This window comes from Planctomycetaceae bacterium, assembly GCA_039680605.1.
Taxonomy (GTDB): domain Bacteria; phylum Planctomycetota; class Phycisphaerae; order SM23-33; family SM23-33; genus JAJFUU01.
The window spans coordinates 230,687-288,357 of sequence record JBDKTA010000022.1; the positions used below are offsets into that span (position 1 = coordinate 230,687).

General features: G+C 66.1%; 39 protein-coding genes and 1 tRNA gene (1 of these 40 cut by a window edge). 13 read left to right on the forward strand and 27 right to left on the reverse strand.

Annotated elements, in window-relative coordinates; translation table 11 throughout:
- From ABFD92_07115 to ABFD92_07135, 5 genes are all read right to left on the reverse strand, one after another.
- Positions 1-222: the 5' end (the start) of a hypothetical protein gene (locus tag ABFD92_07115; protein MEN6504291.1), read on the reverse strand. 2,565 nt of this gene lie to the left of the window's left edge; 222 of the gene's 2,787 nt are visible here — the first part of the coding sequence; the start codon lies at positions 220-222; its stop codon lies off the left edge, out of view.
- A gap of 190 nt (positions 223-412) precedes the next feature.
- Positions 413-2,371: a hypothetical protein gene (locus tag ABFD92_07120; protein MEN6504292.1), complete on the reverse strand. Its 1,959-nt coding sequence runs from the start codon at positions 2,369-2,371 to the stop codon at positions 413-415.
- 240 nt (positions 2,372-2,611) lie between these two features.
- Positions 2,612-4,831: a PqqD family peptide modification chaperone gene (locus ABFD92_07125; protein ID MEN6504293.1), complete on the reverse strand. Its 2,220-nt coding sequence runs from the start codon at positions 4,829-4,831 to the stop codon at positions 2,612-2,614.
- Positions 4,832-4,893: 62 nt separating this feature from the next.
- Complete coding sequence (locus ABFD92_07130; protein MEN6504294.1) at positions 4,894-6,771, reverse strand: HlyD family efflux transporter periplasmic adaptor subunit; 1,878 nt, start codon at positions 6,769-6,771, stop codon at positions 4,894-4,896.
- 19 nt (positions 6,772-6,790) lie between these two features.
- Positions 6,791-7,657 carry an efflux RND transporter periplasmic adaptor subunit gene (locus ABFD92_07135; GenBank protein MEN6504295.1) on the reverse strand — a complete coding sequence of 289 codons (867 nt, stop codon included), beginning with the start codon at positions 7,655-7,657 and terminating at the stop codon, positions 6,791-6,793.
- Positions 7,658-7,753: 96 nt separating this feature from the next.
- Between ABFD92_07135 and ABFD92_07140 the strand changes: the two genes are divergently transcribed.
- From ABFD92_07140 to ABFD92_07150, 3 genes are all read left to right on the forward strand, one after another.
- Positions 7,754-8,119: a DUF3467 domain-containing protein gene (locus ABFD92_07140; GenBank protein MEN6504296.1), complete on the forward strand. Its 366-nt coding sequence runs from the start codon at positions 7,754-7,756 to the stop codon at positions 8,117-8,119.
- 99 nt (positions 8,120-8,218) lie between these two features.
- Positions 8,219-8,767 (forward strand): hypothetical protein, encoded by a 549-nt coding sequence (locus ABFD92_07145; protein MEN6504297.1) that lies wholly within the window; start codon positions 8,219-8,221, stop codon positions 8,765-8,767.
- Positions 8,768-8,916: 149 nt separating this feature from the next.
- A complete protein-coding gene (locus ABFD92_07150) occupies positions 8,917-9,516 on the forward strand; it encodes a hypothetical protein (GenBank protein MEN6504298.1) in 600 nt (199 codons plus the stop codon).
- A 266-nt stretch (positions 9,517-9,782) separates the two neighbouring features.
- Here ABFD92_07150 and ABFD92_07155 read toward each other — a convergent pair whose 3' ends face one another.
- From ABFD92_07155 to ABFD92_07225, 15 genes are all read right to left on the reverse strand, one after another.
- On the reverse strand, positions 9,783-15,959 hold the full coding sequence (locus ABFD92_07155; GenBank protein MEN6504299.1) for a HEAT repeat domain-containing protein: 6,177 nt from the start codon (positions 15,957-15,959) through the stop codon (positions 9,783-9,785).
- Entirely contained in the window at positions 15,956-16,798 is an 843-nt protein-coding gene (locus ABFD92_07160; GenBank protein MEN6504300.1) for a thioredoxin family protein, read from the reverse strand. Before ABFD92_07160 ends, ABFD92_07155 begins: the two co-directional genes overlap by 4 nt.
- Complete coding sequence (locus tag ABFD92_07165; GenBank protein MEN6504301.1) at positions 16,776-18,248, reverse strand: multiheme c-type cytochrome; 1,473 nt, start codon at positions 18,246-18,248, stop codon at positions 16,776-16,778. Before ABFD92_07165 ends, ABFD92_07160 begins: the two co-directional genes overlap by 23 nt.
- Positions 18,249-18,356: 108 nt before the next feature.
- Entirely contained in the window at positions 18,357-19,061 is a 705-nt protein-coding gene (locus tag ABFD92_07170; GenBank protein ID MEN6504302.1) for a DUF4159 domain-containing protein, read from the reverse strand.
- A 10-nt stretch (positions 19,062-19,071) separates the two neighbouring features.
- Complete coding sequence (locus tag ABFD92_07175; protein MEN6504303.1) at positions 19,072-21,864, reverse strand: hypothetical protein; 2,793 nt, start codon at positions 21,862-21,864, stop codon at positions 19,072-19,074.
- Complete coding sequence (locus tag ABFD92_07180) at positions 21,861-24,137, reverse strand: hypothetical protein (GenBank protein ID MEN6504304.1); 2,277 nt, start codon at positions 24,135-24,137, stop codon at positions 21,861-21,863. The genes ABFD92_07175 and ABFD92_07180 overlap by 4 nt, the downstream gene beginning before the upstream one ends.
- Complete coding sequence (locus ABFD92_07185; GenBank protein ID MEN6504305.1) at positions 24,119-26,245, reverse strand: BatA and WFA domain-containing protein; 2,127 nt, start codon at positions 26,243-26,245, stop codon at positions 24,119-24,121. The genes ABFD92_07180 and ABFD92_07185 overlap by 19 nt, the downstream gene beginning before the upstream one ends.
- A gap of 21 nt (positions 26,246-26,266) precedes the next feature.
- Positions 26,267-27,229, reverse strand: a complete 963-nt coding sequence (locus tag ABFD92_07190) for a DUF58 domain-containing protein (GenBank protein ID MEN6504306.1) — start codon at positions 27,227-27,229, stop codon at positions 26,267-26,269.
- A complete protein-coding gene (locus ABFD92_07195; protein MEN6504307.1) occupies positions 27,219-28,244 on the reverse strand; it encodes a MoxR family ATPase in 1,026 nt (341 codons plus the stop codon). Before ABFD92_07195 ends, ABFD92_07190 begins: the two co-directional genes overlap by 11 nt.
- Positions 28,245-28,388: 144 nt before the next feature.
- Positions 28,389-29,105 (reverse strand): sulfotransferase, encoded by a 717-nt coding sequence (locus tag ABFD92_07200; GenBank protein ID MEN6504308.1) that lies wholly within the window; start codon positions 29,103-29,105, stop codon positions 28,389-28,391.
- 165 nt (positions 29,106-29,270) lie between these two features.
- Positions 29,271-30,668 carry a sulfatase gene (locus ABFD92_07205; protein ID MEN6504309.1) on the reverse strand — a complete coding sequence of 466 codons (1,398 nt, stop codon included), beginning with the start codon at positions 30,666-30,668 and terminating at the stop codon, positions 29,271-29,273.
- 84 nt (positions 30,669-30,752) lie between these two features.
- Entirely contained in the window at positions 30,753-31,163 is a 411-nt protein-coding gene (locus tag ABFD92_07210; GenBank protein MEN6504310.1) for a GxxExxY protein, read from the reverse strand.
- A gap of 38 nt (positions 31,164-31,201) precedes the next feature.
- The gene (locus tag ABFD92_07215; GenBank protein ID MEN6504311.1) at positions 31,202-31,999 is read right to left on the reverse strand and encodes a sugar phosphate isomerase/epimerase; all 798 of its coding nucleotides are present in this window, start codon (positions 31,997-31,999) and stop codon (positions 31,202-31,204) included.
- A 139-nt stretch (positions 32,000-32,138) separates the two neighbouring features.
- A complete protein-coding gene (locus tag ABFD92_07220) occupies positions 32,139-34,454 on the reverse strand; it encodes a beta-L-arabinofuranosidase domain-containing protein (GenBank protein ID MEN6504312.1) in 2,316 nt (771 codons plus the stop codon).
- A gap of 178 nt (positions 34,455-34,632) precedes the next feature.
- Positions 34,633-36,372, reverse strand: coding sequence for an acetylxylan esterase (locus ABFD92_07225; GenBank protein MEN6504313.1), 1,740 nt, complete (start codon positions 36,370-36,372; stop codon positions 34,633-34,635).
- 273 nt (positions 36,373-36,645) lie between these two features.
- On the opposite strand from ABFD92_07225, the gene ABFD92_07230 reads away from it, so the two are divergent.
- The 3 genes from ABFD92_07230 to ABFD92_07240 all read left to right on the forward strand — a co-directional run bounded on the left by ABFD92_07230 (position 36,646) and on the right by ABFD92_07240 (position 39,402).
- Entirely contained in the window at positions 36,646-37,476 is an 831-nt protein-coding gene (locus tag ABFD92_07230) for a metallophosphoesterase (GenBank protein ID MEN6504314.1), read from the forward strand.
- Positions 37,473-38,162 carry an HAD family hydrolase gene (locus tag ABFD92_07235; GenBank protein MEN6504315.1) on the forward strand — a complete coding sequence of 230 codons (690 nt, stop codon included), beginning with the start codon at positions 37,473-37,475 and terminating at the stop codon, positions 38,160-38,162. Before ABFD92_07230 ends, ABFD92_07235 begins: the two co-directional genes overlap by 4 nt.
- Before the next feature lie 142 nt (positions 38,163-38,304).
- Positions 38,305-39,402, forward strand: a complete 1,098-nt coding sequence (locus ABFD92_07240; GenBank protein MEN6504316.1) for a hypothetical protein — start codon at positions 38,305-38,307, stop codon at positions 39,400-39,402.
- A gap of 319 nt (positions 39,403-39,721) precedes the next feature.
- Here ABFD92_07240 and ABFD92_07245 read toward each other — a convergent pair whose 3' ends face one another.
- Both ABFD92_07245 and ABFD92_07250 read right to left on the reverse strand, forming a co-directional pair.
- On the reverse strand, positions 39,722-41,686 hold the full coding sequence (locus ABFD92_07245; GenBank protein MEN6504317.1) for a fused protease/ribonucleoside-triphosphate reductase: 1,965 nt from the start codon (positions 41,684-41,686) through the stop codon (positions 39,722-39,724).
- Positions 41,687-41,933: 247 nt separating this feature from the next.
- On the reverse strand, positions 41,934-44,000 hold the full coding sequence (locus tag ABFD92_07250; protein ID MEN6504318.1) for a sigma-70 family RNA polymerase sigma factor: 2,067 nt from the start codon (positions 43,998-44,000) through the stop codon (positions 41,934-41,936).
- A 357-nt stretch (positions 44,001-44,357) separates the two neighbouring features.
- Here ABFD92_07250 and ABFD92_07255 point away from each other — a divergent pair, with 357 nt between their 5' ends.
- The 3 genes from ABFD92_07255 to ABFD92_07265 are packed head-to-tail and all read left to right on the forward strand — an operon-like array spanning position 44,358 to position 46,668.
- Complete coding sequence (locus ABFD92_07255) at positions 44,358-45,068, forward strand: PEP-CTERM sorting domain-containing protein (protein ID MEN6504319.1); 711 nt, start codon at positions 44,358-44,360, stop codon at positions 45,066-45,068.
- Positions 45,069-45,097: 29 nt separating this feature from the next.
- The gene (locus ABFD92_07260; GenBank protein ID MEN6504320.1) at positions 45,098-45,706 is read left to right on the forward strand and encodes a PEP-CTERM sorting domain-containing protein; all 609 of its coding nucleotides are present in this window, start codon (positions 45,098-45,100) and stop codon (positions 45,704-45,706) included.
- A complete protein-coding gene (locus ABFD92_07265) occupies positions 45,703-46,668 on the forward strand; it encodes a serine protease (protein MEN6504321.1) in 966 nt (321 codons plus the stop codon). The genes ABFD92_07260 and ABFD92_07265 overlap by 4 nt, the downstream gene beginning before the upstream one ends.
- Before the next feature lie 10 nt (positions 46,669-46,678).
- Here the strand turns inward: ABFD92_07265 and ABFD92_07270 are convergent, their stop codons facing one another.
- Together ABFD92_07270 and ABFD92_07275 are read right to left on the reverse strand one after the other, a co-directional pair.
- A complete protein-coding gene (locus ABFD92_07270; GenBank protein MEN6504322.1) occupies positions 46,679-47,152 on the reverse strand; it encodes a YbhB/YbcL family Raf kinase inhibitor-like protein in 474 nt (157 codons plus the stop codon).
- A gap of 253 nt (positions 47,153-47,405) precedes the next feature.
- Complete coding sequence (locus ABFD92_07275; GenBank protein ID MEN6504323.1) at positions 47,406-48,620, reverse strand: class I SAM-dependent methyltransferase; 1,215 nt, start codon at positions 48,618-48,620, stop codon at positions 47,406-47,408.
- 173 nt (positions 48,621-48,793) lie between these two features.
- Here ABFD92_07275 and ABFD92_07280 point away from each other — a divergent pair, with 173 nt between their 5' ends.
- On the forward strand, positions 48,794-49,315 hold the full coding sequence (locus ABFD92_07280; GenBank protein MEN6504324.1) for a hypothetical protein: 522 nt from the start codon (positions 48,794-48,796) through the stop codon (positions 49,313-49,315).
- Positions 49,316-49,387: 72 nt separating this feature from the next.
- Entirely contained in the window at positions 49,388-50,869 is a 1,482-nt protein-coding gene (locus ABFD92_07285) for a sulfatase-like hydrolase/transferase (protein MEN6504325.1), read from the forward strand.
- Positions 50,870-51,072: 203 nt separating this feature from the next.
- On the opposite strand, the gene ccsA is transcribed toward ABFD92_07285, so the two are convergent.
- From ccsA to ABFD92_07300, 3 genes are all read right to left on the reverse strand, one after another.
- Entirely contained in the window at positions 51,073-52,887 is a 1,815-nt protein-coding gene (ccsA, locus tag ABFD92_07290; protein MEN6504326.1) for a cytochrome c biogenesis protein CcsA, read from the reverse strand.
- A 98-nt stretch (positions 52,888-52,985) separates the two neighbouring features.
- On the reverse strand, positions 52,986-54,437 hold the full coding sequence (locus tag ABFD92_07295) for a hypothetical protein (protein MEN6504327.1): 1,452 nt from the start codon (positions 54,435-54,437) through the stop codon (positions 52,986-52,988).
- 10 nt (positions 54,438-54,447) lie between these two features.
- A complete protein-coding gene (locus ABFD92_07300; protein ID MEN6504328.1) occupies positions 54,448-56,814 on the reverse strand; it encodes a hypothetical protein in 2,367 nt (788 codons plus the stop codon).
- 153 nt (positions 56,815-56,967) lie between these two features.
- On the opposite strand from ABFD92_07300, the gene ABFD92_07305 reads away from it, so the two are divergent.
- Together ABFD92_07305 and ABFD92_07310 are read left to right on the forward strand one after the other, a co-directional pair.
- Positions 56,968-57,041 (forward strand) — tRNA-Pro (locus ABFD92_07305).
- Positions 57,042-57,210: 169 nt separating this feature from the next.
- Complete coding sequence (locus tag ABFD92_07310) at positions 57,211-57,576, forward strand: four helix bundle protein (GenBank protein MEN6504329.1); 366 nt, start codon at positions 57,211-57,213, stop codon at positions 57,574-57,576.
- The last annotated feature ends 95 nt before the right edge of the window (positions 57,577-57,671 follow it).

The following is a 57,671-nucleotide window of genomic DNA, read 5'->3' on the forward strand; positions in this document are numbered from 1 at the left end:
GTACCAGTCGTCAAACTGCGGTATTTCTTTCTTCTGTTTCTGAAGTACCCATGTGACATTTCTGAGTGCCTGAATACTGGCATTTAGAAAGGTTCTGAACTCGGGTGGATCGAAGTAAGCTACGGCGGCTCGTCGCCAGAGCCTCATCGCCTCATCGAGTCTAGCGTGTGCCGTCGCCGATGGACATTTCCGCTTGCCATCGGGACTGTGCAACATGCCCATGTAATCACTCCCGCTACTGTTTAAGATGCCATCCCGTCTAAACCCAGCACTAAGAAGCTTCTGCTTCGATGGTACCGCAATAGTCGTGGGCAGGCGAGGAGATTCGTCGACCGGTGTTGGGAAATCCGGTGATATATGGGCAATGGGAGGATTACGGGTCTGTTTACTCTCGGGGAATAATGGCAGCAGTTCACGTCTGGGACCCGGCGAAGCCTAGATATTCGTCGAGCCAGTCGTCGGTTTTGAGGACGCCTTTGCGCTGGGCGAGGGCTTGGCGGCTGGCGGTGCGCTGGGCGCTGGTGAAGATCCGGCGGGTGAAGGGGGTGGAGATTTCGTTCTCGGCGGCGCGGTGGCGGGTTCGCAGGAGGGAGGAGCTGTGAGGGGCGTGGCGGCGGACCAACTCGTCCTCGAGGCTGACGAACGTCTCGGCGTGGCCGGGGTCGCCCTGGCGGGCGCAGCGGCCTATCAGCTGGCGGTCTACGCGGCGGGACTCGTGGCGCTCGGTGGCGATCACGTGCAGGCCGCCGAGGTCCGCCACGCCGCGAGCGAGCTTGATGTCGGTGCCGCGGCCAGCCATGTTCGTCGCCACGGTGATGCGCCCGGGCGCGCCCGCGCCGGCGACGATCTGGGCCTCCTCGGCGTGGCGCACGGCGTTGAGCACCTGGTGAGCGAGGCCGACGGCTGTCAGCATGCCCGAGAGTTGCTCGCTGGCCCGGACGCTGCGGGTGCCGATGAGGATCGGGGCGGCGGTTTCGTGCAGGGCTTTGGCGCGGGCGATCACGGCTGCCCACTTGGCGGTTTCGGTAGCGAAGACGCGGTCGGGGGCGACCTTGCGGATGCATGGGCGGTTGGTGGGGATGACGGCCACGGGCAGATGGTAGATCTGCCAGAACTCCAGCGTCGCCTCGGCCGCGGTGCCGGTCATACCCGAGAGCTTCCTGTACTGGCGGAAGAACCGCTGGAAGCTGATGCGGGCGTGGGTGTCCTTGGGGGCCTGCACGTCGAGGCCTTCCTTGGCCTGCACGGCCTGGTGGAGCCCGTCGCGCCACTCGCGGTCGGGCATGAGGCGGCCGGTGAACTCGTCGACGATGACGACCTTCTCGTCCTTGACGACGTACTGCTTGTCTCGGCGGTAGAACGTGGCGGCAGTCAGGGCCTGGACGACCAGCTCCTCGCTGCGTCGCCGCCGGGACCAGGATCCGCCCAGTTCGCCCCCCAGTTCGTTCAGCCGGGTCTTTCCGGCGTCGGTCAGGTCCACCTCGCGATAGCGTTCATTGACGCGGTAGTGGGTGTGGAGTTCGAGGCGGCGGGCCAGGTCCACGGCCTGCGTGAACGCGGCGACCTGTTCGCGGTTGGGCGCCTGGCCGGAGATGATCAGCGGGGTGACGGCTTCGTCGATCAGGACCGAGTCGGCCTCGTCGATGATGGCACAGTGCAGACCGGTCTGGAGGAGCCGGTCGGTCCCGCGGCCGCTGCCCTCGACGATCTTGGCCAGCAGCGCGTCGGTGAGCCCGCGGAGCTTGCCCAGCGCCAGTCGGTCGCGGAGGAAATCGGCGGTCACTTCCTTGTTGGTGCAGTAGGTGATGTCGGCCTGGTACGCCGCTCGGCGGTCGTCGCCTTCCATCTCGCCTTCAATGTGCGCCGCTCGCAGTCCGCAGAAGCGGTAGACCTTGCTCATCCACTCGGCGTCGCGCTTGGCCAGATAGTCATTGACGGTGATGACGTGGCAGCCGCGCCCTCGCCAGCCGGCGATCGTCGCGGGCATGGTAGCCGTGAGCGTTTTGCCCTCGCCGGTGGCCATCTCGGCGATGCACCCCGCCTCGATCGCCAGCGCCCCGGCCACCTGCACGCGGTACGGCCGCTCGCCAAGCTGGCGGAATGCGACCTCGCGAATGACGGCGAAGGCGGCTAACAGGTCGGGCTTCTTCTGGCGATTGCGGCGGAAGAGTTCACGGAAGTGCCGGGCCTGCTCGGCGAGTTTGGCGTCGGTCAGTTCGGCGAAGGATTTTTCCATCGCCAGCACCGCGTCGGCTTGGGCGAGGAACCGCCGCGTGCGGGGCAGGAGGTTGTTGGCCAGACCCAGGGCGGTATCCCAGGCAGCGTCGAGCGTGCGCGGCAAGGCCTCGCTGCCGGACGGCTGGGAGAGCATTCGCCAGGTTGTGCTGGGCAGGGGCAATTTCCAATTTCCAATTTGGAATTTACAATTTCCGATTGAACAACATTGGCCGGGGGACTACCGGGTGCCATGGCGGTCGTTTCTCAGCCGCCATGCTTGCGGCACGACGCGGTCGGGGACATGGCGGCGGGATAACGGCCGCCATGGCACCCAGCTACTGATTACCGATTACTGATTACCGATTACTGATTACCGATTACCGATTACCGATTACTAAATACGGAATCGTTTCTGCACCACCTGCGTCAATTCGTGCCACCACTGGACGGCCAGGGGTTTGGCGGGCAGGTCGATTCTCGCCACGACGCGCTGGCGGGGCAGCAGTCGCAGGGCCTGCGCGTCGCCCGCCGCGTCCGGCACGATACGCAGTTCGAAGAACGCCTGCGCCGCGGTCATTCCCTGGCGGTCGTCCGTCTTGGTCTGCACCGACCCGCCGGCGGCGTATCCCAGGGCGGCCGAGGGCAGGTTCTCCTGTGCGGCCTTGAAGATCGCCTCGATGCGCCCGCCGAGCGGCCGTCCGCCGACGGTCACGTCCGGCCGACCCTGGAGGCGTACTTCGACGTTGAGCCCCGGGTCGCGGGCCAGTTCGTTCATCAGCACGGCGGCGACGTCCTGCTTTGCGACAGCCCGGATCAGCAGGTGGTCCATGTCGGCCACGACCCCGATCTGGCGGTCGCGGCTGAGGAAGGCGCCCTCGTAGCGGTCCAGGTCCGGCGAGACCCACAGGCCGTCGATGGGCGCTTTGATCGTCAGCGAGTCCAGTTGCCCCTTGAGGTCGGCGATCTTCTTGTCCATCGCCTCGATCATCGCGTCGAGCACCTGCACCTCGGCGGCGTTTTCCGTGCGGGCGATGGCCCGCTGGGTCTCCAGCGCGCTGCGGTTGTGCTGGTGGGCCTTAAACTGGGCCTCGAGCTCCGGATTGGCCAGCACCGCCAGCACCTGCCCGCGTGTGACATTTTGCCCCGGCGTTGCGACGATGCGCTGCAGCACGCCCTCGGCAGCAGGATAGATCACCTGCATCTGGCGCGGCTCTGTGACGCCCTCGACGCGCGTCGTGTCGCCGGCGCGCACCAGGCCCAGGCCCCCCGCCAACAGCGCCGCAGCGAGCAGCACGCCAGCCACCGCACGGCCGCGAACGCGGGCCAGCTCGGGGCTCGTCGCCAGGTAGTACACGAACTTGCCCAGCGGCGCCGCGACCCACGCCCCGGCGGCCGCCACGGCCAGAATCGCCCCGACGAAGAACAGCTTGTCGGCGATGAACGCCAGGATTCCCACGCAGACGACCACGCGGTAGACCGTCGAGGCCGGTCCGTAGAAGAGGAACCACGCCTTCTCGCCGGCCGAGTGTGCCGGGTTATCCGCCTTCGGGACCGACCAGAGGTACCGCTTGACCAGGTAGTAGAGGTACTGCTTGGAGCGGCCGGCGAGGTTGGGAATCTCCAGCAGGTCCGAGAGGATGTAATAGCCGTCGTACCGCAGCAGCGGGTTGAGGTTGAACAGCAGCGTCGAGACGCCCGCGATGAACATCACGTTGTAGGCGATGGCGTTGAGCGGCGTGGGCGTGGGGCTGAAGGTCATCGCCCAGACGATCGCGGCGACGGCGGCAACGCCCAGCTCGACGAGCATTCCGGCGGCCCCGACGATCACGCGCTGGAACTTGCTGCGCAGGGCCCAGGCGCTCGAGGCGTCGACGTAGGGCATGGGCGTGAAGATCAGCATCATCACGCCCATCGCATGCACCTCGCCGCCGCCCCCGCCGGCGAGACCGAACTTCTTGCAGGCAAAGGCGTGGCCGAACTCGTGGAAGAGCTTGATGAAGATGAAGCTGACGTACAGCAGCGGCAGGTTGGCGGTTTCGAGCACGCCGGCGCCGCGCGAGAGCAGCTCGTCGCCGCGCCCGGCCAGCAGGTAGGCGGCCGCGCCCACCAGCGCCAGCAGGATCACCGCGCCGACGGGACCAAACAGCCCGCCCAGGGCGCCGGCCCAGCGATCGAGGAAGTTGTTGGGGTCCAGCAGCGGGATTCGCACGAACAGCAGGTTCGACAGGCGTCCGCGCATCTCGCGGCTGACGCGCTGGTGGTGGCGATTGAACAGGCCCCGCGCGTCGGGGGGCACCTGGGCGGCCAGCAGGTTGCTGGTGTAGAGCTGGCCCAGCAGCGAGATGACTTCGCCCTGCGTGGGGGCCTCGTCGGCGAGTTTGTCGTTGCAGATTTTCCAGGCCTGCTCGACGGTGCGTTTGCCATCGAGCAGCCCCACCAGCATGTACGCCGGTTCGTTGAGGCGGAAGAACTGATTGCTCGAGGGGTCCTGCAGCACGTGCCACATCTGCCCGCGGAAGAACTGGCGGCTGACCTGCACCGTGCCCCGCAGGCGCGGCGTCAGGGACGTCACGCGGTACCACGACTCGCTGAATGTCGGACGTTGTATCGGCATCTTGGTGGCACAGCCTTTCCAGGCTGTGCTCCTCTAAGACACAGGCTGGAAAGCCTGTGCCACTACAACCACAGCTTCATGCGGACCCAGTTCACCAGGCGGCGCGACCAGAGCCACCCCAGGGGTTTCTTGTCCAGGTCGATCTTCGCCACGCCGGTCATTCCCGGTCTCAGCCAGGGCGGCGTGGAGTGGAGCCTGACGCGCACCTTGAAGACGTTGTCCTGCTCGGACACCTCCGCCAGCGGCGTGATGCGTTCGACCGTGAAGGCGATGCGCTGCTGCGGGTACGACTCGCTGGCCAGTTCGCCGCTCTGCCCGACGCGGACGGGGGTGATCTGGTCTTCGCTGACTGACAGGTCGGCGTACAGGTCGTCGACCGGCGCCACCTCGAACAGCACGTCGCGCCGCGAGACCGGAACGCCGATGCGTTTCTTCAGGTCCCCTACCAGCACCAGCCCCGCCACCGGCGAGACGATGCGGGCCCGCTTGATCTGGTCGCCCAGCAGCTCGGCCTCGACGCCGGCGGCAGCGGCGTTCTCGCGTGCGATCTGCGCCTCGGCGGTCTTGCCCTCAGCCATCGCCACGTCGGCCTGCTTGGTGAACTTGGCGCTTTCGGTGACCGCCCGGCGGAGCTGGGCCTGCAGGTCGCGCGTCTCGAGCTGGGCCAGCACCGCGCCGGCCTCGACGCGGCTGTCGGGTTCGACGAACGTCTTCTCCAGGTAGCCGTCGAAAGGCGCGGTGATGACCCGGCGTTGGGCGGCCTCGGTCATGAACGACGCCTGGGCCTGGTAGTCGCCCTGGACAAAGATCAGGCACAGCACGGCCGCCAGGACGCCCGCGGCAGCGAGCTTGGCCCAGGTGTGCTTGGGACCCAGCACCCCGCCCAGCCCGCGATACGCGCTGGAGGCGATACGCGCCCCCGCCCAGCGGTCAGTCTCGCGCAGAGCGATCAACCGCGCCGAAGACAGGTCCAGCACCAGGCGGAGGGTCTCGGCCTCGTCCAGAACGAAGGGCTTCTCAAAGTCGCGCTCGAGCACGAGCACGGCTTCGGGCCGCCCCGCCCGCCTCAGCGGCAGCGCCAGCACCGAGCTGGGACCCTGGCGGCGGGCCAGCTCTCCGCAGGCGCGGCTGACGTAGCTGGCACCCTCCGGCGCGGGGTAGAGCACCTCCACGTCCTGGTCGATGCACTCCTCGGCGGCCGCCTCGATATCTTGCACGAGCTTCATCTTGCGGCTGAACTTCTCGGTGTGGCTGGTGGCGGTCAGGATGACATAACGCCCCTTGAGGAATCCGACCGACACGCGGTGGCACTGCCATCGCGCGGCCAGTTCGTTGCACAGCGCCATGGCCGTGGCGGCGAATCGTTCATGGGCATTGACGGCAGAGAGCACTTCCATCGCCGCGCGCAGGCGGGCGAAGTCGCCCTCGCGCCGCTGCTGCGCCAGGCGCATCTCGTAGAGGCTCAGCAGACTGGCTGACAGCTCCAGCCGCTGGCGCGCCGCGGCGAGCACGCGCGAGTCGGAGCTTTCGATCAGAAACGCCGCAGTTGCGGGGGAGCAGTTGTCCGTCGAGACGGACATGACCAGCAGGTGCTGGGCGGCATTCTGTCCGTAGAGTTCGCTGCCCTGATGCAGGGCGTGAAGCGAGGTGCGCCCCTTGGCGAGGGTCTGCGGGGCCAGTTGGGCCGCGGTGGCCAACCACGCCGGCGCGGGGGCCTCTGGCGGCGGAGGCGGATATACAGCCGCCACCTCGACGGTTCCCGCGTCGTTGCGGCGAAGGATCGCCCCGGCCGAAGCGGCGCTGAGGCGGCACTGAACGGTCAGCAGTTCCAGAAGGAACTGCTGGGCCGGACCGTTAAAGCGGCGCAGGCGCTCGACGAGATCGAGCGCGCCCGACAATTCGGCGCTGCCGCTGGACGATTGCGTTTGGCTGGTTGTCATAGGCACCTGCACGCCAGGGTCAGTCGGTCTTGTCCGGGTCGATCGCCGCGGATGGGCGCGTGGTTGCCGAGGCGGCCGCGGTCGACATGGTAAATCTCACCGTGACGTGGTCGCCGCCGCCGCGGGACTGGGCATTGGGAATTTCCACGCGGATGGTGCGGGTCTGGCTGGCCGCGTCGGCCATCGCCGCCACATAGACCACTTTGGCCTCGATGACGCGCCCGGCGCCGAAGTCGACTTTGGCCGCGTCGCCAAGCTTGATCGCCGCGGCCTGCTCCACCGGAACCGGCGCGTCGGCCCAGAGCGGGTCGATCACCACCAGCGTCATGATTTTGGCCTGAAGGTCCACCGATTGTCCGACCTGTCCGATCACGTCCTCGACCTGCCCGTCGACGGGGCTGACGATCGCCATGCGCTCGAGCTGGGCCTGGGCTTCCTGGTGCTTCAGGACGTTCAGCTCCTGCTCGTGGCGGGCCAGCGCCAGCGACAACTCGCCGATGGTGACCTCAAGCCGCGCGTGCTCGTATTCGTACTTGCTGGCGACCTGCTTCTTGAACAGCCCTTCCGTGCGCTCCAGGTCCACGCGCTTCTGAGCGAGTTGTGCCTCGGCGGCCTTGACGCGGGTCTGATCCTCCGCGGCGGCCTTGAGCTGGGCGGTCTTGAGCCGCTCGGCCGAATCGTCCAGCCGCGCCAGCAGTTGGCCCTTGCGGACGGGCTGGCCGGCCTTGACGGGGATCTCGGCGATTCGTCCCGGCACGACGAACGCCAGCGTGACGTTATCCCGCGGGCGCGTCAGGGCCTTGATGCCCCCCTCCTGCGCCAGGGCGGCGGAGGCGGAGGCTGTACACAATGCGATGAGCGTCAGAGCGAGTTTGTGCAGAGTCAAAGCATGTCTCCCCGGCATGAGGTCCCGTTATCAAGACTATTGTACTGAAACTGGGGGTGGGAAGTTCAGATTTGTTCACCCGCCAAGGAACTATACTTGAAGCTGAACAAGGAGAAGCCCATGGCCGACCGGAACGAGTCGAAGGCGCCCCAGGACCAGGACCCCGCCCAGAACAAGAACGTCTCCGTGCGCGTGGACGAGCGCACGATGGCCACGGTGTACGCCAACGTCGTCCTCAGCCACGCCTCGGAAGAGGAAGTGATGCTGGACTTCGGCGTCAAGGGGGTGGCCCCGCCCCAGGACCCCAAGCAGCCCGAGGTCATCCTGCAGATCACCAATCGCGTGGTGCTGAACTACTTCAGCGCCAAACGCCTGGCGATGGCCCTGTCGCAACTCATCCGCCGATACGAAGACCAGTTCGGCGAGATCGAACTCGACGCGAGCAAGAGAAAGAGATCTTAGATCCTCAGTCCTTGATGCCGATGGCAGATGAATGCTGGGCGCTGTATCATTCCCAGCCGCTGCTGCTACGCATCTTCCCGTCTTGTCTCGGAGTGCGTCATGAAAAGATTGATGTTCCTTTTCTTCTCTCTGATCCCTCTGTGCCTCTGTGGTAGTCTTTTGGCCCAGGCGTCGCAGCCGGCGTCCAAGGGCGCGCGCTATCATCCGCCGAGCAAGTGGGTGCTGGGGCCGTGGTACGGGACGGGGTTTCCGGATTTCGGCAGAAGCTGCGGCAGCTATGGCAAGACGCTTGAAGATGAGATCAACTACGACCTGGACAACCTCATCAAGCACGACATCCCGATCACGTGCTACCACTGCGACGGCACGTCCTGGGCGCGTAACGACACGATCACCCTCAGTGATGCGATGATCCAGCGGCTGCGGGAGAAGAAGATCCGCCTGCTGCTGCACCTGTGGGGGCAGGACGACCTGCCTGGGCGTCGACTGGGGGCGGGCTGCGGACGGGCATCCGCCGCGTGTTTTCAAAGAGCCAGTTCCTGCCCGCGCCCTACAACGAGTTCACGGCCTACGACGTTGACAAGAACCGCCGCCCGGCCGAGGAGGTCTATTTCCGCCGTCTGCATTGGGGCTCGATGCAGGTCGTGATGGACAACAGCCCCTGGGTCGATTGCGACCCCTGGACGTGGGGCTACAGCCCAAAGCTCCTTGACGCCTACCGGTACTGGTCGTGGCTGCACCTGGAACTGGCGGCATACCTGCACAGTTACGACTACCACGCCTACGAAACCAACGAGATGATCTTCCGCCAGCCTAGTCCCGAAAAGTATGCGACGAAACTGGGCGAAGAGATCTTTGTGGCCTACGTGACCGATGCCATGACGGAACTGGACATCGAGCTGCCGCCAGGCGAATGGATCAATTACTGGGACCAAAGCCAGGTCGTCAGCGGCAAGATCAAGTACCCCGTGCCGCTGGGCCGCGAGCCCATCTTTGTCCGCAACGGCTCACTGATTCCCCTCGACGTCAGTCGCGCGTACACCGGCCACGGCACCGCCGAGTCGGCCGGCAGCCTGACGGTGCTGGTCTTCCCCAGGGGCCGGTGCGCGTTCAAGTACCGCGACGTCGGGCTGGACGCCTGGGTAACATTTCAGGCCGTTCAGGAAGGCGACGGGCTTACGCTTGCGGCTTCGCGGGCGCCTTCTCAGAACGTGCTGTACCGCATCGCCGGCGTGGCGGCGCTGCAGTCGGTGGGCGTGGAGGGGCTGTCCGTGAAGATCAACCAGGGCGGCACCCTCGCCCGCGCCGCATCGGAAAAGGAAGTCAACGGCGCCGCGTCCAGCGCGTGGTTTTATGACGCCGCCGCCAAGCGCCTGATCGTCAAGCTATGCCGCTGACGAGTTCATCGCGGTGGCGTTCGCGTGTCTGTGTGCGTGCGGCGACACCTGCTCTTGCCCACGGCCATGCCGATCAGGAACATGCCGGGGATAGCGATCAGGTGGACCAGCCACCACCCCCAGTTCAGAAAATGAAGCGCTTCGGGCAATACCTCTGCTCCAAGCATCGTAAACATGATTCCCCCTCTCTATGATCAGTCCCGGCACAGAATGATAGCGCACCAGAGAGCAAGCTGCCAAGCCGGAGCGGGCGCCGTGGCGGCGGGTCAGAGCTGTTCGCGCGTATAGAACAGCCGCGTGGCGCGGGTTCGCTGTGACAGGACAAGGCGGGTCCATTTGACCAGTTCGAACCGCGGGCAGCGCTGCCAGGCCAGAGTTGCGCGCAGCAGTTGGTCGCGGTCGGGCCTGGTCTGCAGTTGCATCACTGCCGCCGTCGCCAGCGGCTGGGGCGCCCATCCGGCCAGGCGTACCAGGTCGGCGAGGTACTGCTCATCGGCTGTCGCGTGCGCCAGAGCCTCTCGCGGCAGGGCGCCGGCCTCGATGGCGGCCTGGAGCAGGCAGGAGCGCCTGTCGGCGAAGGCGGGCTCTTCCAGGCGGCGTCGCCACTGTCGCTGAAGCTGGCGCCAGGCGTTCATGTCGAACAGCGAGGGCGGGTCGACCCATCGGCCGCTGAGGCGCATCAGTCGCGCCGAGGCGCGCATGCGGTGCCACCATCTGGGATGCGTCAGTTCGGCGACGGCCTGTTCGAGCCCCTGGCGCCACCATTGTGCGGGCGTGGCGGTGCGGTTGTCCCGCCACCAGGCCCGCCACAGATCGAACAGCTCCGCGCCGTTGCGGGCACGGTCGGCGAACTGCACGTAGAAGCTTGGTTCCAGGTGCTGTTCCAGCAGACACGGGCGCTGGAACACGGTTTCAGAAGAATAAGACGAGCCGCCGCTGAGGCCCTCCAGGGGCAGTCCGTTGTCGCGAAGCTTCGGCGCCAGCAGCGAAGAGCCTTGGAAGCTCATCTCCGACAGGTCGGAGCAGACCGCCGGGGGGACAGTCGCAGGCTCGTCCGCCGATTCGCCATCGCGGTCTCTCGTGGGCGCGTCCTGGAAGCGGGACAGTGAGTCCGCCCATGACGGCAGGGCCGCCGAGGGCGCGTCCGGGCGCTCGTAGCCCCGCCGCATGTGCATCATCCTGCGATACACGAGTTCCCGCATGTCGTCGTCTTCGTCGCGGTCGGTGGGTTGGGGCATCGAGGCCGCAATCACGGCTGCCCGCGCCGACAACAGCGTTTTGAGTTCTTGCGCCCGGGCGATATCGGCGTCGCCGGCGGAACTGCCCATCATCCGCAACAGGCAGGCCAGGTGGACGCGCAGGTCGAAGTCCTTCTGCTGCGCGTACGCTCGGGCGATCGGCTCGATGGCCTTGTCAGAGTCGAGGATGGCCAGCGCCCAGGCGGCCTCAATGATCTCGACGGGTTCTTTCCTATCCAGACCCGCCGCCACCTGCCCGCGCAGGGCGGTCAACTGCCATCGTGCCGCTTGGCGCATGGCAAAGGTGCGGACGGAGGTCGCCTGGGCGGAAAACATCGGCGCCAGTGCCTCGGCGATCTCCGCCGGCGGAAGGAGTGTCGCGACGGCGTCGCCGGGCTCTGACAGGGACCGCAGGTAGTACATCTCGGCGCCTTGTAGCCCCTCGACATCCTCCTGAGAGATGACGCCGTCCCTGACCAGACCAATCATCTGCCGGATGGAATAGTCCTCGGACACCATACCCTGCCTGAGCATCAAAGCCTTTCTGACATCAGCGCCGAGCTTGGGATCGGAGATGTTCCTGATCAGTCCGGCCAATTGTTCATGCACCTCTTCGGTGGTGCGATGGACCAGCGCTTTGTCCCGGGATTCATTCCAGGGCGGCATGAGGAAGCGCACGGCCGTGCCGTCATCAGGCTGTAAGCTATTGTCATCCGCCTGGGAGGTCGCGGCGCCGGAGGCAGGCTGCGTCTGGGCAGCGTTCTGCCGCAAGTTCATCAGGACAGACGAAAAGGAGGACTGCATGTAGCGTATTGGGGAATCGTCCTGCATGTCCACCTTCGCGTCGTCCGCCACTGACGGAAGAATGCCGCGCGCGACGTACCAGAGCCTGTCGTTTCGGGCGCCGGAGTTTTTCAGCCACTCAAATGCCGCATTCGGGTCGACGGTGGCGGCGGCCTGGAATAATACCATCGACTCCCTGAGCCGGTCGCTGTCGCTATCGTCGGCGGTGCAGGAGGCCAGCAGGGCCTTGGCGGTTTCTCCGTCGCCGGTGATTGACAGCGTGCTCGATGCCAGGGTCTTGAGTTGCCGCTCCTGCGGCGACGAAGATGATCGCGACGACCCCAGCCCGATCAGCGAGAGCAGCCCCCCCGACCGCGAGGCGCGCGGTCTGCGCGTGAGGGTCTGGATGAGCGCCTGGCGGGCCTGGGGCAGCTTCCACTTGAAATCGGCCACGGCGGCGGCCGTCACGCCGCTGCGCGTGGTTGAGGAGATCATCGCCACCACGGCCGGGTCGGGGGTATCGCCGGCCCATTCCAGCAGCAACGGGCTGATGGACATGGCCGTCGTCATGTTAGGCTCCCCGTAGTACTCGTGTTCAATGGGGTCTGCCGCGGCGGCGCCGCTGCCCCGGATCAGGCGAGGCAGGTCGCCGTCGAGGGGCTTCTGGACGCAACCGGCCAATGCCAGGCGGGCAAACAGAACGTCGTTCTTGTCGGCCCGGGCCTTGCTCACCAGGGCGTCGATAGCGGGCTGGATCTTCTTGCAGTCCTCGCCGCTCAGCGCGTCGAGGTTGTCGATCAGCAGTTGCGCATCGCCGCAGGCGACGACGAAGCGAGTCCAGTTGGGCACGTGGGGGATGCGGCCGCGGCAGCTCTTGACGTCCTCGAGATAGGAGGGGTGGTACGAGCGGCTGGCGACGAGCAGCGCCTTGTTGATGGCGACCGGATCGGCCTGCGGGGCGTCGGCCGGCGCGCTGGCGGGCGATCTCAGCGCCGGTCCGCGCAGGATGTCGCCGATGCGCCGGCGGAAGCCCTCGGGCACCTTGTCCCCGTGAGCCAGGGCGGCTTCGAGCATCGCATTGGTCGTCGGAATATCGCCGGGGGCGATCCCGCGCAGCACGTCGGGACACGCCGCCGACAGCGCCTGCGCCGCCAGGTGGGCCATCGCGACGTCGCGGGAGTTGACGCCTGCCACCAGCGCCGCCTGCGCCCGCGGCGACACCGCCTCGCCAGGCCGCACCAGAATCGAGTACGCCATAGCCGCCAAAGCCCCCGCCGCTACCGGCGCACGCGGGTCGTCGAGATACGGTTCGACAAGCTTGCGCCCGTCGCGCCAGTTGGCGGCCGCACTGAGAACGGCAGCCAGAGTATCCGGCGGGACCTTGGCCAGATCGACCGCGGGCGCTGCATCAGGGCAGGCCGTCGCGATGGCCATCGCGAGGTTCTCACGCAGGTAGGTGTCGCCCGCTTTGAGGGTGAGCAGGACTGCCAGGTCCGACTGCTTCATCACGCGCGCCAAGCGGGCGTAGGCCGCCTGGCGGATCACCGCCGGCGCGGTGTTAAGAGCCGGCGCGAGATGTTTGCGGAAGGCCTCCTCAGGAAATGCGGCGACAACCTGGCCCCAGCGCGATGAGACGGGCGCGTTGGTTTTGCCCAGCGCGTCGATCGCCTTCATGAGCAGCGGCACCAGCGCATCGCTCACCTCGCCGCTGAGGATGCTCTCCACCGCCGCATCCTGTACGGCCATGGTCTTTGACGATAGCGCGGCCACGAGTTCCGCGCCGGCGCCCTGGGGGTCCAGTTCGGCCAGGCGGCGGCGGACCTGTGCCATCATGCTTCGATCTTGCGCCAACTGGCGAACCTTAAGGGCGCCGGAGAGTATCTTCTTGAGCAAGGCGACGGCCGACGGATCCTGGTTCTGCAACAGGGCGCCGATGAGGCCTCGGTAGTCGACGTCGGGGCGGGACAAAGCCCACTCGATGAACCGCACGGCGCCTGGGCCCTTGAGCAAGGCGACGCGCTGCGTCAATTCATAGAGCGTGTAAGATCTGCTTTTTTCCAGTCTTTTGAAGACGACGTCCATCGCCCGCTCGTCGCCGCTGCTCAAGAGCAGCCACATCAGGGTGGAGTTGCTGGAGTCGCTGGGGGCCTTCTCGGCCAGATCCATCAGGTCGCGCAGATATCTGCCCGGCCCGACCTTCGCGATCATCTGCAGGGCGACCTCCGACGTCTGGGGATTCTTCAGGACCTCCGCTATGTCGAAGTCGGCCAGAAACTCCTGCGGCTGATCGACGATCGCGGTAATGGCGAGGCTTCTGTCGGCCCCGCCGGACTTGAGACCGCTGTGGAGGATGTCCTTGACGGTCGCATCGCTGCGAGAGGCCGTGCGGAACAGGATCACCGCGGCCATCAACCGCACCTGCGGGTCAGCGTGGGTCAGCAGCGCGGCGACTTTCCGCCCCTCCTGGGCCGGCAGGGGCGGTCGGGCACGGTCGGCGCTTTCGGGTCCGAAGGACGAGCTGCGGCTGACGTAGAAGTCCTGTCCGAGATTGTCCTCGAAGGCCCTGGCGGCGATCATGCCCAGGGCGAGGCGCACCACGGAGGCATCGGCGTGAGCCAGGCCGGCGAGCACTCTGGTACCGTCGCCGCCATGGTAGGCGGCGAACAGGGCCCATTGCGGGCGATCGGGCCGGCTCGAGGCCATCAGCCGCTCCTGCACGTCCGCCGGAAGGCGGCGCTGCGACACGCGCGAGCCGAGCGATTCCCAGGCGGCCGTGGCCAGCGCGTCGTCGGGGCTTTCCAGATGCATGCAGAGCGTGGCGAAGAACGATTGCCATCGCTCGCGGCGACCGGCCTGTCGCACCAGTTGGGGCCAGTGCTTTCTGAAGGCGTCATCCTTGATCGCCTGCCCCAGGCGGCGGTCGATCTCGGCGTCGGGGTCCCAGGCGTCGGCCATGGCCAGCAGTTCGCTCTTGCGTGCGGCGTCGGTGGCGGCGTCATACTGCTTGAGCAGGTGGGATCGCGCCTGGGGGTCCTTCAGAGTAGCCAACGCCTCCATGGCGGCGCGCTCGGGGATCTTTCCGTCCATGGCCATTTTGAACAAGACCGGTCCGGCGGGGGCATAGTTCCACGAGGCCAGGAGTTTGACGGCCAGGCCGCGGACGTAGCCGTCGGAGTCGCTGAGGCACTGCATGACGCGCTGGGCCAGGGCGCGGTCTTCGGAGCGGCTGACCAGGGTGCCCAGGGCTTCCAGCGCCGCGGCGCGGAGTCGCCACTGGGGGTGGTCCAGCAGCGGCACGATGTACCGCTGGGCGCGGGAGTCGCGCGAGAAGCCCATCGCCTTGATGACCGTGGTGCGCACTTCGATCGACTCGTCGTCGAGCAGTTCGGCCAGTGCGTCGACGCTGACGGCGCCGGTCTTGGCTGCCGCTCCGACGGCCAACAGGCGGATGTTGCGGCTGTCGTCTTTGAGGACGCTGACGAGCAGGCGAGAGAGTTCCTTGCGGGCCTTGGTGGCATTGGACAGGGCGGCGGAGTTGTCCTCGCTGTCACTGTCGCGCTCGCCGGTCTTCTGCCAGGCCACGACAAGCCCCTCGATGGCCTGCTGGCGGACATAGGGCTGCGGATCGGCGAGGCACTCGGCCAGGAAAGGCACGCTGGCGGCATCGGCGGCCTTGATCGCCGCGTCCACCAGCGTGGCGCGGGCCTGGCGGTCCTGCCCGCTCATGATCTCGACCAGGTCGCCCTGCTGGGCCAGCAGCGACGCCGAGGCCGCCCGGCGCCATCGCAGGCGCGACGCCAGACGCTGGGCCTTGCGGCGCAGGTCGAAGTCGCTGCTCATCTCGGCCAGTTTCAGCGGGGTGACAGCCGCCTCGCCCAGGGCGAGTAGTTGCTTTTCGATCTGGGCGGTGGCGGCCTCGTCGGCCTTGGCCAGCGTGTCGACCAGGGCCTGGGCCTGGCGTCGTTTTGCCGCCGCTTCGCGCAGCGCCGCGACGGTCGGCGCCGAGGCGGGCATGGTGGCCGGGTCGCCTTTGCTGAGAACCTCCCCCAACTGCGGATAGTGGCGCACGAGCATGCGGGCCATCTCGGGGTTGCGCCGGGCATCGGCGATCAACCGTCGCACCATCGACTTGGACATGCCGTCAACGTCCGGCAGCACATCCTGCGAGACGGCGGCGGTTGCGCCCCGGGAATGCGGCCGCGTGGTGGCTTCATCGTCATCCGAATCAAATGGCTCGCGGAGGGTCACTAATGGGACCGGTACGCCAGAGACGCCTCGAAGCCGGCTGTCGTCGGAGTCGTCCGCTTCTTGCGTTGCTGCGGCGCGGGGAAGGATATCCAGGCGCGCCGGCAGTTGGCTGGAAACCAACGTGATCGCCGCCAGTAGAACAATGCCAAGACCGAAGGTTCGCCGGGGGGTCATTTTGCCTCCGATGTTGCCGTAGCAGGGCGGGTAGCCGCGTGGGCGGCAATCCACGCCCGCCACGCGGCGACCTGGGCGGCGCGCTGCGGCGCGTCGGCGAAGGGGTCGAACGGCAATTGAGCTCCGGTGGCATAGGCCAACGCCCCTGCCGCGGCGGCGCGCTTGGCCAGCGGCGACTCGGCCATCAGGTCGCACAGGACCGGCCACGCCGGACGACCAATCGCCTTGAACCCCTCGAGCATCGCCGGACGCACGGAGCGGTCGGTCTGCGCCAGGCGGTTGACCGCCATTCCCACAGCCGCCTGCAGGCGCGGCGAGGGTTCGCCGCCAGCCGCGGCGGTCCGGATCGCCTCGATCAACTCGACGCCGCTGGACTCCGGAGGCGCGTTGGCCTTGTCCAGCGACTTGCGCAGAAACTCCGTCAGCGCCTCGGGCGCCACGTATCCGCCGCAGGAATTGACCACGCGGCCGTCGGCAGCGATGACGAAGATGGCCGGCACGCCGCTCACCTCCAGCACGCCCGCCAGGTCCGGCCGGTCGTTGGGATCGACCTTGACCCAAACGAACCGCTCCGACAGCGCCAGCACTGGCCGGGCGGTGAAGGTGCTGACTTCCATCTTGCGGCACCACACGCAGGCCGCACCGCCAAAGTACAGCACGACGGGCTTGCGGGCCGCTGCGCCCTGGCGCATGGCCGCCTCGAAGTCCTGGCCGAAGACCAGCCGCGGCTCGTACGTCTGGGCCGGCGGCGCGGTCGACGAGGCCCAGGCCCCGGCCAGCACCATGCCCATGACCGCCGCGGCGAACAGGGCCGGTTTAACGAGTCTTGTTCTTGCCATGTTGAATCTTCTTCCAGTAAACGGAGAAGTTGAAATCGGGGCTGCGCGTGCAGTCGTGGCAGGACACACAACTTTGGGGCGACACTTTTGGCAGCAGCGCGTCCGCCTCCGAAACGCCCGTGCCCAGGTTGCGGTTGGCAACATGGCGGTTCGCCGGACCGTGGCATGATTCGCACTGCACGTTGCCCCGCAGTGCCGCCGACTCCATGCCCGCGTACCCCTGTGGCGCGCCCGCGTCCAGCACGTGGCATCGCAGGCAGTCGGGGTTGCTGTCGCGGCGGCGCTGGGTCAGCGACGCAAGAGCGCGGCTGTGGGCCGACGCGATCCAGACCGCGTGGGCTTCGGCGTGGCACGAGCGGCAGGCCTCGCTGCCGGCATACGAGCCCGCTGCCGCCGCAGGGGTAGAGGAGTTCAGCCCCAGTTTGGCCAGCCCGCTCTTTTGCGCGATGGCGGCCAATTGAGCGTTGTACTGCTCGACCAGGCTGAGCATGTCCGCCGGTTCGGCGACGGATTCGTCAAGAAGCACCACGCCAGCAGTAGCATCGCCGGGGCGGCCGCTGTCGCGGATGGCAACGTCCATGCGCCCCAGCAGTTGCCCGTGGTCGGCCTGGTACGCCAGGCGGCAGGCGCCGACGCGTTCGATGGTTCGGCTGGCGGCCGTGACTCGCCCGCCAAGGATCACGTCGATCTGCGGATGGGCGCTGGCCAGCGCCCGCATCGTCTCGATATCGCACGCCGCCAGCAGCACCAGCACGTCGCTGCGGGCGGCCAGGCCCGGAAGCAATGACTCCAGCGAGCGGCTGGGATCGGCGATGGCCAGCCCCGCCCCCGGCGCCGCGCGCGGGTCGTTCTGCACCACGCCCACGACCGACACGCGAAGATTGCTCACCTCGAACGACACGTGCGTGGGCGCCACGGGCGAACCGGTGGCGGCGTCGACCACGTTGGCGCTGATCAGCGGCACGGGCGAGGCCGCCGCGACGCGCCGCAGGTCGTCAACCGCCAGCGACGCCTCGCGCGCACCGAGGTTCGCCGCGCGGTAACCGGCGGCGCCCATCGCTCGCAGGGCGTGCTCCCACCCCTGCTGCTGCCACGCCAGCGGCCCGGCCGTCATCTCGCCCACATCCATCGCCAGCACGATAGGCGGATCGGTGACGGACTGGATATACCCGGCGGTGCGGGCAATGCCGCCCCACCGCCGGCGGGTGCATCCGGCAGGTTCGAGTTGCCCGCCGATGTCGCTGGAGAAGACCAGCGCGATGCGGTCCGGCGCCGGTCCGCTCCGCTGCCACGGACGCTCCAGCAGCCACCCGGGCCAGACCCAAAGTCCCGCGGCCGCCACCGCGACCACCGCCGCCACGGCGATGGCCACGCCACGGATGAACGCCCAGGGAATGACCCGGGGCAGTCGCTGGTCTTCAAACTCAAGTTTCCAGTTTCGAAACGCCATAATGTCTTGTGGCACAGCCTTTCCAGGCCGTGGCCGTTTCTTCTCATCTCACCACAGGCTGGAAAGCCTGTGCTACGGGGACACAGGCTGGAAAGCCTGTGCCACCGCTCAATGCGTCAGGGCGTACGCCAGGAGGTTCACGTTGACCTTTCGGGCGACGTAGATCTCGTTGCCGCCGCAACAGCAGCAGCCCGGTCCGGCCGCCGAGGTGTCGTTGAGCCCGTCCTTGGAGTAGACCATGACGATCTTCTTGTCGATCTCCAGGGCCTCGATATACGTCCCGGCGGAACGCTTGTTGTCCAGGGCGTCAATGTCGTAGACGGTGTGAAAGATCGGGTGCGACAGATCGATCTTCTGCAATTTCAACTCAGGAAAGATGATGTGCATCTCGGCGCGGAAGCTGGCGTCCCACGTCGGCGAGCTGCAGCCGGCCGAGGCGACGAGGAACCCGCCGCGTTTGAGATAGCTGCGCAGGTTCGTTCGCTGGGCGTCGGTAAGGATGAAGTTGCCCTCGCCGGTCATCACGGCGAAGGGGTACCCGAACAGCTCGTTGTCGTCGAGCTTCACCGGGCAGAACCTCCGGTTGGTGCAGATGGTGGTGTCCTTCTGCGCCTGGGCGAGGAACTCGTCGCTGAAACACACCGAGCTCTTGTTCTGCCCATAGATAAGGTTGGCGCACTGCGTGATGCCCTGGCGACTGTCCGCGCTGGCGGGCGATTCAGCGCCCGATCGCTGTGAATGCACGCGCGCCGCGCACAGCGCCATCGCCGCCCCCGCCGCCACCACTGCCACCAGCGTCTTGTGATGAATCATGACCGGCTCCTTACTTGCTCTCGTCCGCCAGGCGGCGGAAGTAGCGTTCAGCCAGCGAACGAAATCGCGTCGGAACGCCGGGCATGGCCGCGGCGTTGGCGTCCTGGTCGGTACGGGCGTCGGGGGCCAGCGTCTCGGCGCCGCCGGAGGGCTGTTCGGCGACCGGCGGTCCGGTCTTTGCCTGCCCCAGTCCGCGGCGTCCGGCGGAGAGGTTGCCCTTGCCCATGTGCGGGCCCATCAGCGTGACGGTCGTCATCGAGCCCTGGTACCCCATGCCGTTGCCGCCCTGGCTCATGCCGGGTATGGAACGTCCCTGCGAAAGCTGCTGCAGCGCCTGCGAGAGTTTCTGCCGCGTCAAGCCCAGCGAGCCGTCGAGATCGTCCGAAGCGTCGCCGGTGGGATTGTCACAGCATTCCTTGATGAGCGATTCGAGCTTGATCGCCGCCTGATCGGCCTCGCGGTAGGCATAGCGGCCCTGGGCGGCCTGGGCGAGCTGCGCGGCGTCGGCCTGATTCTGGGCCACATCCAGCCCTTCGATCTCCTGGACCAGCTTGAGGACGCTGGCCGACATTTTCGGCAGCGACAAGCGGGACATCGTGCCTTTGGCCTTGAGCTGCTCCATCGCCTGGAGCATCTGCCGGCGGAGCTCTGTCTGCTCGGCGGCCATCCGCCGCGCGCGGATCTCCTCGGTCGGGTCGAGCTGCTCCTTGTTGCTGAACTGGGCCAGGCGGTCAGCCAGATCTCGCTGCTGTCGGGCCACCGACGAGATCTGCTCGACCAGGCCGGCCATCTCGTCGGCTTGACGCATCAGGTCCAGTTGCTTTGCCGTCAGGGCCACCTGCGGCGCCTCGGGGCGTTTGAGAGCGGCCAGCGCGTTTTTCATGAACTCGCCGGCGCCGGCCTGATCTTTGGGCGGAAGCGCCGCCACGCCCCGCGCCGCGGCGCCTTGACGGGCGAAGTCCTCTTTGGCCTTAGCCAAGGCCGCCTTGATCTGGTCTTCAAAATCGTAGACCGACTGGCGGTCGATGCGCTGCTGCATGCGGCGGACGAGTTCTTCGTTCGCCGCGGCGTAATCTTTCAGCTCTTCGTTGAGGCGGCGGAGTTTCTCCAGATCTTCGGGGGTACACTTGCCCGCCTGGGCGATCTTGTCCTGCAGGGCCTGGATGTCGCGGGCGAGCTGGTCGCGCTGGGCCTCGATGCCTTCCATCTGTTTGAGGAACTCGTCGATCTCGCCCTGGAGTTTTTCCATCTGCAGGGCACGGCGGGCATGCTGGAGATATTCCTCGCGCGTGATGACGCGGATGACCTGCACGGGCGTCTCGGAGAATTGCGCGGGAGAAGGATGCGTGTCGTACGCCGTCGCGAAATACGTGATCACGTCGCCGCCGCGGGCGCCCAGGGCGCCCAGGTCGAAGACCGCTTCGGCGGTGGCTTCATCCGGTCGAGAGGCCTTCAGGCCCAGGTCGACGGCGCTGGGCCCCCAGCCGTTGATGCTGCGGGCCAAGCGGATGCGGGCGACGCCGACGTCGTCGCGTGCGACGATCGCCACGGGAACCTTCCAGTGCTCCGGCGCCAGGACCATCCCGCCGGGGCTGGCGAACGACACCTGCGGCGGGGCGTCGGCGATGCAGGCGATGGTTCCCTCCACGGTCTCGTTGCCCTCGACGCCCTCGGCGCTGGTGATCGCCAGGCGGTAGCGGGCCGAGGCGGCAAACTCCAGGTCGCCGCGCACGATCGCGCGGTTGGCGGTGGGCTTGAGAACGATCTCGTACGCCGAGCCCTTGCCCGGCGGCGTGATCGTCAGCAGCCCCTGGCGCAAGGGAAGGTTCGACTCGACGGTGATCGTCGCGCGCGTGCCCTTGATGGCCCGCCACTGGGTGTTCTCGCCCTGGACGGCACTGGCGGGCGCCCAGTGCGTATAGGCGGGGAAAGCATAGTCGACCACTACTCGCTTGAAGCCCGGCACGGCGTGAACGACCATCCGGTACCGGCGACTGCGGCCGGCCGGCGTGCTGACGTAGAAGTCGGCGCTTTCCTCGGCGCGTTCGATGTTCAGGACGAACTGCCCGTCCGCGACACGAAGCATGGGGATGTTCTGTCGGCGGCCGCTGCGGGGGTCGACGAAGACGACGCCGGCCTGCTGGGGCAGCGCCACCGGGCTGCTCAACGCGGCGCGGATGACAGCGGAGTGGCCCAGGTAGATCTTCGCCGGCTCGGCCGTCACGTCGAACGCCACCAGCGTGAAGGGCGGATGGTCGCCCAGCGGATCGGCATAGCGGATCACCGCGGCGCGAAACGCGCCGGGCACGATCGTCGCCGCGGCCGCAATCGCCAGCAGCGCCGCCGCGGCGATCGCCAGGGCCTTGCGCAAGCGGCGGATGTCGATCACCCGTCTCGGCGCGACGGTAGCGGCCGTCGCCTCGCCGCGTGCGATGCCCGCCTGCCGCAGCGACTGGCTGGTGGCGCGGCCGCCCTGTTCGGCCAGGTCGACGGCGTTGATCAGGGCGTTGTCCTTGATGCCCAGCACGCGCTCGATCAGGCGGGCCAGCCTCCGCGGCTGGTGACGGTTGCGATAGGCCACCCACGCCAGGTACACCCCCGCGCCCAGGACCAGCCCTGCCGCAGCCGCGTCGACCACGATCAAGGCCCAGGCGTCCAGCGCCATCGCAACGTCCAGGCCTACCGCCACCAGCAGGCAGGCGCCGATGAGAGCGATCGTTCGCGCGAAGGCGCCCAGCACTTCGGCTGCCAGCGTGGCGCGCCCGGCGCGGCGAATGGTTGTCTGGAGCACGTTGGCGTTCATAGCAGCCCCGCTCGCTTTCTGGCCAGCCATTCCGCCCCCGCCCAGAGCAGCAGCAGCACCAGGACCAGGGCCTTGTCCCAGATGTACCCCGCGCGCTGCGGGATCTGGCGCTGGGCGCTGAGCCGGATCATCTGCGGCACCAGTTCGTCGCCCTGGGAAGGAGTGAAGAACGCCCCGCCGGACTGCTCCGAGAGCGTGCGCAGGGCCTCGGGGTCCGCCGAGCTGCGAAGGCGTTCGAGATTGACGTCGTAGACGCCGAACTTGCGTTCGATGCGGGGAGGCTGGATCTGAGGGCAGTCCATCACGATGCGATGGATTCCGGCGGCGGCGGGCGTGAGCGTGGTCTGCAGGCGGGTCTCCAGCCCGCCGGCCTGTCGCAGCGCCAGGGCCTGCTCGACGCCGTCGGGGGCGATCCACGTCACGGTCGGGCGGAACCCGCCCTGCGGCGCCTGCTTGCATGAAACGTCCACGACCATCGGGTCGCCCAGGCGCAGGCTCGAGCGGGCGAACTTCAACGCCGCGTCCTGACCAGGCAGAAAGTCGCTGTCCAGCGCCAACCAGCGGATCATGTTCGACCAGAAAATGTCATACAGGCCGTCGTATCGCGACAGCTCCGGCGGCAGGATGCCCCACCGCCACAACCCCTCGCCCAGCACCGCCGCGACGCGCCCGCGCCCGTAGTGCATGTACACCAGCGCGGGCATGCCCTGCGCGGCGGCGGTCTGGCGAGCCTGCCCCGGCAGCAGCGCCCGCGCCAGCACGACGGTCGAGGCTTTCTCGCGGGCGATGGCGGGCATGACCGAAAAGCCCGGCAGCTCCAGCACCGTCTGGGCAACGTTCGCCGTGGCAGACTCGAAGGCAAAGCACGGGGCCGCCTGACCGGCCGGCGTCAACTGCAAGGGCAAGTCGTGCAGCATCCCACTGCCCCAGACGACCGGTTCCAGCACCGCCAGGTCGCGACCCATCTGCCGACCGGCCGCGGTGTCGGTTTCATACGCGCGGCTGCGGGCGAAGATGATCTGCCCGCCGTGGTCGGCGACGAACCGGCCGAGCATGGCCGCGGCGTTGCGGTCGAGGATATTCTCCAGCCCTCGCCCCAGAACGATTACGTCGTAAGCGGCGAACTCCTCAACGGTGGCGGGCAACTTGACCGACGCGGCGCCGGCGCGGCTGACGATGGACTGCTTCTTCTGCCCGGTAAGCTGGATGATCTGCGTCAGGGCCACGCGGGCGTCCTTGCGCAGCGACTGGCCGATGAACTTGGTGTCCCACGAGGGTTCGCCCTCGATCAGCAGCACCTTGATCTGCTGGCGGGTCACTTCGAGAAAGAGGGTCTGGGCGTTGTTGCCGGTCTCGGTTTCGCCCGCCACCGGGTCCACGCGCAGGGTGTACTCGTACAGACCGCCCTGCTCCTGGCGAACGCCCAGGCGAAGCGTCTGGCGGTCTTTGCCGTCGAAGACAATCTCGCGATCCACGCTCTCCTTGCCGCACTGCATGTGCAGTTTTGTGCGGGTGTTTTCGAGCCCCGACTGGTGTACGGTGGCTTCGATATACGCCGTCTCGCCGGCCAGCAGGAACTGCTGCTGGGCGTGCGCCTGCAGCAGCAGGTCGCACGCAGCGGTGGCGCCGCCGAGGCAGACGCTATGGACAGGCACGCCGCGCGCTTTGGCCAGCAGCGCCACCGGCTGCATCGGCGCCCGATCGCTGTCGTGACCGTCGCTGAGGACCAGCACCGCCGACTGCCCGCCGTCGGCGTTGACGGCCCCGACGGCCGAGGCGACGCAGTCGGCGATTCGCGAGCTGCGCCCCATCGCCAGGCCCTCGCCGTCGCCGCCGGGCGCAGCGGCCAGCGGATGCAGCGATTCATCGAACCCCATCAGCGTGACGTTGTAGTGTTCGCCCAGTTCGGCCAGGCGCCGCGGGCTCAGCCAGTTCCGGGCGAGATACTTCATGCGGCTGACGCCGCCGGGGCAGTCGCCGGTGAGCATCGACTGCGACGTGTCCACCAGGACGTGCAGTTGGCCCTTGACCTGGCGAGGCGAGCTGGCGGCCGATCCGCTGGGGCCCATCAACAGGGCCGCCAGGGCGGCGATGACGATCAGCCGCATCGCCAGCAGGGCCGCGCTGACCTTGGGGCGGGCGGACATCGACCGCGCGTACGCCACGATCGCCAGCGCCGCCAGCACCGTCGCGGCGCCGAAGATGTGCATCGGCGATATGACCGGCTGCCACACCACGGCCGCGGGCAGGAATGTTATTGTTTCCACAAGCATAGCAGGGCGAGCTCCAAAGCCACGCTGAACATGCCGGCCAGCACGAACCAGTACCAAAGCGGGCGGCCTCGCACGCGAAAGGCCGGACCCTCGTCATCGGCAGATCGCACGGTGACGGCGACCCCCGCGCCGGCAAGGTGTTCGGCAAGGCTGCGCGGGTCGCTGCGGCGCAGGTCGCCTTCGCGGGCGTCGAGGTTGACCGCCGCCACTGCCGCCGGGGCGTCGTTTCGGCGGATGTCGTAGAATCCCGGCAGGTCGGCGCGGTCAAGGCGCACGAGCAGCCGGTCGGCCTGTTCGAGGGCCTCGGCGGCGCAGGGGCGTCCATCGGGTCCGATGACAGCGATGCGATTTCCCGCGCCGGCGTTGCCGGCGGCGATCGGGCACGTCAGCGCCTCGCCGGCGAGGGTCTGCGAGGCGCGGCTGTGGCGCGGGCGAAGGTGCGTGAAGAGGCTCTGCATCAGGGCGACGAACCCGCCGTACTTGCCCAGGTCGCTGCAGGTCAGGGACGGGTTGAAATTGCACACCGCCAGCGTGCCGGACCCGACGGTCGCCGTCGACAGCGCCGGCGTGCCGTCGCTGTACTGCAGCAGCGTCTGCGCGCCGGGGCGGTGCAGCCCCGCGGCGATGAAGCGGCTGAACCGAACCTGCTTGAGAGCAGCCTGGCTTTGGGCGTCGAAGTCGCTCAGCAGGGGCGAGTCCCACTGCCCGCGCGTGATCTGCAGGAACGACCCGGCCGAACCCTGCCAGGGGTGCGGCTTGGGCGTCCAGGGCAGAACCTCCACACCGATCGCCGCTCCGGCCAAAGCCGTGAGGTTCTCTACCGCCGGGCCTTCGCCGCAGAACATCGCCACGCCCCCGCCCTGGTTGGCGTAGATGTACAGGGCATTCAAGGCCGCCGGCGGCAAGGCGCCGACCTGCGCGACGAAGACGGCCTGCGTCTCGGCGATGCGGGCATAGGTCAGGTCCGCGCTGGTCAGGTGCCGCACCTCCAGGTCGTCACCCTCGTCGCCGCGAGGCGCCAGGGCGCGAATAATGAAGTACGTGCTCGAACCGGGCTGGTCCGGGTTATCGTCGCCCACGACCACCACCGGGACGCGCCGCACCACGTTGACCGTCAGGCAGGCCGCGTTGTCGGCCGCCAGGGTGTCCGGCGCCGTGGAGAAGACCACGCGATGGGCGCCGACGGCCGCCGCCTTCGTGCGCAAGGTCACTTCGCTGCCGCCCCAGGCGCCCAGGGCCGCCGAGACGGCGCCGATCTTGTGCCCGTCGAGGGTGACCTCGACGGCGACGGTCCGCGGCTGCGGGGAGTCGTTGGCCGCGTGGACGATCAGGTCCAGGGGCTGGTTGGCGATGGGCTGGGCGGGCAGGCATCGCGGCTGTGAGAGGCAGACGTTGGCGTTGCCCTCGGCGCCGACGGGCAGGATGGTCACGATCGTTCCGGCGGGCAAAGCGGTGGCGCCTCGGAAGCTGACGTCGGACCAGTTGCTGCGCTGCAGGTCGGAGATGACCACCAGGCGGCGCTGCCCCTGGTGCTCGCCCAGCAGCTTGGCCGCCAGGGTGACCGCTCGCGGAAAGTCCGCGCGGTGGCTGGTGGGCTTGATGCGCTGGAGCTCCTGGCGGATGGCGTCGAGATTATTGCTCAGTTGCGGAAACGCCGACTGCGGCTGCGCGCTGGCGTAGACGACGCCCACGCGGTCAAGCCCGTTGGTCAGAGAGTCCAGCGCCCGTTCGGCCAGGGCCTGCATCGCCTGGGTGAGTCCCACCCCGCCGGTGTGCTGGGCCATCGAGGCGCTGGTGTCCAGCAGCAGCACGACGGCGGCGCCGCTGTCGGGCGAGGCGGCGGCGGTGTCGTCCGTCCAGACCGGCTGGCAGAACGCCAGGACCACCATCAGCACCGTCAGGCAGCGCAGCACCAGGACGATCCAGCGGCGGATGCGGTACAGCCACGACGTGCGGGCGGTGGAGTGCTCCAGCAGCCGCACCGTGGGGAAGACCAGCACGCGGCGGGTGCGGCGGCTGATCAGATGCGCCGCGATCGGCAGCGCCAGCAGCGCCGCCGCGCCCAGCATTGCCGGGGCCACCAGCGAAATGACGGCCAATCCTGTCATACGCACATATCCTCGCCAACGTCAGGCCATGCTGGCGCGCTGGAAGAGGTACTGCTCCAGCGCGTCGCAATAGTTCACAGCCGTGGAGACCATCTTGTAGTCGATGCCCCGTCGCTTGCTGGTGGCCGACCACGTTTCCAGGAACTCGTCGATCCGCCGCCGGTAGGCTTCCCGCAGGTCGCCGACGTTGACGGGCAGGCGTCGCGCCGATTCGCTGTCGACGAACAGCGCCTCGTTCAGATCCGGCAGCGTCAGTTCGTCGGTGTGCAGCACGTGAAAGAGGATGACCTCGCTGCCGCGATGCGAAAAGATGTTCAGGGCGTCGAGGATGGCCTCGTTGTCGTCCAGCAGGTCGCTGAAGAGAATCAGCAGCCCGCGGCGGGAAATCAGCGTGGCGGTCTTCTTGAGCGCCTCGGCCAGGCGGGCCTGCCCGGCGGGGCGCTGCTCTTCCATCACGCGCAGGATGTTGCAGAAGTGCCCGAACGATCCGTACGGCGGCAGGAAGCCCTTGAGCCCTTCCTGCGCGACGCCGAAGGAGACTTTGTCGGTCTGCTTGGTGGTCAGGAACGCGATTGCCGCGGCCATCTGGCAGGCATGGTCGTACTTGCTGACCCCGCCGTTTAGACCGCTGTACGCCATCGACGCCGACGCGTCGACGAGCAGGTTGACGGTCATGTCCGACTGATGCTCGAAGAGCTTGATGAACAGCTTGTCGCTGCGGGCATAGATCTTCCAGTCGACGTCGCCGATCTCGTCGCCGGGCATGTACTGGCGATAGTCGTTGAACTCGACGCTGTGCCCGCGCGCCGACGAGGCGTGGCGGCCGGCGTATTGCCCTTCGACCGCGCGGCGGCTGGAGAAAAACAGGTTCCTCAGCCAGTACAGGTCGCCCATGCGAAGGTACTTGCTGTTGATGCTGCCGCCCCGCTGCCCCGTGTCGGGCGCGGGGGCGGTTTCGTTGCCGGGCTGGCGACTAGGAGGCATAGTCCGGTTCCCCGACGCCGGCGATGACCTTCTCCACGATCTGCATTGCCGTGACGCCCTCGCCCGTGGCGGCATAGTTGGGCAGCACGCGATGACGCAGGATGAACGGCGCCACCTGCTGGACGTGATTGACCGAGACCGTCGGTTCGCCGTCCAGCACGGCCAGCGCCTTGGCCGCGAGGATCATGTACTGGCTGGCGCGCGGCCCGGCGCCCCATTCGACGTAGCGCGTGACGTAGTCGCCGGCGATGCCGCTGGTGGGCCGGCTCGACCGCGCCAGCAGCACCGCGTAATTGACCACGTGGCGTGAGACGGGCATGCGGGTCGTGAGGTCCTGAAACGCCGCCATCTGCTCCCGCGTGAAGACCGGCTCGACGCGATGGTTCTGCGGTTCGGTCGTCTGCAGGACGATGCGCTCTTCTTCGTCCATCGTGGGGTAGTCGATCCACAGGCTGAACATGAACCGGTCGAGCTGCGCCTCGGGCAGCGGGTACGTGCCTTCCTGCTCGATGGGGTTCTGCGTGGCCACCACGATGAAGGGGCGTTCGAGGTGGTGCGTTTTGCCCATCGACGTGACGGTGTATTCCTGCATGGCCTCCAGCAGCGCCGACTGCGTTTTGGGCGGCGTGCGGTTGATCTCGTCGGCCAGAATGATGTTGGCGAAGACCGGCCCGCGCAGGAACTGCCAGTTTCTAGGCCCGCCGGCGTGCTCTTCCTGAAGCAGTTCCATTCCGGTGATGTCGGCGGGCATCATGTCCGGCGTGAACTGGATGCGCTTGAAGCTCCAGTCCAGCGCCTGGGCCAGGGTCTTGACCAGCAGCGTCTTGGCCAGGCCCGGAACACCCACGATCAGCGTGTGCCCCTGGCAGAAGATCGCCGCCAGCAACTGCCGGACGATCCGCTCCTGACCGATGATCACCTTGCCGATCTCGGACTTGAGCTTGGCGTAGCCTTCGGAGGCCGCTCGGAGCAGTGACAGGTCGTCGTCGTGGATCTGAGGCGGCAATTGCGACATAGACAATACCCCAAAAAGACCATCCTGCCGCACGTGAAGCGCGATGCCCCGGTGGCCGCAACCCCATGCGACTATGGCGAACGAGTCTACCCCCGGCCGATCGAGGGGTCAATGGCCTGTATTTTGATTTGCGATTTCGACCGACTATCTCTGATAGCCGTGTTCATCCATCGCCGGGGCGAGAAAATCGAACCAGTGGTTTTCGGTATCGCTCTTCCAGCGCCCGACGCTGTCCGGGCGGACGGGGATCTTCGCCAGCGGGATGCCCAGGAACGCTTCGAGGCGTTTGAGGGTGGCGTCCTGGTCGAGGATGAAGTCCTCGAAGCGGACCTTGATCCAGTGCCTGGGGCGCGGGGTGGCGCGGATGAGGTCGTTCTGGTACTTCCAACTTATCGCCCGCATGCGTCGCACGTCGTCGGTGGGCGGGTATTGAATATTGAACACTCGCAGGTCGTCGGTCACGTGGTGCGAGAGAATGCTGTCGCGCGGGTCGCGGATCCAGAAAATGTACTTCATGTCCGGAAACATCCGCCGGATCCACGGATACGCCAGCGTCGTCTCGGGAATCTTCCAGCCGCGGTTCTCCTGGCGGCTTTCCAGCACCGTCACCAGAAAGCTCTCGATCAGCCGCTTGAAGTCGCCGTCGATGGGTCCCTCGTGCAGCGCCGACCAGTCCCACGTCAGGTCGCCGGTCCACTTGACGTACTTGCCCAGCACGCGGCAGGCGTCGTACATGTCGCCCGGCGGGATCAAGTCCCCCGAGCCATTAAGCTGCCCGCCCATGTACACGCCGCTGGCCGAAAGCGTATGCGACATCGCCCGAGTCCCCCCATGCCCGCGCCCGATCACGGTAACCATCATGATGAAGCGTCCTTCTTCAAAAACATTTCACCGCAGAGTTCGCAGAGACCGCGGAGAGGAAGGAGTGAAAGACGGAACAATGGAATAAGGCTCTTAGTCCCAGTCCATTCCTATTCACTCTCGTTCTCTGCGTCCTCTGCGACCTCCGCGGTGAATCTTCCGCTGTTACGCCTTCGGCGCGCGGGCCTGGAGCTTCTGAGCGGTGCCCACGTCGCCGATGTGCAGCGAATCGTAGGCCTGCTGGCTGGTCTTGAACGGCGCGCCGCAACCGGACCAGTCGCCCTGGGTGTACATCGGGTTGGTGCGGCCGGTTTCTTTCTCGCGCTTGGCGATCCACGCCTGCATCCGCGCCTCCAGCAGCGCCACGACGGCCGGCTCTTTCTCGGCGATGTTGTTGTTCTCGTCCGGATCGTCGATCAGGTTGTACAGCTCGATCTCGGGCTTGAAGTGGAAGTCCGGCTCCAGGGCGTGGATGTACTTCCACTGCGGCGTGCGCCAGCCGTGCTTGCGCATCCAGGTGCATTCGGTGATGTAGAACTCAGTGGCCCCGACTCGCGTCTGGCCGTTCATCTCGCCGACGAGGCTCTGGCCGTCGAACTGGATCGAGTTCTTGACGCCCAGGATGTCCAGCACCGTCGGCATGACGTCCTGCAGCAGGCAATTGGTGCCGATGCGCTTGCCGGCAGGCACGCGCCCGGGCATGCGAAACACCAGCGGCACCACCAGCGTCGGATCGTAGATGCCGTGATGATCGAAGTAGCAGTCGTGGTCGTAGAGCGTCTCGCCGTGGTCGGAGTCGATGACCACCAGCGTGTTCTCGTCCAGGCCCAGGGCGGTGATCTCAGCGAAGATGCGCTGGATGCAGGCGTCCATGTAGGCCACCGCGCCGTCATACTGGGCGAGCACGTAGTCCTTGTCGGTCAGGCCCGGAGGCATCCAACTGGCCAGGTAGTCGCAGAAGGGCTTGAACGTGAAGACCGGGTCCATGGACTTGTTGGCCGGGTCGCACATGTCGGCGTTGTTATAGAACATCCGGTCGAACGGGGCCGGGGGCAGGTACGGCGAGTGCGGGTCCATGTGCCGCACCAGCATGTAGAAGGGCTTGTCTTCTTTGGCCAGGCGCCGCAGTTCCGGCAGGCACGCGTCGTTGGCGTTTTCGGCCTTGTGGCTGCGCCCGTCGCCGCGGTTGGGGTCCGGGCCCCAGCCGGAGAAGTCGATGTAGTTCTGGAACCCGCGGGCGGCCGTGTTGCGGAAGCCCACCGAGGTGGTGTTGTAGCCTTCGTTGTTGAGCACTTCGGCCAGCGTCGGCACGCCCTCGGCGATATCGCCCTTGTGCCGCAGGGCCACGATGTTGTTCCCGAAGCAGTCGCGCCCGGTGAACATGCTGCCGTAGCCCGAGGTCGTCGGCACGTGCGGCGAGAAGCAGTTCTCGAACACCGTGCCACCCTCGGCAAAGCGGCTCATGTGCGGCGTCGTCTGATGCTTGTAGCCGTACAAGCTCATATGATCGCGCCGGAGCGAGTCGATTCCGATAAAGATCAGGTTGGGTTTTTTCTGTGCCATAGTTTCACCGCAGAGATCGCAGAGACCGCAGAGTTTTTGTTTTAGTTCTTAGTGGAACGCCTGTCCACTATTGCCACACGGCAGTTATTCCTTCAGATTGTTTACAACTCTTGTCACTCCGTCCTGGAGCATCGCAACATTAAAGTTAATCAACAAGCCGGCACGGCACCGGGACAGCTTCAGATACGACAGAAGTTGGGCTTTATGAATAGGCGCGATGCCGTCGATCGCCTTTAGCTCAACTACCACCACACCCTCCACCAGCAAATCAATTCGATACCCACAGTCAACCTTCACGCTCTTATAGACAACAGGCAATTCCTGCTGCCGCTCAATTTTCAGCCCTCGCTGGATCAGCTCATATGCCAGACACGCTTCATAAGCCGATTCCAGCAGGCCCGGACCTAAAGCACGATGCACATCGATCGCAGCACCGATAATCTGCTTCGTTATCTGATTCAGATATCCCGCCGTAATTTCTCTCTCAACTCCCATGCTTTCTCTGCGGTCTCTGCGATCTCCGCGGTGAAATCTTACCGGGCGCCGCAAGCCTGAAGACAGGCTTGCATGTGGCCGCGGGACTCGGCGGCGATGATGCAGCAGTTGGGCAGTTGGTAGTCCTTGGCGCCGATGATCTCCAGGTCCAGCGCACCGGTGTAGCCGTTCTCGTGCAGCACGCGGATGTAGCCCAGCAGGTCGATGTCGCCGCGGCCGTTGGCCTGGTCCTCGGGCTTGCCCGGGCTGCCCTGGCGGCCTTTGCAGTCGCGAATGTGAACGTGTTTGATGCGCGACACGACAGCCGCCACGGCCTCGACGGGATTCTCGCCCGCGCGGTGAATGTGGCTGGGGTCCATGTCCAGACCGAACGCCGGCGAAGTGATCGCCTGCAACAGCCGCAGCGACGTGGGCGTGTTGTAGACCGACCCGCCGACGTGCGCCTTGACGCACAGCGTCACCCCGTAGTGCTCCGCTCGGCGGGCCAGGTTGCCCAACGACTCGAGCACCTGCTGGAAGGCCGCTTCATCATCGCTCTTGCCGCCGGGACCGCAGTTGATGATCGGAATGCCCGCCTCGACGGCGGCTTGCATGGCCGCTTCCATGGCGGCGGGGTCCTGGCTGGGCTGCTCCATCCCCAGCAGTTCCAACTCATACTGCTTGGCCAGGTTCTTGATCTGCACCGCACACTCGCGCCAGCGGTCGAGCACCAGGTGCTCGCTCATGCCGCCGATGGCCGAAATCTCGATGCCGTCGTACCCGGCGGCCTTGGTGTACTTGAAGGCGGTTTCCATGTCATAGCCGCCGAACAGAACCGAATTCACGCCCAGTTTCATGTCAGTTTCTCCTGCCGTTTTTCGTGAGGGAACGAGAGGGAATGGTTATCAGCGCGGCGCGGCAAAGTCAAGAAATTCAGCCCTCGCTATCGCTGCCACATTTCTGTTTTTGGCCCGTCGCGATCATCTTGACATGCAGCTACGCGCAACGAACGACGGCCAAGCCGTACACGGGGCCGACATATCCTTTGGGTTCGTCATTGGCGTGAAACGACACGCGCACCTGCGTCTTGCCGGCCGTCAACTCCGGCGGGATCGCGAACTCATGTTCCTGGAACACGCACGGCGGCGTGCGGCCGATGCCGACCGACCCAACCGCCGTGCCGTCGACGCGCACCTCGAAGCCGCGCCCCTGGCCTTGGAAGCAGTACGCCAGCACGGCCATCGGCGCCTCGGGCGAGACCTTCATCGTGTACGCGAACGCTCCGCCCTCGCCACCGATGCCCGTGCGGTTGGCCCAGCCGGCGTGCCAGGCCAGATCGCTCTTGCCCTCGTAGTGGTGGGCGGTCTCGGAGGCCTCGTCGCCGATGACGACGCGGTCGACGCCGCGCGTGCGATACCGCTGCCACGCCTGCTCGTGCCGCGCCCGCAGATCGGCCAGCCGCCGCGACCCCTCCGCCAGCATCGGCCAGTAGACTCCGTATGGTTCGTCCAGCACGCGGTTGATCGGCGTAAACATCAGATCCTGGTTGATCCCGCTGGTGCGGAGATTGAGCGACGTCTCCCCTGCCGGACGCAACCAGTTCTCGATGCTCGCCGCGTCGGCGGTCAGATACCAGTCCTCGACCGCCCCGCCACCCGTCGGCGCCGGCGGGCAGTCGTCGTCGGCCGCCGGGTGTACGAAGCGGTCCTGGCGCACGACGCCGGCCAGCACCACCGGTCCGCACAGGACCGCCCGCACCAGGTCGTCGCCGATAAGCGGTTCCGTCGAGAGGCTCATTGACGCCTCAAGCTCGACAACGTCGCCGTCAGCCCAGGTTCTTTCCAGCGTGAACGCGCCCGATCCTGATTCCGGGTGCCGTGGTTTCTCAGCCGCCATGTCCCTGATGCTTCCATTGAGCCTTACCTGCGCCCCGCGTGCCCAGTGCGGCAGGCGAAGTTGCAGGGTGAACTTCTGCGGCGAGGGGCATCGCACAGTCAGGCGCGTTCGGGCGGCGTCGGGCATGGGCGTGTGCTGCTCGATCGTCACGTCGCGATGCTTCCACTCCAGCCGCGCCGGGATGAACTGCTCGACGGCCAGGGTCTGGTTTGAATTATCGTGCCAGAAGATATCCTGCCCCAGCGATCCGGCGGTTTCCATGCCCGTGCCGCAGCAGCACCAGAACGAATCGTACGGCGTGGAGTGGTTCTTTCGCACGCCGGCGCTCATGGCCAGCATGTTGCCGCGAATCATTCCGTCGCGCGGATCGAGGGTTCCCAGAACCGTGTTGACCATCGCCCGCTCGATGTAGTCGCTGTAGCAACGCTCGCCCGTGACCGACAGCAGATAGCTCGCCAGCTTGATCAGGTTATGCACGCAGCAGAACTCGTGATTGACCGGCGAGAGCGACAGCGGCATCATCGCCGGATCGTGCCAGAGCTCGCTGTGGTCGCTGCCGCCGGTGCAGTACATCCGGCGGCTGGTGAAGAGCTGCCAGAAGTTCTGCGCCACGTCGAGCCATCGCTTTTCGCCCGTGAGCAGATACGCCCGGGCCGCCCCGACGACCTTGGGGATCGTCGTGTTGGCGTGGCGGTGGGAGAGGTTGTCCTCGCCGCGCGAGATCGGGTCGAAGAAGTCGCGCTCGTCAAACTTCATCGCCAGCTCGAGGTGCTCGGCCTTGCCGGTCAAGGCGTAGATATCGCAACAGCATTCGAGCATGCCGCCATACTCGATGGGCAGCACGATGTTGCGCCAGTGCTCGTCGCCGACGCGGCGGATGCGACCCAGGATGTAGTCGGCCAGGCGCGTCAGCACTGTCAGGGCCTGGGCGTTGCCGCGCAGGGTGTGCTGGTCGTAGAGGCCCGCCATCGTCTTGTGCATGACGTAGTACGGCACGCGGACGAACATGCCTCGCTCAGCCGCATCGAGCCGCGTCTCGGGAAAGCCCGCCACAAACCCGCCGCCCAAGGCCTGCTGGCACCGGTCCAGTTCGCCAACCATCCACGCGGCGCGCTCGTCGAGGTCGGCGTCGCCCGTGGCCGCGGCCATGAACGCCGACGCCGAGAGAAAGTGCCCGACGAAGTCGCCACGATAGCCGTACAGGTCGGGCTTTTCCGGACCGCCCAGGGGCTCGATGGGATTCTCGTCGATGTTCGAGATCAGGTAGAACTGCCGCATGAGCCGCCGCGGCAGATCCTCCAACCGCATGTATCGATGCATCGCCTCCTGCGCGTCGGCCCAGCGAGAAGGCAGCAGCCGCACGTCGGCGAGGGAGAACCGTTCCAGTTGCAGCGCAGGCTTTTCGTGTGTACTCATAGGCCGGAGATATTCCCCCGATCACCGCCGCTAGTCAAGACCGCGCCAGTAGCATGGGCGTCCCGCCCATGCTCCCCGGGTGCCATGGCGGCCGTTGTTCCAGCCGCCATGTCCCTGATCGTGGCGAAGACCACGGGCAAGATGCCCGTGCTACTCATGGGCGGGACGCCCATGCTACTTATTCCCAGCGGAAGTTCGTCACGATCAGCATCTTGCCCGTGCTCGCGTCGCCGCCGGGGCGGCGGACTTCGAGCATGTCGGCGGCCGCCAGGGCGGCCAGCGTTTCATTCGTCTTGCGATGCTTGAAATCGTTCGAAGCCAGGCGGACGGTTCGCCAGGCGCGCGAGCCTTCGGCCTTGGCGATGGCGGCGTAGTCTTCCGTGCCGCCGGGACCTTTGCTGATTCTCAGGATCATGCTGAGTTCTTCGTCGGCCGGCGTGGCCACGTCGAACGCCAGCACCGCCCCGGCCGGAGCGTGCCATTTCGGGTCGCCGATCTTGTACGTGATCGTGCATGCCCCGGGGCGGATGCCGATCCCGCGCCGGCCCTGCGGCCCGCGCGAGAGGATCGCGTAGGACTTGAACGGCGGCCGCGGCTCGGTGCTGCGGCAATACTCCATGAACCCGTCGAACCCGAGGCGGCCGTCGTGGATCTGCCTGCTGGGTGAGTCAGTGGCCGCTGCGCCGATCTGCGAAGGCACAACTGCCGCCAGCGGCGTCGAAATGCAGGCGCCGTTGCGATAGTAGATGTTGGCGAAGGCGAAGAGATACTCGCCGGCGTCCAGCACAGGCGTGGCCGCCTGCCAGACCTTGCCGCGCCGGACAGCCCGCACGTCGCGCCAATGGCGGTTGAATGGCCAGAGGTTTGCCACGGCGTAGAGCATCTCCACCCGGCGGACGTCGGCCGGGCGGTCGGGGAGAACCTGGAACAGCGGCGACTTGTCGGCCGCCAGAGTGAACCCGGCCTGGGGCTGCCTGGGCCAGCGCGGGCGTCCTTTGAGGAACGTGTCCATCCACAGCGGCAGGGACCGGGCCTGCGGGGTGAAGACGTGATGATTGAACCGCGGCGTGAAGGCGGCGCAGCGCGGAACGCCTGGCGGGATGGCGTTGAGCGTGTCCCACGCGCGGTCCATGTTGCCATGCACGTCGTTGGTGGCGCTGAGGAAGAGCATCGGGAACCGCACCAGCGGCGCGCAGCTCTGCGGGGCCAGCGTCGCCAGCCAGCGGGCCTCGTGCTCGGGTGGGGCGTGCTTGCCGCTGTCAGGTCCGTAACGCGGAACGTCGCGGACGGTGTTCCAGCCCGCGCCGTAGATCGCGCAGCCGGCCTTGAGGCGCTCATCCACCGCCAGGTTCCACATCAGCGTGCCGCCCATCGAGATGCCGAACGCCCCCAGGCGGCGGGGGTCGACCTCGCTCTGGCGTTCGAGATACGTCAGGGCCCGGCGGCACACCAGCGTCCAATGGTACCAGGAGTTGTCCTGCGGGCGCGGCAGGGTGCTGAATCCGTTGAACGTGACGTGGTTGCCCTGCGCCAGGGCGCCCCACTGCGTGTATTTCTCGCGCCCCTCGCGCTGCCCGCCCCAGTCGAACGTCAGGGCTGCATACCCGCGCCGCGTCCAGAACGCCAGCCACGCCGGATCAACCGTCTGACCGCCGCCATGAACGTGCAGCATGCCGGGCAGCTTTCGCCCGCCGGTGGGAGCGGCGTACACCGCCAGCACGCGCACGGGCTGGCCCTGGTGCGTCTCGGCGGTGAACCGCACCTCTTTATACGCCACGCCGCCGCGCGTCCAGCGCCGCAGCACTTCTTCATCGAGCGCCTCGGCGCGCGGGTCATACCCCGCCCACACACCCGCAGGGGAAAGATTTCTCAGATCCGCCGCATGCGGCTTGGCATCGTTTGTCTTCTTGCGTTTCATGACGAACTCCTGCGCCAGATACAACCACGCCGCCCGGCCGTGGTCAAGGTCCAAGACCTGTCCGCCAGCCGTAACGTGCGGGCTCGCTGCCAGGCGTGCGGGCGCGGGTTCGACATTGAAAATAGCCATACACCCGGCGACGGTAGTTGTTACAATTCTTTTATTCCGTCAAACAAACCGGATTCTGGGACTGTATTCAAGACCATGACCCACCATAAATTTACCCGACGAAGCTTTCTCAAGGGGGTCTTCGCCGCTGGAGTGGCCAGTGCCATGCCTCACTCGCTGCTGGCGTTGGAGGGCGGCCCGGCCGACCCCAACTGCGTCGCCCTTATGTCCGACCCGCACGTCAACACGGTGCTGTACAAGCGGACGGTGGCGCGGGCGATCGCGCAGGCGACTGCCGCTTCGACGGCCCCGGCGCACATGATCCTGGCGGGCGATCTGGCGCTCAACGGTCGCCAGAAGAGCTACGAGTCGATCGGCGAGGTGCTGGACCGCTCGGACTTGACGCGCATGACGCCGCACCTGCTGCTGGGCAATCACGACCGCCACAGCCCGTTCTTCGACGCCCTGGGCCGATACGCCGGCCAGACGCCCGTCAAAGGGCGCCAGGTCGGTCTGGTCGAGACCCCCAACGCCAACTGGCTGCTGCTGGACTCGATGGGCGATGGCGACCCGCGCGGCTGGAGCGGTTGCTCGCTGGGGCATCAGCAGATCGCCTGGCTGACGCACACGCTCGACGCCCACAAGGACAAACCCGCCATCGTCGTCGCCCACCACCACCTCAAGGTGATCAACTGGTCGCGGCGACCGGGCCCCCTGGAAGAGTCCGACCAGGTGCTGGGCCTGCTGCTGGCCCGCCCGCAGGTCAAGGCCTATGTCAACGGACACATCCACGTGTGGTTCACCACCCAGTACCGAGGGCTGCACCTGATCTCGCTGCCCTCGGTGTCGTACACCCTGCCGGTCACCGGCGGACCGCTGGGATGGGTGCTGGCCCAGGCTGGACCAGACTCGCTGAAACTGACCCTCAAGGCCTCCAACCAGCGGCGCAAAGACCACAACCAGACCCTGCATCTGCCCTACCGCGCATCGGCATGACCGCAAAGCACCAGATTTCAGCCGCTGTCTTCGACCTCGACGACACGCTCTATGCCGAGCGGGACTACGTCGCCAGCGGCTATCGCGCCGTGTCGGACTATCTGCGGGATTCGCTCAGCCGCCGCGAGGACTTTGCCGCCTGGCTCTGGCAGCGATTTCTCGCGGGCAAGACCGCCAAAGCGTTTGACGCGATGAGCGAGCATTTCGATCTGAAACTCGACGCGGCGCAGCTCGCCCATCTGGTGAAGATCTATCGCGAGCATCGCCCCATCATCCGCCCGATCGATGGGATGATCGAGTTGCTGGGGTCTCTGCGAAACCGCGGCGTGCGGCTGGCGATTCTCTCTGACGGGTTCCTCCCCGCCCAGCAATACAAGCTCGAAGTGCTGAAACTCGCCGGCCTCATGGATGCGGTGATCTTCACCGAGAGTCTGGGTCGCCAGTTCTGGAAACCCTCCCCCGCCGCCTTCGAGACCCTGGCAGTCAAGCTCGCCCTGCCCCACTCGTCGTGTCTGTATGTCGGTGATAATCCCGCCAAGGACTTCGTAGCCCCCAACGCCCTGGGCTGGCGGACGATCCAGTTCCGCTTTGACGGGCAACTCCACGCCGCCAACCCCGCGCCCCCCGGCGGAGCGGCGCAGGAAACGGCGCGCGGATTACCTGACCTGGCGGCGAACATTTCTTAACCGGACCTCCCGACGAACAATCTTGCCCGCCTTCGGCACGAGTGCCGAAAGAGCTACAAGCATCACAAAGTTGTCGCGGCCGCGGCCGCGCAGTATCTTCTTGGGGCCGGCGGGGTTCATTGGCCGGTCAAGGAGTTGCACGATGATCAGCCGACGCAGATGGTTTACCCTGGGCGCCCTTACCGTGCTGGTGCTGGAAGGCGCGGCCTTCATTGTGGCGCGGCAGCTTGCGCCCCATGAGGACCCTGTCGACGAACCGATGACCTGGGCAGTCCCAAAAGCCGCCGAGCCGTCAACTCCCCCTGCGGCGGATACAGAGGCGCGTCCGGATCTTGCGCCGGAGGCGTCTGCGGACACGCGACCGGCGGCGTCATCCTCCGCGACAGCGATTCAACCCGCACGCGCACCGGCTGCGGCGGCCTCGCAGCCCGCCGCCGTCAAACCTGCCCCGTATAAATACCCGCCGCGCCCGGCCGCCAAGCCGGACGACTTCAACCTGGTCTGGGAGAGCAACCACCGGGGACTGGAGCTGGATTTCGCCGGAAGCACCCTGCAATATCCGCGCGACGCTGTCGCCGGGCCTTACCCGGCCCCGGGCAACCCGCCGGAAGTGCGCGTCAGCAAGAAGTGGCCGGTTGTGACCATGATGGCCCGCTGGTCGATCCCGGTGGACCTGTACCCGGCCAAGTACCGCCCCCACGCACTGGACATCGTCATGCTGCGAGTGTGCGACCTGGAGAACTACAACAAGGCCTATCCCGCCGTCGTCCGCTCGACGACGCTGGACGCCAAGCCGGAGTTTCTCACGCCGGCATGGACGCCGCTGATTGAGGGCTTCGCCCAGCGCATGGCCGGGCGGATGATCGGCTACACAATCCACGGAATCAGCACGTTGGGCGATTACGACATCAAGACCACGATGGCTGCCGGAGCCTCGGCTGACGGAAGCACGATCTTCTACTACGACAACCCCAAGAGCATCAGCAAGCACCTGCGCACGCGGCAGGTGGTCTTCGCCGCCCACCGCAAGGGCGGGCGCATCTACCTCGACCTCAAAGGCATCTACGTCTGCTCCGACACGCTGTTCAAGGGCATCATCATCGACCGCGTCGCCGACAACACCCGCTACCTGGCCGACCGCCTCTGCCATTACATGGGCGACGAGGCCGCCCGCGACGTCGAACCATTTCTGCAGTCCATCTACAAACGGCGCGGCGACAGCCCTACTCCGCCGCAATGAACAAGCAGTGTGCGCGTCCACGACGCATCTGGAGTGCGGCAGCCTTAGCCGCCGCACTTCACCAAAAAACGATCGGCCGCTCCGGGGGCGTTGGCACCGAAACCTCGCGCGGCAGGGCGCAAAAAAAATAGGCCAAGGCGGATTAGGACTGATCAAGTTTGGCCTTGACCAATCGAGGAGAGCCTTAGCCTCTTGTGAAACAGGTGCTTGAAACTGATCCTCAAGTGAATGAGGTGTCAGTTTCCCTCCCTCTTTCACCTGTTCCAATTATTATGATAGGCAGGCCAGGGGCGGGTTCCAAATCGAACAGGCAGAAATCTTACGGCATCTCGCACACGTCCCCGTCGCAAAAGCGGGACTCGAGCTCCTCCTCGTGTTCCAGGTCGCCCTGCAGCGGGCGCAGGCCGCTGACGATGCGCTGGTACTGCTGGCGGGTGATCTGTTCGTATGGAGGCTGCTGGTATCCGTGCCCGCGCGAGGGCAGGAACACGACAGCCTTGAGGCGGTCTTCGTACGCCCGCAGCAGGTCCGGCAAAAGGCCGCCCTCGCGATCAGGGTCGAACTCGGCGGTGACGCTGACCTGGTTGTCCGACCAGAACCGCTGCATCTGCGCGGCCAGATCAATCTTTTCCTGCAGGGGCACGTCGCTCTTGCAGCGGCCTAGTCGCTCGACGTGTACCGGAAACGACACCACCACGGTGTTCTGCGAATACGCGTCGTCTTCAACGTGATAGCCGCTGCGGCGGCACATCTCCACCAGCGGGTGCCCCATCGTCACGCGAACGCGGCGGATGTAATAGGGCGCGTGCTCCCAGTGAACTCCCGGCGTGGCGCCGGCCAAAAGGCTAACCGTGCCCGAGGGCTTGACCGACGTGAGCTTGATCGACCGGGGCACCGCAAGGGCAGCCGAATGCTCCTCGTCCAGCCGCCGCAGAAACGCATACGCCCGGTCGCACCAGCGGAAGAACTCCTCGTGGCCGAACTTGTCGAGGGCCTGCACGATCCCCGTCATCGAGCAGCCCAGGCGGCGGTTTCGCAGCATGACGGCGTTGGTGAGAGCGTCTTCGGTCTCGACCAGCGTGACGGCTTTGGCGTACTTGTACGCCACCGCCAGCGTGCGCTGGTAGTCCTCGAAGTTTTCGTGATGGGCCGGAAACGTCTCGACCAGGCAGCACAGTTCGCGGTCCCACAGCGTCTGCTCGACGCAGGGGTTTGAGCCTTCGGCCTGCTCATCGAGCCAGTTGGGCTCGTCGCCCATGCGCCCGTAGGCGCGGGCATTTTCGAGCCACAGGTATCCCGGTTCGCCGGTGGCGGCGGTTCGCCGCACTGCCGCCGAGTAGTCCATGCCCGCCCGGGCGAAGATCGAGTTGTTCGACGCCCAGCGATACTCGAGGACCTTGGTGCGGTCCTGCTTAAGGTCCAGAAACTGCTCGTCGTCGGCCTCGCCGAAGGCGATCTGCGCTGAGCGGCGGATTCCGCCGGCGACCACGCAGCGTCCGATGAGATTCATCGCGTCGACGATCAGCCGCGAGTCGATAGCCCGCCCGACGTAGGAGTCCAGCAGCGTCTTCATGTCCTCGAGCATCCGCGACAGGGGGCCGGGCCCGCTGGCGAATCCGCCGAAGCTGCGCAAGGCTGACCCGTGCGGGCGGATCTGCGAGAAATCCCAGCCCGCCGGCAGCGCCGCCTTGCCCACGTACGCGTTGAGCAGCCGTTCGATAGCGCCGGCCCAGCCCTCGCGACTGTCGCCGATGACGTGTACCTCCTGGCTCGTCCGCGGCGGATGGAGGGTCACCTGCCCGCGTCCCCGCGTATCAAACCCCACGCCGACGCCGAGCATCGACATCTGGAGCATCCACAGAAACGGCCCGGCGAAGTCCGTCGCGAGATCTTTAGTCGAGACGAACCCGCAGTTATTCAGCGCCGCGCCGCCGCGCTCGTAGACGAACGGCGTGCCCATGATCCACAGCCCGCGCCCCGGCGGGGTCCACTTGAACGCCCACAGGCGCTCGTACGCCTCGTGCGCCTCGTGCAGCGCGCGGGCAGGGTCCCACGCCAGGCCCGCCCGCAGGCAGTGGGCCCGCTGGACGCTGAACATGCCTTCGATGACGCGGCGGCACGTCTGCCACCAGCTCTCGCCCCCGCGGCTGTACGTCCGCTTGTACGTCGCCCATGACAGCGGTCCAAACCCCCACCGCACCGCCCGGGCAGCGTACGCCCGGCAGAACTCCTCATCCAAGCGGAAGAGGCCGTGCTTGTCGATGTCCAGGATCACAGAGATCACCCGCCAACCGATATTCTAGCCCGCCCAAGGTCTACCGGAAACCCATCGAAGACATGGCCGCCACCGACAGGCAGGTCGGCGGCGCCGACGGCGACCTCATGGACCTGTACATCCGCTATGAGCAGTTGTCCGACGGAAAGCTCTCCATCACTTCCTCTGGGCCGGCGACCCGATCCTCGCCACGACCAAGGCCCCGCCCGGTTGGCACGCCGACTGGATCAAGCACCGCTACGACCGCTGACGCGCATCAGGTTGCACCACGGCGAAATCGCCGCAGCAGCGCAATGCCGCAGGCGGCGAAAACGGCCAGGGCGCCGGGCTCGGGGACAACCTGCACACTGCCGCCGGCATAGAGCGATGTGAGATCCCAACGGAGCCCTGCCTCCAACGTCGGCAACAGGATCGTCTCAAAAGACCCGCTGGTATTGCCTCTGAAAAGATCGAAGCGATTGCCGAAATCGGGCCTGAAACCATAGATCAACTCCACGTCCAGAACCCCGCCCAAAACCAGGTGGTCGCCGATAACGAGTTGATCGTACTGAAGACCCGGCGTCAGACCCGACAATTCCATCGTCAACACATTGTCGCTGTCCAACGTTGCGCTATCCAGATGAACGGCCGCCGGGCTGTTGCCCGGCGAGAATCCGCCCGAGAAAAGCACCTCGCCGGAATAGGAGCCTCGCCCGCTGACCAGCCCCGTAAGGCACAGCGGCGATTCCTCGCTTTGAGCCCGAATGACGCCTTGGTTGACCACCCTGCCGTCCAAGGTTCCCATTGCCGTCAATAATCGCCCCTCTTCGACCCGGGTGACGCCATCAGCCGCCGGCGGGATGTCGGTGATCCCGGGCCCGCCAGATCTGACCGCCAGCTGGGGCGGAGCGGACGCCTGTGTGGATGTCCGCAAAGCCAGGTTCCGTGGCAGGAGCAGGAACTTCTTGCTGTCGGCGGCAAGTTCATAAGCCCGTCGGGGGTAATCGCCGTCGGTCACAGCAGCAATCACCGGTCGCTGTTGGCTGATGGTTTGTTTATACCTGCCGCCGGCGATCGCGGTGTGTTGTCCCGTCCAATTCTGGAGCGATTCACGCGAAAGCCTGATTCTTGATGAGGCGCGCCCGGCCTCGGTCGTCGGGCGCAGGGCAAACGGCGTCGACGGGAGCTGTTCCGAAGAATCGCCGGATGCGTCCCTGAGTTGCATTGACTCATCCGCCGGTGTACCGCCCATCGCGAGGGCGTCTTGGCCCTTGGGTTCGTCATCCCACCCGGCGCGCGAAGCTCGGCGCGATGCCGGAGGCGTTGCAGAGGCCCCGGCCGATGCCGCGGTCTGCTGCGACAGCGACGGCCTGTTCGGACGGGCGGCGTCCCGATTACCGGCAACTGGAGACAAACGTGCGGTTGGCGAAGACTGGCCGGCGCGGCCAACCGGTGGCGTCGCGCCCACAGGCTGGAGGACCTGCTGTCGCGGGATCAACGGCGGCAGGCGATGCGCCGCGGCATCCTGCAGGGGGTCCCTCGCGGCCAAGGCGATGAAACCATCGCCCCCCTGCCGTGCGGCAGAGACCCCGGGAGCTTCAAGCGGCGGTTGCAGCCGGGGCGTCTCGACGACGCTATAGGTCGTCAAGGCTGCAAGGACCAGGCCCGCCGCAACGGCGGTCTTGGACACGGTCACGCTGCCACCGCCAACTCCGGCGGGGATGGCTGCGGGGGCAGACAATGCAGAGGTGTTGGAAACCGCCGCGGTCACGAAACGCTTGAGCTGCAACATCATCGCGCCCAGCAGGGACACGACCACCCCCTTGGCGGTCAGCTCCCGGCGAAGCGAGGCGACGATCCTTCCGATTCGCTTGGCCACGCCCTGCTGGGTCATGCCCAGCGATGCCCCGATCGACTGCTGCGTCATGTCGTTGACCAGATTGTCCAGAAGCAATTGCCGATCCTGTGGGGAAAGCCTCTGCAGGCACTGCGCCAGGATGGCGAAGGACTCCTTGCGTTCGGCCTCCCCATCGCCGCACGAGAACGGTTCCTGCCGCCCCTTCTCGCGTTCGCGATAGGTGCGACTCCTGCGCGATCGGATCATCGAGGCGGTCACATTGAGGCAGCACCGATGCAGCCAGCGGCTGAGGCTGGTATCGATTCGCCCGGCATTGTGCACCATCGCCAGCAAGACCTGCTGCATGGCATCTTCGGCATCGGCGGTGGAACCGAGGCGCCGATAGCACGTCGCCAGCACCACGTTCTGGTACTTGCCGACGAGGGAGGATATGGCTTGGCGATCTCCCTCAACGGCATAGCGGTGGAGCAGGTGTAAGTCGTCCATATGCCGAATCCTCAAGCCATAATTCTATCCTCAATGTCGAATTCCGCCAAGCCCCTTTCTTGGTATAAATGCTTTGTCTTTGCAGGCTTGCGGCACTTGGGTGTAATTAAGTTAAGTCGCTTCCGGGCGGCGTTTCACAACCAGAAAATAAGATCATTCTTTGGAAATTTCAACGCCGGATTTCCCGCCTCGATTTTTTCAAATGGCGGTTGTGCCCGACGCCCGTGCGGCGACTCATCAACGGTCGCGAGACTTTCCCTGGATGTAGACTCGCTTCGTCCGGCGGTCGCCCAGGGATGCGTCGAATGTTGGTGTTCGGCGTCCACAAATTCTTAGATAGCGGCCAGGAGGTATACGATGATCAATCTGAAAGTGGCGGCGGTTGCGATGTTGCTCTGTGGGCTGTTGGTCGCCGGGGGAGCCTCGGCGGCGATTACCGTTTACAGCACGTATATGGACTTCCAGGGGATCGACCCGGATCCCTCCTTTGACTTGGACGGCAGCCCCATCGTCTTCACGCAGACCACGGCGTCCTACCTGTCAGTCAGCACGACGGATTCTTCGCGCTGGTTCTTCGCGGGGCAGCAGTCCTACACGTCCGACTATACCAGCGACTGGACGGATTCCACCTGGTTCGAGAAGACCAATTCCGAAAGCTACATGAACGTCGACAAGGCGGTGGTCAACAGCACCGGCAGCAGTTTCAGCGGCTACACGATCACCCTGCACGTGGCGACGCTGGTAGCTGATAGTCTGACCATCAACGGAGCGTCCTTCGACGCCACGATCAGCACTGTCACCGATTCCTACGGCGACGTCACCACGACGATCTCGATCCTGTTCGACACGCCCATCGCGTCGGGCGAGTCGTTCGACCTGTCCTATATCCTGGACCTGAACGGGGTCGTGACACCGCCGCCGGATGACGGCACGTACGGCATCGACGAGGGCGGCACGCTGTCCGACACGGTGAGCGTCGATGAGGTCGCCGAGGCGCCCGAACCGGCCACCTTGACGCTGCTTGGTCTGGGTGCCGCGGCTTTGTTCGCCCGTCGGCGGCGTGTCTGACCTAAAACATCCCTGGAGGAGGCAACGTCATGAAGTGGTCTGCTGGAGCGATAATAATGCTATTCGTCCCGATGCTCTGGGCGGAGCCGTCTCATGCTGCCGGCATGTTCAGTTCGGTAGGCCACGCGATCGGAACCTGGGACCCGGATCATCCCGGTTACGTTCTGGTCGGCGGCGAATCCCGCCCCGTCACGCTGCTGGGATTCTGGGAATACGACCCGTCCGACATTCGACGGAGCGTCTTCTGGGCGCTGAATGACATCTCGGGCTGGGGCTGGGGCCGGGGCGGTGGAAGCGGAACGGGGGGGTGGGGAGGAGGCGCATTCGGCGACCAAGAATACCGGCCTTGGGAGGAGCTTCCGGCACGATCGTCGTATTCACAACCGTCGTACTATATTGAAGAAAACCCTGCGATCAACCACAGCTACTTCGATATCGAAGAGGCTCCGCAAGTCACTGCCGACAGCTTCGGGATTGAAGAATTTCCCCAACCCGGCGGCATCTCGGACGGGTTTGGCCTCGACGAATCACCACTGGCGGCGGATCAAACCGTGACCACCGCCGTCCCCGAGCCCTCGGCATTCGCGCTGGCTCTGGCAAGCGTCGCGGCCTTCATACGCCGCAGGAGGAAAGCATGAGACGCACAGACGATGCGGACCGGAGATTTCATGCCCCCGCGAGGCCGTGGCACGCCGCCACGGCTGTCATCGCCGCGGCGAGCATATGCCTGTTCGTGGCCCAGCCGCAAGCGATGGCAATGGTCGTCCGCGGCGGCGACGGCAGCGGCAATACCACGACGCCCGTCGATGATCCCGGGTGGGCAAACGTGGGGCTTTGCGGCAGCGGGACGGCCGTGTACCTGGGCAACGGCTGGGTGATTACCGCCTCCCACGTCGGGGCCAACAGCGTCACGTTCGGCTCGACGACTTACACCGTCGCCAGTGGCACCTACCAGCGGCTGCACGATCCATCCAGTTCCAGCACCCTGGCGGACCTGTGCGTCTTCCAACTCAGCACGATTCCGACGGGCTTGACCAGTGTGACCATCGGCGACTCATCACCCGTCTTGGGTTCGATGGTCACCGCCATCGGTTACGGGCGCAATCGCGCGACGTCTGCAACCAGCTGGTACGTGGACATCGACACGAATCCGTACACCTGGAGCGAGACGCCCTTCTCGGGGTACGACGCACAGGCCGGCGGATTCAAGACGACCTCCACTCGCACCAAACGCTGGGGCGAAAACGCCATCAGCGGCAGCGAGACCCTCAGCGGCAGCTACGGCACGACACGCATGCTCAAAACGACGTTTGACGCGTCCGGCAGCGCCAACGAATTCCAGGGGATCGCCGGCGATTCGGGCGGCGCCCTCTTCTGGAAGAACGGGAGCGATTGGGAATTGGCGGGCATCGTGCTCTCTGTGGGAACGTTTTCCGGACAGCCGGGCAGTACCGCCGTCTACGGTAACGTGACCTATATGGCCGACCTGGCGCTCTACCGGGACCAGATTCTCGCGATTACTGCCGTTCCCGAACCGGCCACATTGACGCTGCTGGCAACTGCGGCCGCCGCGATTCTGCTCAGACGCCATCGCCGTTGAGGCCCCGAGATTATCGCTCGTACGTCCCAACCAGCTCGCCCTGGTCCAGGATGTGGCCCTTCATCGCCGCCAGGAGCTGGTCCTTGGTCTGCCGCGGAGGCAGGTCCAGGGCCCGGTCCAGGGCGTAGAGCTTGAAATGATAGTGATGCACGCCATGGCCCTTAGGCGGCCGCGGGCCGTCGTATCCGGCGTTGTCGGAAGTGTTCACGCCCTGCACTGCCCCGTGCGGCTCGGGCGGCTTGTCGGCGGGCTTCACGCCCTCGGGCAGGTACTTCACCCCCGCCGGGATCTTGTACATGACCCAGTGTACCCACGGTTGGGGCGTGGGCGCGTCGGGGTCATCCACGATCAGCGCCAGTTCCTTGGTGCCTTCCGGCAGCGCCTGCCACTCCAGCGGCGGCGAAACATTCTGCCCGTCCTGGCTGTACTTCTCCGGAATCGCCTGCCCGTTCTCAAACGCGGTGCTCTTGAAGGCAATGCTCATAGGCTTGTCCTTTCCGGGATTGGATGAATTGTAGTCTCGCCATAGCGCCTCGCTCCTTGTGAAACGGCACACTTCCGACATGCACGTTTCCAAGACCCCTCAACCAGAGTGGTATTTGAACGATACTGTCACAATCTGACAGTTTCTTACAGGAAAGAATGGCACCTCTGGCGAAGTTCAGGGCGTGCCACGACTCACGCAATAACTTGCCGCACAACAGCCAAAGCGGCAGCTGCTGCTGCCGCACTCCATATCACTCGAATCGCAGGTAGATCATCTTGAGATATTCCGCTTCCTTGAATGTTGCGGGGTGATCGAGCGGGTGTTGCATCGTTTGGAGTTGAGAAAACCTGCGGCCGCTGGCGGCGGCGGCTCGATGCACGGCGGCGAAGAAGTCGGGGGCGCTGACATGGGCCGAGCATGAGGCGGCGGCGAGGATCCCGCCGCGGTCGAGTCGGGCGATGCCCAGCGCGCTGAGGCGCTGGTAGGCGGCGACGGCGCCTTCGCGCTGGGCGGCGCTGCGGGCCATCGACGGCGGGTCCAACACCACCAGGTCGAATGGCTCCCGCGAGCCGGCCAGCCACTCGAAGGCGTCGGCCTGGACGCTCTGGCGCCGGCAGCGCGCCACGCCGGCAATGTCACGATTAAGATCGAAGTTGCGCTCCGCGGCGGCCAGGGCGTGGGGGCTGATGTCCAGGTCGGTCACGGCCGCCGCGCCGCCGCGGGCGGCGTAGACGGAGAAGCCGCCCGAAAAACTGAAGGCGTTGAGGACGCGCCGCCCGGCGGCTAGCGACTCGACGATGCGGCGGTTCTCGCGTTGGTCGAGAAAGAACCCGGTCTTTTGCCCGCGCAGCACGTCGGCTTCGAACTGCAGACCGCTCTCGCGGAACAGCACCGCTTGGGGCGGCTGGTCGCCGGCCAGCACCAGGCCGTCGCTGTAACCGCATTGCCCCGCCAGCGGCTGGATGTTGCGGCTGAGTCGCAGGACCACCCGCGGCCAGGGAAGCTGCCCCTGCAGCAGCGCCAGCGTCTCGTCGAGGCGGGGCAGCCACGCGGCGGTGTATATCTTGAGCACCAGCGTCGTATCGTAGCGGTCCAGCACGAGTCCCGGCCAGCCATCGCTCTCGCCGTGGATCAGTCGATAGCCGGTGGTGTTCTCGTCGAACAGCCCCTCGCGCCGCGCGACAGCCGCCGCCAAGTGCGATCGCCACCACGCCGCGTCGATCATCTGCGGCTTGCCCGAATGCAGGATGCGAACGCGGATGGGCGAGTCGGCGTCGTACAGCCCCACGGCGAGGAACTTGTCCTTGCGGTCATAGATCACCGCCAGCTCCCCCGTGCGCCCGGGGCGGTTGGCTTGCGCGACGCTGTCGGCAAAGACCCACGGATGCCCCCCGCGCACGATGCCCTCAGCCACGGCAGTCAGCCGCAGGCGAAGCGTCGCCGGTTTGTTCGCTCTTTCATTCATGGCAGGCGCCGCGATTGTATCAGGGAGACCCCGAATGACGCGAATGGCGAGGAATAAAAACCGGGCGCCCGCTATATGTTGACAGCGTCATGGCGAAGTTGCATATTAGGTCTCGACAGGGTCTCATAGTCAAGGCGGGGCAACGGCACTGTACGCAATGAAGGAGATGGGCCATGAACAGAACATGGGTGTTGATCCTGAGCTTGGCGGTCGCTGCGGCAGGATGTGATAAAGCTCGCAAAGAAGGAAGCAAGGCCGTAGACACCGGTTTGTCCTCCGTAGCCGAGGGCACCGAGAAGACTGTGCAGCGGTTCAAGGACAAGTTCGACAAGCAGGCGGCGGACTGGCTTAAGCAGACGACCTGGAATGTGGAGCGGGTTTCGCAGACCGGCACAGAGACAGTCGAGGTCCATGCCGTCATTCGCAGTACAGCCGGGGAGAAGATCGACCTGGCGTCGATCCTGTCGCGCGACTTGGTAATGCTCACGTCCTCCGACGGCGTCTCGCACAAAGTCACGACCCCCCGCTCCGGAGAGATCATTATTCAGCCCGGCACGGCGATCCGGCAAAAAATCACCTTCAACGTGGTCGGACAAGGCCCGATGAAGGAACTGACGCTTGTGGGGTGCGCGCCGGTGGCGATTCCGGCGATGACGGCCGCGCCTGCGTCTGCGCCGGCCACCAGGACCAATTAGCATGATCGCGGCCCGGCGCGTCGCTCCGGATGCGACCCAGTGAAGATGCACCCTTGGTGCAAAGAGGGACCATTGAACACTCGCCCCAACGTTCTGTGGCTGATGAGCGACCAGCACAACACGCAGTCGACCGGTTACAGCGGCAACCCCAACGTGCGCACGCCCAACCTCGACCGCCTGGCGGCCCAGAGCGTCAACTTCCGCCGCGCGTACACCGTCAACCCGATCTGCGCCCCGTCGCGGTTGAGCTTCATCACCGGCCAGTACTGCCACACCCACGGGCTCTTCGGCAACATGAACAACTTGTACAGCCGCTCAAACCCTGACACGCTGGCGTGCGTGTTCCGCCGGGCCGGCTATCAGACCGCCATCTTCGGCAAAGCCCACATGGTGCCCCTGTGGGACCGCCAAGGCTTCGAGCACATCCGCTACGACAATCTCGGCGACGTCGCCCCCGGCGACCCGATGTCCTGCGAGTACTTCCGCCAGATTTGTGAATCCGGCGCCGCCGAACTGATGGACCGTGAAATGACTACGCATGGCGAGCCGGCATCGCGGCCGTCATTTCTGTCCTACGAGCAGTCGTGCGAATACTTCACCGGTCAAGAGGCGATCAACTTCCTGGCCGCCCGCGACCGATCACGCCCGTTCTTTGCGCAAGTCAGCTTCCAGCGCCCCCACGGGTGCGACTACGCGGCCGAAGAATACTTCCACATGTACGATCCGAAGGACATCGTCTTGCCCGATAGCGCGGCTGACCTGTTCGTCAACGGTTTTGCCTCCAAGCCCAAGGCGATACGCGAGGCGGTGCTGGCAGGCAGCGGCTATCCGCTGGCCGCCAGCGAGCAGCGCCTCAAGCGGGGCCTGTGCGGCTACTACGCCCTGATCTCGCAGATCGACAACGAGATCGGTCGCGTCATCGCCGCCCTGGAAGCCTCGGGGGAACTCGACAACACGATCATCCTCTACACCGCCGACCACGGCGACTACGCCGGGGAGCACGGGCTGCTGTTCAAGGGACTGAGCCTCTACGAGTCGCTCCACCGCGTGCCGTTCCTGCTGCGCTGGCCGGGCGGACCGGCCGGGACGGTCTGCGACGAGCTGATCGAGACCATCGACTGGTACCCGACGGTATGCGGCCTGTGCGGAGTGGACGTGCCGCCCGGCCGCGAGGGCGTGGACGTGCTGCCCATCGCCGCCGGGCAACGATCGGGCAAAGACGCCGCCTTCTGCGAGTTCTGCGTCACGGGCAAGGTCTCGGCCATTCGCACGCGCCAGTACCGCCTGATCGTCAACGCCGACTGCGGCGCCCACGAGCTGTACGACGTGCAGGCCGACCCGGGCGAGATGTACAACCTCTTCGAAGATCCGCGCCACGCTGCCGCCCGGGCGGACCTGATGGAGCAACTGCTGCTGTTCACCCTCAACTACCGCACCGAAAGCAGCTACGCCACCGACGCCGTGCAGGGGCCCGAACTGTACGAGTCGCCCGCCATAAAAATGCACTTCGGCCGCGCCCGCTGGGCCGATTACGGCAAAACCGCTCCCGCCTGAGAGCGCAGTTAGCTCAGTTACCGGGGGGAGGAAAAGTCGCGGCGGAGGCACTAAATGAAGAAGTAACTCGTTGTGTGAATTACTTCTTCATTTTGGGGCCGCGTACCCCTGCCCAAGGCAAGTATTCATCAAAGCCACACAACGGCTTTGATAAATACTTGGTGCCTCCGCCGCGACTTTTCCTCCATGCCCGAGGAATTCTGTCACGAGTACCCGTGCAGGCCCGACAAATACCGCCCCACGATAAACCAGTTGAAGAGCATCACCGCGCAGCCGACGATGCAGATCCACGCCGTAACGCCCCCGCGAATGCGCGCCGGCGTGATGTACCGCACGTGCAGCGCCAGAACGTACACCAGCGCCGTCAGCAAGGCCCAGGTCTCCTTGGCGTCCCAGCCCCACCAGCGACCCCACGCCACGTCCCCCCACATCGCCCCCAGCACGATCCCCGCGATGATCGTCCAGCACGCCAGTTGCGCCGTCAGCACATTGCAGCCGTCGATCGCCGCAGGCGTTGACGCCCCCGACAGCTGCGAAAGGTCCGCTCCCGCGCTGAGCGGTTCACCCTTGCCCCGGCGCGCCACCACCAGCGCCACCAGGTACGCCACCGAGATCACCAGCGTCATCCCCGCCAGCGCGTGACCGATGATGATCAGCGACACGTGCGCCGCCATCAGCTTCGACGACAGCAGCCCCTGCAGCGCGTGAAGCTCGCCGCCCATGCGGCTGGCCGCCAGCAGCGCCGCGGCCGCATAGAGCGAAGCCGCCATGCCGATGTAGTTGCGCTTCCAGATCCATTCCACCGCCAGGGCGAAAACCGCCCCCAGCAGCGCCGAGGCCACCAGCGCCTCCCACTGCGTCATCATCGGCGGCAGGTACCACGCGCGGCCGGAGATCATCCAACGCAGCATGAAACCGGCCGCCAGGAGCGATGTCGAAAGCGCCAGCACGGTCATGGCCGCGCGGCGGGCCCATCGCCGTCGCGAGGGCGCGGCGATGATGAACAGCACTGTCGCCAAGGCAAAGCCCGCCCAGACAAGCGTGGCTTTGTACGTGCGGTTGTACGCCACTTCGAGCTGACGCAGCGCCTTGGGCGGATGACTCTCGCTCTTGGCGGGCAGGTCAACCGCCAATTCGTGAATGATCGTGTTGACCCCGCCGGCGTTGCGGCCGCGCCAGGCGTCGCGCAGCGACAGGAGGGGCTGGTTGCCCATCATGCCGGGCCCGGCGCCCAAGAGCGTATCCGCGTCGGGCCATTCGCGTGTGGAAGCCGGGATGACGCGCAGTACGCCGGCGGCGATGAACGCCTCGGCCCGGGCGGTGAGGCGGCTGATCTGCACGCGCGTGGCGGGCTGGTCCAGCACCAGTTCGCTCAACGCCCGCACCAGCGGCGACGGCGCATCGCGTGGGGGCAGCGCGGAGACCTGTTCCGGCGTCGCCCGGCCGGACTGAACCAGCAGAGCGCCCACGTCCTGGTTGAGCATCGCGCGCGGCGCCAGGCGATGGGTCGCGCGGAACGCATCGAGGTCCGCGCCTTGAAGGTGCCTCGCGACGAAATCTCGCATGCCCGTCTCGCCCACGTACAGCAGCGGCGCGTCCAGGTACGCCCCGGCGTTGAGGTAAATCTCCAGGTACGCGGCCGCCGGCGGCAGAGCGTTGATATCGGCCGAGCCGCTGATCTGCGCCAACTGCTCGCGCGCCACCGTATCCAGCGGCGCGATGCGCCCCTGATACTGCACGCCCAGAAGCTGCAACTCGCTGGCGTCGATCTGCCTGAGGAACTCACGAGTGGGCGCATCGAAGATGGGCTGGCCAAAGACGGACGGCGCCGTGAGGGTGTGAATCGCAAGCACTGCAACCAGCGGCCATACCCCGCGAGTCTTCGTCCCGAAGGGACGACAGGATCTAGCCGGGGGCGTCAGCCCCCGGTAATCGCCATTAGAGGATCCCGCCCCGAAGGGGCGGAAGGTTGTTGCGGCCGCCGAGAAGCCTGTCGCCCCTTCGGGGCTCTGGTTCATTAATGGCTTGTTCCGGGGGCTCACGCCCCCGGCTATATCCTTACCGCCCCTTCGGGGCGAAGAGTCCTTACCCCATACGGGCTTGCTCGATGGGTTGCTCATGCGCCCTCCTTTCCGGCTCGGCGCATCAGCAGCGGTTTGGCGTAGAACCCGTACAGCAGCCCGGCGCAGATCATCGCGCAGGCGGTCCAGATCAGCCACAGGGCTGGGCGGCTGGCCACGAGGAGGCGGATCGTCGCCACGCGGCCGTCGGGGCCGCTCTGCCAACTGCCCTGGCTGAGCTGATACGCCCCGACCTGCACCGGCTCGTTGAGGCGCAGCGTTTCCTGGCGGCGCAGTCCGCCGGCCGCAATCGTCACCTCGCAAATGTAATCCTGCGGCACGCTGGTGCCCGGGTGCGTGAGGTACTGCGTGGCGGTCACCTGCACCGTCGCGGGCAGGTCGACGCGCCGGCGCGAGAAGTTCAGCCAGATCGTCTTGCCGCCGCCCAGGTCCATCCGCAGAGGCGCGCTGGCGTTTTCAAAGCTCGCAAACGGAAGAAAACTCGTCCGCTCGAATCCGCTGCCGCGGATCGTCACGCGCACCGCCGGAACCGCCGCGGCGGACGCGCCCGCGACGGCCTGGGCATCCCACGTCAGGCTCGCGTGATCGAGCCTCTCCAGCAGCGTCACGCCGACCGTCCGGCCCGCCAGGGGCACGGCAAGCTCGCGTCCGCGATCCAGGTCGCCTTTCCATCGCGACCCGTCGGGGCGCACCACCACCAGCACCGGCGAGACCTGCGGGCCAGACAGCACCATCGCCACGTCGTAGGGCATGCCCGGGCCGCGGTCGCCCGCGGCGGGTTTGGCCAACTGCTCCACCTGCCGAGGATCGGAGTCGGGGTAATAGATCATCGCGTACCCGCGGCCGCCGAACTGCTGATATTCCGGCTCGTCGGGGCAAAGCGTGACTCGCTGGCTGTGGCCCAAATCGTCAATTTGCAGGATCACCGCCGGCGACGCCGCGGGGGAGTCGTTCTGCCATCGCGGGGCAAGCTCCGCCCGCGGCAGAAACAAATCGGCGCTGCCGCTGAAGCCTTCCGGCAGACCGGCCAGCGATGCGTTGAGGCGGCCGGGAACCCCCAGCGGCGTCTGCACCGGCGCCTGGCGCGGGTCGGTCGAGACGAAGATCGCGTAGGTGTCGTTGACGAAGAAGTGATCGATCGCCGACCAGCGCCCCTGGTCGGCCATGGTCAGGCACTCGCCGCTGACGTGGAAGGCGGCGTACCAAGCGGCCGCGCCCATCAGCACGATCACGCCGGCGTGACTGCACCACGCGCCCAGGCGCGCCGGGCGAAATGGAACTCGCAGCGCCGTCGCCAGGATGATGTTGACCGCCAGCGCCGCCGAAAGCGTCAGCAGGGCCCAGTGACCGTAGAGGTCGTTCAGGCGAGGATCGCGCGCCGCTGCGATGGAAACGGCTGAAAGATAAATAATGACCGCCGCCAGCAGCGCGCAGCCCAAGGCGGTGCTCGCCAGCAGGCGGATGACAGGATTTCTCGGCAGGTTCACGTGCGGTTCATTATACCCGGCGCAGCTCGAGTGTCTTTCCCGGATCGACCGCCGCGCGGCGGACCAACGTCGCGCGTCCAAACCGCCGGCCAGGAAAAATGGGGACTGTCCCGCTGTTTGGGACTGTCCCCATTTTTCCGTCAGGCGCGCAGGGGCTTCCGGCCGGCAGCACCAGTTCGATCTGCACCTCATACGGCTCGGCGTTACGATTGGTCAGCGTCGCCGACAACTCCCCGCCGTCGTTGCGGTAGGTCACGTCGAAGCAGCTTTCGCCCAGTCGGCAGTTCTGCCATGAAAACTCCGGCCACGGGCAGAACGGGCGGAAGTTCACGCGGCGGGCGGGGCGGTCGGCCCGCAGGCCCAGGATGTTGTGGATGAACAGGCAGGCCAAGACGCCGCCCGCCCAGGCGCATTTCATCGCCGCCGCGGCGCGCTGGGGCGCGTTGGGGTCGGTCGCGCCGGCCAGGTATGGCCACCACCAGATCGAGCCGTCCAGGTCCGTCAGACGGCGGATGCGCAGAAGCTGGCGGGCCAGTTCCGCCTCGTCTGCCGCCGAGGCCAGCGCCGTCATCCACGCCGGGAAGGTCGCGCCGTAATGCTTATCGTCAGTCCACCACACGCCGTCCATCTCCGGCCAGTAGAGCGGGTTTTCGGCCGTCAGCGCCAAGCTCGCGTGGGTCAGCAGCGCCGGTTCGTCTGTCTCGCAGAAACCGTAGAAGGGCGCCAGCGTGGTGTCGGTCTCTTCGCCGTCGTGGCCGGCCACGAATGTGCCCTCGGCGTTGGCGCCTTCAAAGAACCGCCGCCCGTGTGGGCTTTCGCCTGCGCAGCGTTCAAGGATGGCCGCTTTAAGCTGCTCAGCGTTTGCGGCCCATGCGGCCGCCAGATCGGGCACGTTGTACACTTCGTCCGCCAGGCGCGACATTTCGGCGAAGGCTTTCCAGATCACGACGTTGCTGCCGGTGTGCCAGTCGCCGCGGGCGTCGCCGTCGGAGATGTATAGTGCGGGAAAGAGCATCTCCTCTCCGCGGCGGCTGGCGTGAATCTGCTCGAACATTTTCATCGCCCCGGCCAGCAGGTCGGCCTGGCCGGCGAAGAAGCTCGTGTCGCCGGTGTTGCGGTAATACTCGCCAGCCAGCAGGTACGCCGCCAGGGCGTTGCAGGGTGAGTGTGTCGCCGGCGAGGCGTCAGCCCATCGCGCCAGGCCGCGCCCGAACGCCTGAGGCGGCGGGCCCCACTGGTTGAACCACGCTGCCGCCCCGGCGCAGAGCTGCGGGTGCAGCATGCCCATCGGCAGCATCGCGTGGTAGATGTCCTTGATCCAGATGAACTTGTTCTCCCACGAGGCCGGCCCGCAGAAGCGGCTGCCCCAGAAGCTCCCCCCGAATCGCCCGTCGGGCAGGTGCAGCTCCGACTGGCGGCAAAGCTCCGATGCCCGCACCAGGCTCTCAGCCCAGTACGGCTCGCTCGGGATCGCAAGCGTCCCCAGCCGCCGCGCGTGATACGCCAGCGTGTCGTTAAGCCAATCCACCGCCGCCCGCCCCGCCACGCGCGATTGAATCGCCCGCGTCTCATCCGCATCGGCCCCGATCGCGCAGACAAAGGCCAAGCACTGCACCGCCCCGCCAGCCAGTGAAAACGCCGCTTGCGCCGTCGTAGCACAGGCATCTTCCGTAGCACGGGCATCTTGCCCGTGAGTAGCATGGGCGTCCCGCCCATGCTCCCGTTGTGTGGCATGGGCGTCCCGCCCATGCTCTTGCCGTGTGGCATGGGCGTCTCGCCCATGCTCTTGCTGTTGTCTTTCCACGGGCAAGATGCCCGTGGAACTCACGGGCGAGACGCCCGTGCTACTGAGCCGGCCCGTCAAGGTCTCACTGCCCTCGTTGCGGATCTCCACCGCCAGCACGATCGCCCGCGGCGAAAGCTCCGGCCGCTCGACGTCCACCGGCGCAAAAGCCAACACGCGAATCCGCAGGCCGCCAACGCGGTACGTGAACATCGGCAGCAGATTCGCAACGAGGTCCGCCTGCACACCAGGCAGTTCATGAAGCGCTGCCGCCGGCGCGCCGTCAATCTCGATTTCCAGCGGCCACGGCCCCCCCGCCGTGATCTCCTTGGTGACATACGCCCCGCGAAAGGCCCCGCCCAGCTCCCCCGCCGCCAGCGACTGCACTACGCACGCGTGCCGCGCCAGCCCGCCAGCCGTAAACGAGCAGAGAATCTGATTGTTCGACACGTCGAAGGTGAGGTTCTCGATCTCGCGCGACGCGCTATATAAGGTATGCGGATCGCGAGCCCCCGCCGGCCCCACGCCGAAGAACGCGCTGCAGGGGGAATCCATGGCGGCCGAGAGAGTCGCAAAGGATTGCTGTGTTGCCATCTTGGTGTTCCGTTTAGTGGGGCTTCGTTGCCGTCGAACAACATCCAGGGCGGCGTCGCTGCCGCCGCACTCCAGGGGGCCTTGCCGCAATCACGCGCCGCGGCGCTTCGCTGATGGACTCTTTCGCCCCGGCGAAGTAGAATGAGATTCTACCGGGGCGTAGCTCAGCTTGGTAGAGCGCCAGGTTTGGGACCTGGAAGTCGCTGGTTCAAGTCCAGTCGCCCCGATTTTTCGCCGTAGGCGAAAAATAGAGCGGAGAGGGGAGAAAGTAGAAAGTAGAAGAAGCAAGAGAGCTCGCCGCCAGAACGCAACTCAACTGGCAAAGGTGCTCTCCGCGGTCTCCTCTCTACTTTCTCCTTTCAATTTTTGGGCGGTACAAGATCGAGGAGAGCAACAATGGCATTCGCCTTCGAGAAACTGCTCGTCTACCAGAAAGCCGTTGCGTTTGCCGACAGGATTCTCGAACTCACCGGCACGTTCGCCAGAGGGTTCTTCTTCCTGGCCGATCAACTCAACCGGGCATCGACCTCAATCGCCACCAATATCGCCGAAGGCAACGGCCGCTTCACCAAGGCCGACCGCAAACACTTCTTCGGAATCTCCCGCGGCTCGACCCAGGAGTGCGTCCCGCTGCTGGAACTGGCCAAGCGGCGCAATCTGCTGACAATCGAGACGCACGAGTCGCTCAAAGCCAACCTTGAAGAAATTGCCAAAATGCTCTCAGGCCTCATCAACCGTGAACAGAATGGAGAGGGGAGATAGTAGAAAGTTGAACGCGAAAACAGCAGCGGGGTCGTCGGGGAGGTTGTTCGGGGGGGCGGCCGGAACAGCCGCACATTCAGGAGCGTAAGCCACAA

Bases quoted from the DNA above. Each gene is read 5' to 3' on its own strand.
- ABFD92_07125 (MEN6504293.1), bottom strand. From the start codon at position 4,831: ATGCCGATACAACGTCCGACATTCAGCGAGTCGTGGTACCGCGTGACG.
- ABFD92_07160 (MEN6504300.1), bottom strand. From the start codon at position 16,798: ATGGCAAGAACAAGACTCGTTAAACCGGCCCTGTTCGCCGCGGCGGTC.
- ABFD92_07145 (MEN6504297.1), top strand. From the start codon at position 8,219: ATGAAAAGATTGATGTTCCTTTTCTTCTCTCTGATCCCTCTGTGCCTC.
- ccsA (MEN6504326.1), bottom strand. From the start codon at position 52,887: ATGAACCAGAGCCCCGAAGGGGCGACAGGCTTCTCGGCGGCCGCAACA.
- ABFD92_07165 (MEN6504301.1), bottom strand. From the start codon at position 18,248: ATGGCGTTTCGAAACTGGAAACTTGAGTTTGAAGACCAGCGACTGCCC.
- ABFD92_07235 (MEN6504315.1), top strand. From the start codon at position 37,473: ATGACCGCAAAGCACCAGATTTCAGCCGCTGTCTTCGACCTCGACGAC.
- ABFD92_07310 (MEN6504329.1), top strand. From the start codon at position 57,211: ATGGCATTCGCCTTCGAGAAACTGCTCGTCTACCAGAAAGCCGTTGCG.
- ABFD92_07180 (MEN6504304.1), bottom strand. From the start codon at position 24,137: ATGCTTGTGGAAACAATAACATTCCTGCCCGCGGCCGTGGTGTGGCAG.
- ABFD92_07170 (MEN6504302.1), bottom strand. From the start codon at position 19,061: ATGATTCATCACAAGACGCTGGTGGCAGTGGTGGCGGCGGGGGCGGCG.
- ABFD92_07265 (MEN6504321.1), top strand. From the start codon at position 45,703: ATGAGACGCACAGACGATGCGGACCGGAGATTTCATGCCCCCGCGAGG.
- ABFD92_07275 (MEN6504323.1), bottom strand. From the start codon at position 48,620: ATGAATGAAAGAGCGAACAAACCGGCGACGCTTCGCCTGCGGCTGACT.
- ABFD92_07195 (MEN6504307.1), bottom strand. From the start codon at position 28,244: ATGTCGCAATTGCCGCCTCAGATCCACGACGACGACCTGTCACTGCTC.
- ABFD92_07120 (MEN6504292.1), bottom strand. From the start codon at position 2,371: ATGCTCTCCCAGCCGTCCGGCAGCGAGGCCTTGCCGCGCACGCTCGAC.
- ABFD92_07270 (MEN6504322.1), bottom strand. From the start codon at position 47,152: ATGAGCATTGCCTTCAAGAGCACCGCGTTTGAGAACGGGCAGGCGATT.
- ABFD92_07220 (MEN6504312.1), bottom strand. From the start codon at position 34,454: ATGAGTACACACGAAAAGCCTGCGCTGCAACTGGAACGGTTCTCCCTC.
- ABFD92_07230 (MEN6504314.1), top strand. From the start codon at position 36,646: ATGCCTCACTCGCTGCTGGCGTTGGAGGGCGGCCCGGCCGACCCCAAC.
- ABFD92_07130 (MEN6504294.1), bottom strand. From the start codon at position 6,771: ATGACAACCAGCCAAACGCAATCGTCCAGCGGCAGCGCCGAATTGTCG.
- ABFD92_07155 (MEN6504299.1), bottom strand. From the start codon at position 15,959: ATGACCCCCCGGCGAACCTTCGGTCTTGGCATTGTTCTACTGGCGGCG.
- ABFD92_07190 (MEN6504306.1), bottom strand. From the start codon at position 27,229: ATGCCTCCTAGTCGCCAGCCCGGCAACGAAACCGCCCCCGCGCCCGAC.
- ABFD92_07280 (MEN6504324.1), top strand. From the start codon at position 48,794: ATGAACAGAACATGGGTGTTGATCCTGAGCTTGGCGGTCGCTGCGGCA.
- ABFD92_07225 (MEN6504313.1), bottom strand. From the start codon at position 36,372: ATGAAACGCAAGAAGACAAACGATGCCAAGCCGCATGCGGCGGATCTG.
- ABFD92_07300 (MEN6504328.1), bottom strand. From the start codon at position 56,814: ATGGCAACACAGCAATCCTTTGCGACTCTCTCGGCCGCCATGGATTCC.
- ABFD92_07255 (MEN6504319.1), top strand. From the start codon at position 44,358: ATGATCAATCTGAAAGTGGCGGCGGTTGCGATGTTGCTCTGTGGGCTG.
- ABFD92_07185 (MEN6504305.1), bottom strand. From the start codon at position 26,245: ATGACAGGATTGGCCGTCATTTCGCTGGTGGCCCCGGCAATGCTGGGC.
- ABFD92_07260 (MEN6504320.1), top strand. From the start codon at position 45,098: ATGAAGTGGTCTGCTGGAGCGATAATAATGCTATTCGTCCCGATGCTC.
- ABFD92_07250 (MEN6504318.1), bottom strand. From the start codon at position 44,000: ATGGACGACTTACACCTGCTCCACCGCTATGCCGTTGAGGGAGATCGC.
- ABFD92_07210 (MEN6504310.1), bottom strand. From the start codon at position 31,163: ATGGGAGTTGAGAGAGAAATTACGGCGGGATATCTGAATCAGATAACG.
- ABFD92_07215 (MEN6504311.1), bottom strand. From the start codon at position 31,999: ATGAAACTGGGCGTGAATTCGGTTCTGTTCGGCGGCTATGACATGGAA.
- ABFD92_07200 (MEN6504308.1), bottom strand. From the start codon at position 29,105: ATGATGGTTACCGTGATCGGGCGCGGGCATGGGGGGACTCGGGCGATG.
- ABFD92_07150 (MEN6504298.1), top strand. From the start codon at position 8,917: ATGATCTTCCGCCAGCCTAGTCCCGAAAAGTATGCGACGAAACTGGGC.
- ABFD92_07175 (MEN6504303.1), bottom strand. From the start codon at position 21,864: ATGAACGCCAACGTGCTCCAGACAACCATTCGCCGCGCCGGGCGCGCC.
- ABFD92_07205 (MEN6504309.1), bottom strand. From the start codon at position 30,668: ATGGCACAGAAAAAACCCAACCTGATCTTTATCGGAATCGACTCGCTC.
- ABFD92_07240 (MEN6504316.1), top strand. From the start codon at position 38,305: ATGATCAGCCGACGCAGATGGTTTACCCTGGGCGCCCTTACCGTGCTG.